This is a genomic window from Massilia sp. DWR3-1-1 (genome assembly GCF_049898325.1).
GTDB lineage: Bacteria > Pseudomonadota > Gammaproteobacteria > Burkholderiales > Burkholderiaceae_D > JAFCUW01.
Genome location: NZ_JAFCXL010000027.1, coordinates 1 through 51,575, shown reverse-complemented (window position 1 = coordinate 51,575; position 51,575 = coordinate 1). Strand labels below are relative to the sequence as shown.

At 63.3% G+C, this 51,575-nt stretch carries 42 protein-coding genes and 2 pseudogenes; 25 read left to right on the top strand and 19 right to left on the bottom strand.

Annotated elements, in window-relative coordinates; genetic code table 11:
• The 3 genes from ACP7EY_RS21585 to ACP7EY_RS21575 all read right to left on the bottom strand — a co-directional run.
• Positions 1–260: transposase (locus ACP7EY_RS21585; RefSeq protein ID WP_426197283.1), on the bottom strand; the 260-nt coding region annotated here is incomplete at its 3' end.
• A gap of 146 nt (positions 261–406) precedes the next feature.
• On the bottom strand, positions 407–1,588 hold the full coding sequence (locus ACP7EY_RS21580; protein WP_426197281.1) for a choice-of-anchor Q domain-containing protein: 1,182 nt from the start codon (positions 1,586–1,588) through the stop codon (positions 407–409).
• Positions 1,589–1,812: 224 nt separating this feature from the next.
• Positions 1,813–3,099 carry a choice-of-anchor Q domain-containing protein gene (locus ACP7EY_RS21575; RefSeq protein ID WP_426197279.1) on the bottom strand — a complete coding sequence of 429 codons (1,287 nt, stop codon included), beginning with the start codon at positions 3,097–3,099 and terminating at the stop codon, positions 1,813–1,815.
• Positions 3,100–3,735: 636 nt separating this feature from the next.
• Between ACP7EY_RS21575 and ACP7EY_RS21570 the strand changes: the two genes are divergently transcribed.
• Positions 3,736–5,361, top strand: a complete 1,626-nt coding sequence (locus ACP7EY_RS21570) for a methyl-accepting chemotaxis protein (protein ID WP_426197277.1) — start codon at positions 3,736–3,738, stop codon at positions 5,359–5,361.
• 37 nt (positions 5,362–5,398) lie between these two features.
• Here the strand turns inward: ACP7EY_RS21570 and ACP7EY_RS21565 are convergent, their stop codons facing one another.
• On the bottom strand, positions 5,399–7,225 hold the full coding sequence (locus ACP7EY_RS21565; RefSeq protein ID WP_426197276.1) for a DUF885 domain-containing protein: 1,827 nt from the start codon (positions 7,223–7,225) through the stop codon (positions 5,399–5,401).
• A gap of 133 nt (positions 7,226–7,358) precedes the next feature.
• Between ACP7EY_RS21565 and ACP7EY_RS21560 the strand changes: the two genes are divergently transcribed.
• Positions 7,359–11,504 carry an ATP-binding protein gene (locus tag ACP7EY_RS21560; RefSeq protein ID WP_426197274.1) on the top strand — a complete coding sequence of 1,382 codons (4,146 nt, stop codon included), beginning with the start codon at positions 7,359–7,361 and terminating at the stop codon, positions 11,502–11,504.
• A gap of 27 nt (positions 11,505–11,531) precedes the next feature.
• Here ACP7EY_RS21560 and ACP7EY_RS21555 read toward each other — a convergent pair whose 3' ends face one another.
• Positions 11,532–12,821: a D-amino acid dehydrogenase gene (locus ACP7EY_RS21555; protein WP_426197272.1), complete on the bottom strand. Its 1,290-nt coding sequence runs from the start codon at positions 12,819–12,821 to the stop codon at positions 11,532–11,534.
• A gap of 108 nt (positions 12,822–12,929) precedes the next feature.
• On the opposite strand from ACP7EY_RS21555, the gene ACP7EY_RS21550 reads away from it, so the two are divergent.
• Both ACP7EY_RS21550 and ACP7EY_RS21545 read left to right on the top strand, forming a co-directional pair.
• Positions 12,930–13,424, top strand: a complete 495-nt coding sequence (locus ACP7EY_RS21550) for an Lrp/AsnC ligand binding domain-containing protein (protein ID WP_426197270.1) — start codon at positions 12,930–12,932, stop codon at positions 13,422–13,424.
• A gap of 127 nt (positions 13,425–13,551) precedes the next feature.
• Entirely contained in the window at positions 13,552–14,073 is a 522-nt protein-coding gene (locus ACP7EY_RS21545; RefSeq protein WP_426197268.1) for a M23 family metallopeptidase, read from the top strand.
• Between the two features lie 67 nt (positions 14,074–14,140).
• Here ACP7EY_RS21545 and ACP7EY_RS21540 read toward each other — a convergent pair whose 3' ends face one another.
• Positions 14,141–15,187: a potassium channel family protein gene (locus ACP7EY_RS21540; RefSeq protein ID WP_426197266.1), complete on the bottom strand. Its 1,047-nt coding sequence runs from the start codon at positions 15,185–15,187 to the stop codon at positions 14,141–14,143.
• Positions 15,188–15,560: 373 nt separating this feature from the next.
• Here ACP7EY_RS21540 and ACP7EY_RS21535 point away from each other — a divergent pair, with 373 nt between their 5' ends.
• Together ACP7EY_RS21535 and ACP7EY_RS21530 are read left to right on the top strand one after the other, a co-directional pair.
• Positions 15,561–16,394 carry an RDD family protein gene (locus ACP7EY_RS21535; protein WP_426197264.1) on the top strand — a complete coding sequence of 278 codons (834 nt, stop codon included), beginning with the start codon at positions 15,561–15,563 and terminating at the stop codon, positions 16,392–16,394.
• Between the two features lie 304 nt (positions 16,395–16,698).
• On the top strand, positions 16,699–18,312 hold the full coding sequence (locus ACP7EY_RS21530) for a MutS-related protein (RefSeq protein WP_426197263.1): 1,614 nt from the start codon (positions 16,699–16,701) through the stop codon (positions 18,310–18,312).
• 3 nt (positions 18,313–18,315) lie between these two features.
• On the opposite strand, the gene ACP7EY_RS21525 is transcribed toward ACP7EY_RS21530, so the two are convergent.
• Positions 18,316–19,221, bottom strand: a complete 906-nt coding sequence (locus ACP7EY_RS21525; RefSeq protein ID WP_426197262.1) for an AraC family transcriptional regulator — start codon at positions 19,219–19,221, stop codon at positions 18,316–18,318.
• Between the two features lie 177 nt (positions 19,222–19,398).
• Between ACP7EY_RS21525 and ACP7EY_RS21520 the strand changes: the two genes are divergently transcribed.
• Complete coding sequence (locus ACP7EY_RS21520; RefSeq protein ID WP_426197261.1) at positions 19,399–19,677, top strand: SDR family NAD(P)-dependent oxidoreductase; 279 nt, start codon at positions 19,399–19,401, stop codon at positions 19,675–19,677.
• A gap of 197 nt (positions 19,678–19,874) precedes the next feature.
• Positions 19,875–20,435 (top strand): hypothetical protein, encoded by a 561-nt coding sequence (locus ACP7EY_RS21515; RefSeq protein WP_426197259.1) that lies wholly within the window; start codon positions 19,875–19,877, stop codon positions 20,433–20,435.
• A 175-nt stretch (positions 20,436–20,610) separates the two neighbouring features.
• Here ACP7EY_RS21515 and ACP7EY_RS21510 read toward each other — a convergent pair whose 3' ends face one another.
• Positions 20,611–20,979: a VOC family protein gene (locus tag ACP7EY_RS21510; RefSeq protein WP_426197257.1), complete on the bottom strand. Its 369-nt coding sequence runs from the start codon at positions 20,977–20,979 to the stop codon at positions 20,611–20,613.
• A gap of 54 nt (positions 20,980–21,033) precedes the next feature.
• On the opposite strand from ACP7EY_RS21510, the gene ACP7EY_RS21505 reads away from it, so the two are divergent.
• On the top strand, positions 21,034–21,480 hold the full coding sequence (locus ACP7EY_RS21505) for a MarR family winged helix-turn-helix transcriptional regulator (protein ID WP_426197255.1): 447 nt from the start codon (positions 21,034–21,036) through the stop codon (positions 21,478–21,480).
• Between the two features lie 460 nt (positions 21,481–21,940).
• Complete coding sequence (locus tag ACP7EY_RS21500) at positions 21,941–23,206, top strand: aminotransferase class V-fold PLP-dependent enzyme (protein WP_426197253.1); 1,266 nt, start codon at positions 21,941–21,943, stop codon at positions 23,204–23,206.
• Between the two features lie 184 nt (positions 23,207–23,390).
• Here ACP7EY_RS21500 and ACP7EY_RS21495 read toward each other — a convergent pair whose 3' ends face one another.
• Positions 23,391–23,795 carry a nuclear transport factor 2 family protein gene (locus ACP7EY_RS21495; RefSeq protein WP_426197251.1) on the bottom strand — a complete coding sequence of 135 codons (405 nt, stop codon included), beginning with the start codon at positions 23,793–23,795 and terminating at the stop codon, positions 23,391–23,393.
• 112 nt (positions 23,796–23,907) lie between these two features.
• Between ACP7EY_RS21495 and ACP7EY_RS21490 the strand changes: the two genes are divergently transcribed.
• Positions 23,908–24,822 carry a LysR substrate-binding domain-containing protein gene (locus ACP7EY_RS21490; protein WP_426197249.1) on the top strand — a complete coding sequence of 305 codons (915 nt, stop codon included), beginning with the start codon at positions 23,908–23,910 and terminating at the stop codon, positions 24,820–24,822.
• A gap of 185 nt (positions 24,823–25,007) precedes the next feature.
• Complete coding sequence (locus tag ACP7EY_RS21485) at positions 25,008–25,448, top strand: hypothetical protein (RefSeq protein ID WP_426197248.1); 441 nt, start codon at positions 25,008–25,010, stop codon at positions 25,446–25,448.
• A gap of 88 nt (positions 25,449–25,536) precedes the next feature.
• Here the strand turns inward: ACP7EY_RS21485 and ACP7EY_RS21480 are convergent, their stop codons facing one another.
• Positions 25,537–26,169 carry a pyridoxamine 5'-phosphate oxidase family protein gene (locus ACP7EY_RS21480; protein ID WP_426197246.1) on the bottom strand — a complete coding sequence of 211 codons (633 nt, stop codon included), beginning with the start codon at positions 26,167–26,169 and terminating at the stop codon, positions 25,537–25,539.
• Between the two features lie 147 nt (positions 26,170–26,316).
• Here ACP7EY_RS21480 and ACP7EY_RS21475 point away from each other — a divergent pair, with 147 nt between their 5' ends.
• On the top strand, positions 26,317–27,315 hold the full coding sequence (locus ACP7EY_RS21475; RefSeq protein WP_426197244.1) for a LysR family transcriptional regulator: 999 nt from the start codon (positions 26,317–26,319) through the stop codon (positions 27,313–27,315).
• 1 nt (position 27,316) lies between these two features.
• On the opposite strand, the gene ACP7EY_RS21470 is transcribed toward ACP7EY_RS21475, so the two are convergent.
• Together ACP7EY_RS21470 and ACP7EY_RS21465 are read right to left on the bottom strand one after the other, a co-directional pair.
• Entirely contained in the window at positions 27,317–27,895 is a 579-nt protein-coding gene (locus tag ACP7EY_RS21470; RefSeq protein WP_426197242.1) for a DUF308 domain-containing protein, read from the bottom strand.
• Positions 27,896–27,965: 70 nt separating this feature from the next.
• Positions 27,966–28,550 carry a TetR/AcrR family transcriptional regulator gene (locus tag ACP7EY_RS21465; protein WP_426197240.1) on the bottom strand — a complete coding sequence of 195 codons (585 nt, stop codon included), beginning with the start codon at positions 28,548–28,550 and terminating at the stop codon, positions 27,966–27,968.
• Between the two features lie 788 nt (positions 28,551–29,338).
• On the opposite strand from ACP7EY_RS21465, the gene ACP7EY_RS21460 reads away from it, so the two are divergent.
• Together ACP7EY_RS21460 and ACP7EY_RS21455 are read left to right on the top strand one after the other, a co-directional pair.
• Positions 29,339–30,451 (top strand): PQQ-dependent sugar dehydrogenase, encoded by a 1,113-nt coding sequence (locus ACP7EY_RS21460; RefSeq protein WP_426197238.1) that lies wholly within the window; start codon positions 29,339–29,341, stop codon positions 30,449–30,451.
• Between the two features lie 235 nt (positions 30,452–30,686).
• On the top strand, positions 30,687–31,601 hold the full coding sequence (locus tag ACP7EY_RS21455) for a LysR family transcriptional regulator (protein ID WP_426197236.1): 915 nt from the start codon (positions 30,687–30,689) through the stop codon (positions 31,599–31,601).
• Positions 31,602–31,615: 14 nt separating this feature from the next.
• Here the strand turns inward: ACP7EY_RS21455 and ACP7EY_RS21450 are convergent.
• The 6 genes and pseudogenes from ACP7EY_RS21450 to ACP7EY_RS21425 all read right to left on the bottom strand — a co-directional run bounded on the left by ACP7EY_RS21450 (position 31,616) and on the right by ACP7EY_RS21425 (position 35,906).
• Positions 31,616–32,303: pseudogene (locus ACP7EY_RS21450) on the bottom strand (SDR family oxidoreductase).
• 11 nt (positions 32,304–32,314) lie between these two features.
• Positions 32,315–32,986 (bottom strand): peroxiredoxin-like family protein, encoded by a 672-nt coding sequence (locus tag ACP7EY_RS21445; protein WP_426197285.1) that lies wholly within the window; start codon positions 32,984–32,986, stop codon positions 32,315–32,317.
• Between the two features lie 137 nt (positions 32,987–33,123).
• A complete protein-coding gene (locus tag ACP7EY_RS21440; RefSeq protein ID WP_426197234.1) occupies positions 33,124–33,756 on the bottom strand; it encodes a glutathione S-transferase family protein in 633 nt (210 codons plus the stop codon).
• Between the two features lie 48 nt (positions 33,757–33,804).
• Positions 33,805–34,644: an enoyl-CoA hydratase/isomerase family protein gene (locus ACP7EY_RS21435; RefSeq protein ID WP_426197232.1), complete on the bottom strand. Its 840-nt coding sequence runs from the start codon at positions 34,642–34,644 to the stop codon at positions 33,805–33,807.
• Between the two features lie 78 nt (positions 34,645–34,722).
• Positions 34,723–35,256 (bottom strand): carboxymuconolactone decarboxylase family protein, encoded by a 534-nt coding sequence (locus ACP7EY_RS21430; protein WP_426197230.1) that lies wholly within the window; start codon positions 35,254–35,256, stop codon positions 34,723–34,725.
• 59 nt (positions 35,257–35,315) lie between these two features.
• Complete coding sequence (locus ACP7EY_RS21425; RefSeq protein WP_426197228.1) at positions 35,316–35,906, bottom strand: hypothetical protein; 591 nt, start codon at positions 35,904–35,906, stop codon at positions 35,316–35,318.
• Positions 35,907–36,316: 410 nt separating this feature from the next.
• On the opposite strand from ACP7EY_RS21425, the gene ACP7EY_RS21420 reads away from it, so the two are divergent.
• The 3 genes and pseudogenes from ACP7EY_RS21420 to ACP7EY_RS21410 all read left to right on the top strand — a co-directional run.
• Positions 36,317–37,168 (top strand): oxidoreductase, encoded by an 852-nt coding sequence (locus ACP7EY_RS21420; protein ID WP_426197226.1) that lies wholly within the window; start codon positions 36,317–36,319, stop codon positions 37,166–37,168.
• Between the two features lie 103 nt (positions 37,169–37,271).
• Positions 37,272–37,955, top strand: a complete 684-nt coding sequence (locus tag ACP7EY_RS21415; protein WP_426197225.1) for a dihydrofolate reductase family protein — start codon at positions 37,272–37,274, stop codon at positions 37,953–37,955.
• Positions 37,956–38,688: 733 nt separating this feature from the next.
• Positions 38,689–39,051 (top strand): annotated as a pseudogene (locus ACP7EY_RS21410) (IS3 family transposase); the annotation flags it as partial.
• A gap of 330 nt (positions 39,052–39,381) precedes the next feature.
• Here ACP7EY_RS21410 and tssK read toward each other — a convergent pair.
• Positions 39,382–40,713, bottom strand: a complete 1,332-nt coding sequence (gene tssK / locus ACP7EY_RS21405; protein ID WP_426197223.1) for a type VI secretion system baseplate subunit TssK — start codon at positions 40,711–40,713, stop codon at positions 39,382–39,384.
• A gap of 197 nt (positions 40,714–40,910) precedes the next feature.
• Here tssK and tssE point away from each other — a divergent pair, with 197 nt between their 5' ends.
• The 7 genes from tssE to ACP7EY_RS21370 form a co-directional block, all read left to right on the top strand.
• The gene (gene tssE / locus ACP7EY_RS21400; RefSeq protein WP_426197221.1) at positions 40,911–41,402 is read left to right on the top strand and encodes a type VI secretion system baseplate subunit TssE; all 492 of its coding nucleotides are present in this window, start codon (positions 40,911–40,913) and stop codon (positions 41,400–41,402) included.
• 12 nt (positions 41,403–41,414) lie between these two features.
• Entirely contained in the window at positions 41,415–43,259 is a 1,845-nt protein-coding gene (gene tssF / locus ACP7EY_RS21395; protein ID WP_426197219.1) for a type VI secretion system baseplate subunit TssF, read from the top strand.
• Positions 43,256–44,338: a type VI secretion system baseplate subunit TssG gene (tssG, locus tag ACP7EY_RS21390; RefSeq protein ID WP_426197217.1), complete on the top strand. Its 1,083-nt coding sequence runs from the start codon at positions 43,256–43,258 to the stop codon at positions 44,336–44,338. The genes tssF and tssG overlap by 4 nt, the downstream gene beginning before the upstream one ends.
• Positions 44,339–44,487: 149 nt before the next feature.
• On the top strand, positions 44,488–47,103 hold the full coding sequence (locus ACP7EY_RS21385; protein WP_426197215.1) for a type VI secretion system Vgr family protein: 2,616 nt from the start codon (positions 44,488–44,490) through the stop codon (positions 47,101–47,103).
• 994 nt (positions 47,104–48,097) lie between these two features.
• Entirely contained in the window at positions 48,098–49,999 is a 1,902-nt protein-coding gene (locus ACP7EY_RS21380; RefSeq protein WP_426197214.1) for an esterase/lipase family protein, read from the top strand.
• Positions 49,996–51,147: a T6SS immunity protein Tli4 family protein gene (locus ACP7EY_RS21375; protein ID WP_426197212.1), complete on the top strand. Its 1,152-nt coding sequence runs from the start codon at positions 49,996–49,998 to the stop codon at positions 51,145–51,147. The genes ACP7EY_RS21380 and ACP7EY_RS21375 overlap by 4 nt, the downstream gene beginning before the upstream one ends.
• Positions 51,148–51,204: 57 nt before the next feature.
• A partial coding sequence (locus ACP7EY_RS21370) for a hypothetical protein (protein ID WP_426197210.1) occupies positions 51,205–51,575 on the top strand: 371 nt, incomplete at its 3' end.

Genomic DNA, 51,575 nt, shown 5'->3' with positions numbered 1-51,575 from the left:
CCATTGAAGGTTTTTCCACAGGCGCTGCAGCGGTATCGCTGCAGGCCATTGGCGAAGCCGTGGCGGCCGAATTGGCGCGATGCGCAGCGGGGACACACGCTGTGCGCACGGGCGATCTGATCGATCAGCGCGGCGATGCGCTCGCCGTTGACGAGCGCCGACATAAAGCAGCACACGGCCAGCCTCTGGTGGGTATTAAAGGCGCGCAGCCGGGAGAACAGGCGGGTGAAATTAGGACGGACCTGCTTGCCTTGTGCCATGCCCCGCTCCCGGTAGGTTGGTGGAGCAGGTTTGACCTCGGCAGTTCACATCGGTTCGGGGTCGACCCACAGCAAACGGTGAAAGCGCCATGAAAAAAAACGACGGCATTTCTGCCGTCGTTTTTTTGGGCTCACGCCCACCGACATCAATAGCTTTCGTACGCGCCGATGTCGATGGCGCCACCGAGCGGACGGGCGCGGCCGTCGATGTCGACTGCCGGCGCCTTGCTCGCCGTGCCCTTGTTGACGGCCGGGGAGGTATTCTTGAGACGGTAGTCGCCGCCGCCAGCCGGCAGGTAGTTGACGAACTGGGGCGCGGCGGCGATGGTGCCGGTGGCGCTGCCTACTTTCAGCGCAATGCCGCGGCCATTGCCGTACACCAGGTTGTTGGCGGTGACGTTGCTCGAACCGATGCAGCTCACGCCCGAATAGCAGTACTGGGTGATCGAAGCGCCCGGGTTGTCGTAGACGATGTTGTTGACCACGGTAGTGTTGTTGAGCACGATGCCGCCCGGCGAATCGCCGCTGCCCGTTTCAATCCCGCCGCCCATCGAGCTGGTGCCGTTGCGGAACACCGTGTTGTTGGCGATCACCACATTATTGGCCGCATGCCACAGGTGGATGCCCCAGGCGGACACGCGGTAGACGATGTTGTTGTAAATCTTGCCGCGCAAGTTCGAGTGATAGATGCCCTGCACACCGTTGCACTTGCCCGGCACGCCGATGTCGTGGACCACGTTGCCGATGATGTCGGCATCGGTGGCCGTGTAATTGGCGTCGACGATGCCGGCGCCGCCGGAGCCGTTGCAGCCGCCGGAAATTTTCAGGTCGTGGACATGGTTGCCCTCGATGCTGGTGAAGGAGCCATAGTTGAGCACGCCCAGGCGGCCGCTGCCGGAAATATCGAAGCCGACGATGTCGACATAGCTGCCGCTGTTGGTGAAATGGGCCTCGGTGCCGGTGCCGACGATCTTGGCACCCCACTTGGTGTCGGAGACAAAGCGCAGGCGGCCAGTGGCCGTGCCCGATTTGCTGTTGCTCACGTTGCCGTAGGTGCCGGCAGCGACGTGCACGGTGGTCGATGGCTTGGCGACGCTGGCGGCCTTGCCGATGGTACGGAACGGCGCGCTGATGCTGCCGCTGTTGGTATCCTTGCCCGTGGGCGAGACGTACAAATGATAAATGCTGGCCGCGGCGGCGGCGGCGATGGCGTTGGCGTTGGCGCCGAAGTCGGCGCCCAGGGCCTGGTTGGCGCTGGAGGCACTGGCACTGGCACTGGCAATGGCGAGGGCGGCAGCGGCGATCGTGGTGTTGATGGTAGCGTTCATTTGAAACTTCCTTACATCAAGTGGGGGTACTTCTTTGACGTAGGGAAATTGATTTAGTTCACTAGTTTTGCGGAAACTTTTTTGCGGTGTATTTGAACTGCATCTCAGTTATCGCCTTGGCATGCACGCGCAAGGTCCCCACCACAAGGAAAAAAGCCCCCGGGCGAGCCGGGGGCTTTGGCATCAAGGGGGCATCATCGACGCCCCGCTAGCGGATCGGGCGATCAGTAATTCTCGTAAGCGCCGATGTCGATGGCGCCACCGAGCGGACGGGCGCGGCCGTCGATGTCGACTGCCGGCGCCTTGCTCGCCGTGCCCTTGTTGACGGCCGGGGAGGTATTCTTGAGACGGTAGTCGCCGCCGCCAGCCGGCAGGTAGTTGACGAACTGGGGCGCGGCGGCGATGGTGCCGGTGGCGCTGCCCACTTTCAGCGCAACGCCGCGGCCATTGCCGTACACCAGGTTGTTGGCGGTGACGTTGCTCGAACCGATGCAGCTCACGCCCGAATAGCAGTACTGGGTGATCGAAGCGCCCGGGTTGTCGTAGACGATGTTGTTGACCACGGTGGTGTTGTTGAGCACGATGCCGCCCGGCGAATCGCCGCTGCCCGTTTCAATCCCGCCGCCCATCGAGCTGGTGCCGTTGCGGAACACCGTGTTGTTGGCGATCACCACATTATTGGCCGCATGCCACAGGTGGATGCCCCAGGCAGACACGCGGTAGACGATGTTGTTGTAAATCTTGCCGCGCAAGTTCGAGTGATAGATGCCCTGCACCCCGTTGCACTTGCCCGGCACGCCGATGTCGTGGACCACGTTGCCGATGATGTCGGCATCGGTGGCCGTGTAATTGGCGTCGACGATGCCGGCGCCGCCGGAGCCGTTGCAGCCGCCGGAAATTTTCAGGTCGTGGACATGGTTGCCCTCGATGCTGGTGAAGGAGCCATAGTTGAGCACGCCCAGGCGGCCGCTGCCGGAAATATCGAAGCCGACGATGTCGACATAGCTGCCGTTGTTGGTGAAATGGGCCTCGGTGCCGGTGCCGACGATCTTGGCGCCCCACTTGGTGTCGGAGACAAAGCGCAGGCGGCCAGTGGCCGTGCCCGATTTGCTGTTGCTCACGTTGCCGTAGCTGCCAGGGGCGACGTGCACGGTGGTCGATGGCTTGGCGACGCTGGCGGCCTTGCCGATGGTACGGAACGGCGCGCTGATGCTGCCACTGCTGCTGTCACTGCCAGTGGGTGAGACGTACAGGTGATAAATACTGGCTGCGGCGGCGGCGATGGTGGCGTTGGCATTGGCGCCGACGTCGGTGGTGGGGGCGGTGACGGGGGCAGCGGGGGCGGTGGGGGTGGGGGTGGGGGCGACATCGGCGATGGGGGCGGTGCCATGCCAATGGCCATGGCCATGGCCGCGGTGCGCTTGGGCCTGGGCCTGGGTGGCGCTGAAAGTACCGACACTGGCAATGGCGAGGGCGATCGCGGTGATCGAGGTGTTGACTGTTGCGTTCATTTAAAACTTCCTTACATCAAGTGGGTGTACTGCTTTGACGTAAGGCAATTGATTTAGTTCAATAGATTTGTATAAATTTTTTTACGGAGTAACTGAACTACATGAAGGTGGATTTTTTCGCATCGCCTCGTGAAGGCTGAAAAACGCGGCCACTGGCGGTCCACTGGCGCGCTGTCACGATCGCCACGGCGCTCGTGACAGCCGCCCGCGGGCGGAAATACAACACCATTACGCCGAATCATTGGCGATCAAACCGTCTTATTGAACCGCAATCGACCCTGGACAAACGTGCGACTGTAGATAGGTTACAATATTATCTTAACTAAAAATGGCTCTCATTTAACAGATAGCGGGTTTTTTCAGCAGCACTACCTTACCCAATGCCTGCCGAATTAACGTTATTATTTCTACAATATCAGCGTCTCGCTTGTAACCAAAATCCGCTCCCAGCGCACGCACAGGCGTCGCCATCTAGTTAGTTCGGGGTGTTGATACAGCCCGGGCTCACAGCTACCCTTAACTCTAGGCAACACATCGTCGGGGCAGCATCACAGCATGCGCCCCAGGCTGCGCCGCAGCCCGCCTTGCGCCGACCTCGCAGCAATCGAGGGGCGCGCCCAACCGACAGGAAAAATTATGCGGACAAATTTACCGGTAACGGCGACCGAGCGGCTCATCCACGAGGGCGAATCGATTGTCTCCAAGACGGACATGCAAGGTAATATTACTTACGTCAATCCTTACTTTGTCGAGGTGAGCGGCTTCAGCGAAATCGAGCTGATCGGCGCGCCCCAGAACATCATCCGCCATCCTGACATGCCGGTCGAGGCGTTTGCCGACATGTGGCACTCGATCAAGGCCGGGGTGCCGTGGACGGGCCTGGTGAAAAACCGCTGCAAGAACGGCGATTTTTACTGGATCCTGGCCAACGTCACGCCGGTGCGCGAGGCGGGCCGCACGGTTGGCTATATGTCGGTGCGCACGCGCGCCTCGCGCAGCGATATCGAGGGCGCCGAAAAGGGCTACAAGCTGGTGCGCGAGAAAAAAGCGCACGGCATGGCGATCCGCGAGGGCGCCCTGGTGCCGGTGGGCGTGACCAGTATGGCGCGGCGCTGGCGCGATCTGAGCCTGACGAAACGGATCGGCGGCGCCATCACCGTGCTGATGCTGGCCATCGTGGTGCTGTGCGTGGCGGCGGTCAACGCCGGGGCCGAGCGCACCGTCGTGGCCGGCTTTGGCGTGCTGGCCATCGCGGTGGCACTGTACCTGTGGATCAGCCTGCATTCGACCATCATCGTCCCCCTGCGCCTGGCGATCGACGTGGCGCGCGCGATCGCCGCCGGTGACTTGTCGAGCCGCTTCAGTACAGTGCGCAACGACGACGTGGGCCAGCTGCTGCGGGCCCTGCAACAGATGAATGTGAACCTGACGGCCATCATCGGCGACGTCCATGCCAATGTGACCTCGATCCAGCACGGCACCGGCGAAATCGCTTCCGGCAATATGGACCTGTCAAAGCGTACCGAAGCGCAAGCGGCCAGCCTCGAGCAAACCGCCGCCAGCATGGAAGAGTTTTCCGCCACCGTGAAACAGAACGCCTCCGCCGCCGGTGAGGCGGACCAGCTGGCCGCGATGGCGTCGACCGTGGCGCGCGAAGGTGGCGAGGCGGTGCAGAAGATGATGGCGACCATGCACGACATCAGCGCCTCCTCGGGGCAGATCGTCGAGATCATTTCGCTGATCGACGGCATCGCGTTTCAAACCAATATCCTGGCGCTCAACGCCGCCGTCGAAGCGGCGCGCGCCGGTGAACAGGGGCGCGGCTTTGCCGTCGTCGCCGGCGAAGTGCGCAACCTGGCGCAACGCTCGGCCGCCGCCGCCCGCGAAATCAAGACCCTGATCGACATCTCCGGCAGCAAGGTCAAGCACGGCACCGATCTGGCCACCCGCGCCAGCTCCACCATGGGCAATATCGTCGAGGCGGTCGAGCGCGTCACCACCATTCTCGGTGACATTTCCGCCGCCTCGCGCGAACAGAGCGCCGGCATCGAGCAGGTCAACCAGGCGGTGGCGCACATGGACGAAGTGACGCAGCAAAACGCGGCGCTGGTGGAAGAAGCGGCCGCCGCCGCCGCCGCGCTCGACGGTCAGGCCATGCAGCTGTCGCAGGCCGTGAGCGTGTTCAAGGTGCAGGCCAAGGCGGCGCCCGCGGCCGCGGGCAGCCGGCCGGCGCGCCAGCGCGCCTTGCTCAAGGCAGCGTAAAGGACCGGGCGCCAGCGCGTCGGTGACGCGCTGGCGCTCAGGGACGCACGATCCCGCCGCTGGCGGCAATCCAGCGCTCGACCCGCTGCTCGAGGATCGGCAGTGGCAAGGTGCCCTGCCCCAGCACCACCTGGTGAAACTCGGCCAGGCTGAAGCGCTCGCCCAGCGCCGCCCGTGCCTTGTCGCGCAAGGCCTGGATTTTCAGGGCGCCCAGTTTGTAGCTGAGCGCCTGGGCCGGCCACACCATGTAGCGCTGCACCTGGTTGGTGGCGCGCGCTTCGCTCACGCCCAGTGTGTCGCGCAGGTAGTCGATCGCCTGCTGGCGGCTCCAGCCCCTGGCATGGATGCCCGTATCGACCACCAGGCGCGCGGCACGCAACAGTTCATCGTTGAGGTGGCCGAAATACGCCAGCGGATCGTCGTACAGGCCAAATTGCTGGCCCAGCGTTTCAGCGTACAGGGCCCAGCCTTCCGTGAAGGCGGCGCTGTTCATGTCCTCGGTATTGAATTTTCTGAAGTCCGGCAGCGCAAGCTCCTTGAGCAGGCCCGCATGCAGGTGGTGGCCAGGCTGCGCTTCGTGCAGGAACAGGGTCGTCATGCCGGCGCGGCTGTAGTCCCTGGGGTCATTGACCACCACCCAGAACACGCCCGGGTGCGAGCCGTCGGCCGCCGCCGGCGTGTAATGGTCGGACGCCGTGGCCCGGCTCAAGGCCGGCTCCGGCAAAATTTCCATGGCCGACTTCGGCAACTGCGTGAAGTAGGCCGGCAACCTGGCCTGGATGGTGGCGTCGAGCTGGCGGTAGGCGTCGAGCACCTGCTGCTCGCTGCTGAAGGGCTTGAATGCCGCCTGCGCCTCGACCCACTGGGGCAAGCCCTTCGGCGCGCCCGTGTAGCCCAGCCTGGGGCCCAGCTGCGCCCACTGCGCCTCGATGCGCGCCACTTCCCGCAAGCCCGTCTGATGGATTTGATCGGGCGTGAGCGGCAAGTTGGTGCGGTGCCCGATCAGTGCCTGGTACCAGGCGGCGCCATTGGGCAGCGCCTGCCAGCCGCTGCTGGCGCGGCTGGCAGGCAGATAATCGCGTTCGACAAAGTCCACCAGGCGCGCCAGCGCGGGGGCGATGCCCTGCCCGATCACCTGGCGGTACGCCGCGCTCAGCTCGGCGCGCTCGGCCGCCGAAAAATCGGCCGGCATCTGCCTGACGGGCGTATAAAACACGCTCTCTTCGATCGTCTTGCTGCGCAGTTGCCGGAACTGGGGCAGCATCGCCGCGCTGATCGATGCCGGCTGGACGACGCCACGGCGTATCCCTTCGCGCATATTGCGCACCGCCTGGTCTAGCCAGGCAGGCAACTGCCGCAGCCGGCCCAGGTAGGCGCGGTAATGGGCGACGGTGACGAGCGGCTGCGAGCCGGCGCCGCTGGCGTAGTTGGCCAGGGTGCCGGGCACATTGTCGAACTGGTCGAGCGGCAGCAGGTGGGCCGGAAACGGCGCCAGTGCCAGTTCGGCATCGAGTTCGTAAGCGAGCAGGTCTCGCGTGAGCTGGCGCGCTTCATCGAGGGCGCCGCGCGGGATGGCCGCCAGTTGCCGGCGCAACTGGCGGTAGCGGGCAAAGTGCGCCGCACGCACGGCGGGCGCGATATTGATGCCCAACTGGTCGTCGTAGCGGGAGTCGCCATTGGCGGTGATCATCAAGGGATCGAAGCGGGCGCGCGCCTGGTAGAAGGCGCCGGCCAACTGGTCGATGCTGGCGTTGGCCCGCTGCGCCAGCGCTGGCGCGGCGGCGGTGGCGGCGCGGGCGAACCCGGGGGTGGCAAGGCAGGCGGTGATCAGGCAAAGCAGCAGCGGGCGGCGCAGGGTGGGCATGGGCGATGTCGGCAAGGTTGAGGTGAACGGATTGGCGTGAGGCAGACGTTGGACGCGAGCTGTGGGCGCACTGCCTTACAATATCGACTCTCGCAGCATTTGTCGATTTTGTTCGCCTACCCACTCCGGATCCATGTTGCCTCCCTGCTCCCCCTCCCCCACCAACGACGACCTCAGCTGGCTCTCCGGCGGTGGCGAGATGGGCACCCTGATCCGCGCGATCGACTGGTCGGCCACCGCGCTGGGCCCGCCGCAGGGCTGGCCGCAAAGCCTGCGCACTTCCGTCAGCCTGTGCCTGTCGTCGACCTTCCCGATCCTGGTGGCGTGGGGGCCGGACGACATCCAGATCTACAACGACGCCTACCGGCCCATCTGCGGCGGCCTGCATCCGCGCTCGATGGGCGCGCCGTTCAAGGAGATCTGGGCCAGCGCGCTGCCGGTGGTGGGTGACGCGTTCGACAGCGCCCACCAGGGCCAAGGCGCCTACATCAGGGACCAGCGCATGTTCCTCGACCGTCACGGCTACCTCGAGGAAGCCTTCATGACGTTTTCGTTTTCGCCGATTCGCGACGAGTCGGGCGCGGTGGGCGGCATTTTTCACCCGATTACCGAGACCACGTCATCGGTGCTCAACGCGCGCCGCAGCCAGTGCCTGCGCGACCTCAATGGCGCCATTGCCGACGCCCGCGTGATCGACGATGTCGGCCGCAACCTCGAAGCGCACTACCCGGCGATGGCGCTCGACCTGCCCTTCATGCTGCTCTACCGGTTTGATGCCGACAGCGGCACGCTGCTGCTCAAGGGCAGCGCCGGCCTGGCCGGCCATCCGGCCATGGCGCCTTCCAGCATCGCCTTCGATGACGCCGTCTGGCCGTTCGCCAGCAGCGCGCTGGCGCGCGCGGCGACCGTGGTGACGGGCCTGGCCGGGCGCCTGGCGGGCGCTGCCTGCGGGCCTTACGAACACGTGCCGGACGCGGCGCTGGTGCTGCCGATCAGCGTGGCCGGCCAGCACGACCTGTACGGCTTCGTCGTCGCCGGCGTCAGCGCCGCGCGCGCGCTCGACGCCGACTATCGCAATTTCTACGACCTGCTGGGCGCCGCTCTCAACACCGCCGTCGGCAACGTCATCGCCTACGAAAAAGAGCAGAGAAGAGCCGACGAACTGGCGCAGATCGACCGCGCCAAGACGGCGTTTTTTTCCAACGTCTCGCACGAATTTCGCACCCCGCTGACGCTGATCCTGGGCCCGCTCGAGGATGCCCTGCGCGACCAGGACGAAGCGCTCGGCCCGCTCCAGCGGCGCCGCCTCGATCTGACCCAGCGCAACGCCCTGCGCCTGCTCAAACTGGTCAACTCGCTGCTCGATTTTTCGCGCATCGAGGCCGGCCGCGTGCAGGCCAGCCATGCGCCGCTGGACCTGGCGCGCCTGACGCTCGACCTGGCCAGCGTGTTCGAGTCGGCGATGGCAAAGGGCGGCCTCGCTTACCACGTCGAGGTGGCGGAGCTGGGTCAGCCAGTCTGGGTCGATCGCGACATGTGGGAAAAGATCGTCTTCAACCTGCTCTCGAACGCCTTCAAATTCACCCTCGCCGGCAGCGTCACGCTGACCCTGGCGCGCCACGAGGGCATGGCGCGCCTGTCGGTACGCGACACCGGCAGCGGCATCGCCGCGTCCGAACTGGGGCGCGTGTTCGAGCGTTTTCACCGCATCGAGGGCAGCCTCGGGCGCACCTACGAGGGCACCGGCATCGGCCTGGCGCTGATCCAGGAACTGGTGCGCCTGCACGGCGGCGCGATCGCCGTCCACAGTACGCCTGGCCAGGGCAGCCGCTTCGATGTCGACATCCCGTTCGGCCACGCGCACCTGCCGCCGGAACGCCTGCTCGAAGCGGCCGGCGACAGCGCCGACGCCGGCCGGATGGGCGCCGCCTTCGTCGAGGAGGCGCTGCGCTGGCTGCCCGATGCGCCCGCCCCGGCCCCAGTGTCAGCCGCAGTCCCGGTGCCGGCGGGCGCGCTGGCCGCCGACCTGCCGCGCATCCTGATCGCCGACGACAACAGCGACATGCGCGCCTACCTGGCCACGCTGCTCGAGCCGCACGCCGAGGTCGTCGTCTGCGCCGATGGCGAAGCGGCCTACGCGCGCCTGCAAGAAAACGACATCGACCTGCTGCTCAGCGACGTCATGATGCCGCGGCTGGACGGCTTCGCGCTGCTCGCGCGCATCCGCGCCGACGCCGTGCTGCAGCGCCTGCCCGTGATGCTGCTGTCGGCGCGCGCCGGCGAAGAGGCCAAGATCGAGGGCCTGCAGGCGGGCGCCGACGACTACATGGTCAAGCCGTTCGCCGCCAACGAACTGCTGGCGCGGGTGCGCCGCCAGATTGAACTGGGCCGCGAACGCCGCCTGCAGCAGCAGGCCCTGCGCAAGCACGAGGCGTATTTCCGTTCGCTCATCGATCAGGCGCCGGTGATGCTGTGGACCACCGACGCCAGCGGCGCCTGCACCTACCTGAGCAAGCAATGGTACGACTACACGGGCCGCAGCGCCGCCCAGGACCTGGGCTTCGGCTGGTTCGAGAACATCCATCCCGATGACGTCGCGCGCGCGAGAGATATCTGCCAGGCAGCCATGGCCGCGCACGCGCCGTTCTCGTTCGACTACCGCCTGCGCCGGGCCGACGGCAGCTACCGCTGGTTCGCCGATTCGGGCACGCCGCGCTTCGATGACGACGGCCAGCCGGGCGGCTTTGTCGGCACGGTGGTCGACATCGACGCCCGCACCACCTTGCAGCAGCGCCTCGAGCAGGTCGCGCGCGCCGGCGACATCGGCGTCTGGTATGCCGACGCGCCGTTCGAGCGCTACCAGCTCAACGAGCAGATGGCCGGCCACCTGGGCCTGGGCGCCATGCGCGACGTGCCGCTGGCCGACCTGCTGGCGGCGCTGGGGCCGGCCGACCGCGCGCGCCTGGCCGGCGCAATCGCCACCGCGCAACGCGACGGCGTCACGCTCGACCTGGAGTTTTACCACGAAGCGGCGAACCGCTGGCTACGGGCGATCGGCTGGTGCGACCGCAACGAGAAGGGCCAGACCATGCGCTTTGACGGCGTCACCTTCGACATCAGCCCGCACAAGCATGCCGCCCACGAGCTGCAGCGGCTGGCCGACGCGCTGGCCGAAAAAAACCGCATGCAGAGCGAGTTCCTGTTCACCCTCGCGCACGAGCTGCGCAACCCGCTCGCGCCGATCCGCACGGGCCTGGACCTGATGCGCCTGCGCCCTGCGGCGCACGGCAACACCGAGGTGCAGGCGATGATGCGGCGTCAGGTCGACCACATGGTGCACCTGGTCGACGACCTGCTCGACATGGCGCGCCTGTCGGAGGGCAAGGTCGAGCTGCGCCGCGCGCCGGTGCTGCTCACGCAGGTGGTCAGCGACGCCATCGAGATCAGCATGCCGCTGATCGACGCCGGCCGCCACACCCTCGCACAGCACCTGCCGGCGCTGCCGATTTGCCTGCACGTCGATCGCCACCGCATCGCCCAGGTGCTGTCGAATTTGCTCAACAACGCCGCCAGGTACACCCCGGCGGGCGGCCACATCGCGATCGAGGCGCGCCAGCAAGGCGACGCCATCGCCATCGCGGTGACCGACAACGGCATCGGCATCGAGGCCGCCATGCTGGCGCTGGTGTTCGACATGTACGCCCAGGCCCAGCGCGAGCACGGCATGGCGCAGGGCGGCTTGGGCGTGGGACTGAACCTGGTGCGCCGGCTGGTCGAGCTGCATGGCGGCAGCGTGGCCGTGCACAGCGCCGGCGCCGGCCAGGGCAGCTGTTTTACCGTGCTGCTGCCGCTGGCCGCGCAGGCGCCGCCGGTGCCTGCGCCGGCCGGCCTTCAGGCCGATCCGGACGCCGCCACGCTGCGGGTGCTGGTGGTCGATGACAATGTCGATGCCGCGCAGATGCTGGGCCAGCTGCTGGCCCTGCGCGGCCACGCGGTGCGCATCGTCCATGACGGCGCCAGCGCCGTGGCCGCCGCCGCCGCATTCCTGCCGCAGGTGGTGTTTCTCGATATTGGCTTGCCGGACCAGAGCGGCTTCGACGTGGCGCCCGCCTTGCGGCGCATCGACGGCATGGCGCAGGCGACGCTGGTGGCGCTGACCGGCTGGGGCGCCGAGCAGGACCGCCACCGCTCGACCAGCGCCGGCTTTGACGGGCACCTGACCAAGCCGGCCGACCTGGCCACCGTGGAAACGCTGTTAAGGCAACTGGCCGCGCGCTGAACGGCGGCGCGGCCAGCGCAGCGTCAGTTAGCCGTGGGCGGGCAGCAACTGCCCGCCCTGCCCAACTGCCTGGTAGCGGCCGATGGCCAGGTCGTCGGCGCGAATGGCCGGGCGGCGCCCCGACATCAGGTCGGCCAGCAATTGCGCCGAGCCGCACGACATGGTCCAGCCCAGCGTGCCATGCCCCGTATTGAGGAACAGGTTGCGCACGGCGGTGGCGCCGACGATGGGGGTGCCGTCCGGCGTCATCGGCCGCAGTCCCGTCCAGAACGAGGCGCGCGCGCTGTCGCCGGCGCGCGGGAACAGGTCGTTGACCACCATTTCCAGCGTGGCCCGGCGGCGCGGATTGAGGCGGGTGTCGAAGCCGGCCAGTTCGGCCATGCCACCGACCCGGATGCGGTCGTCGAAGCGCGTCACGGCGATCTTGTAGGTTTCATCGAGGATGGTCGAGGTGGGCGCGGCCTGCTCGTCGATAATGGGCACCGTGATCGAATACCCCTTCATCGGGTAGACGGGAATGTCGACGATCGCCTTGAGCAGGGGCGTCGAGAAGGCGCCCAGCGCGACGACATAGGCGTCGGCCGTGATCGTCTCGGCGCCGCAATGCACGCCCGTGATGCGGTCACCCACGACGGCGAGCCGGTCGATGGCCGTATTCTGGCGAAACTTGACGCCCAGCGCTTCGGCCATCGCCGCCAGCCGTACCGTGAACAGATTGCAGTCGCCCGTTTCGTCGTTCGGCAGGCGCAGGCTGCCCGTCAGCTTGTGCTTGACCAGTTCGAGCGCCGGTTCGGCGCGCGCGAGTTGATCGGGCGTGAGCAATTCGTAGGGCACGCCCGCCGCGCGCAGCACCTCGATGTCCTTGGCGGCGCTGGCCAGTTGCTGCTCGGTGCGGAACAATTGCATGGTGCCCTGCTGGCGGCCTTCGTAGCGGATGCCGGTGTCGGCCCGCAGTTGCTTGAGGCAGTCGCGGCTGTACTCGGCCAGGCGCACCATCCGCTCCTTGTTGACCGCGTAGCGCGCGGTGGTGCAGTTGCGCAGCATATGCCACATCCATTGCAGCTGGAACACGCTGCCGTCAGGCACGATCGACAGGGGCGAATGGCGTTGCAGCATCCACTTGACGGCCTTCAGGGGAATCCCCGGGGCCGCCCATGGCGAAGCGTAGCCGGGCGAGATCTGGCCGGCATTGGCAAAGCTCGTTTCCTGTCCCGGTCCGCCCTGGCGGTCGATGACGGTCACGTCGTGGCCGGCCAGCGCCAGATAATATGCGCTCGTCACGCCAACCACGCCACTGCCCAAGACTACGATACGCATGCCTGCTCCATCAAATTAATTGTTTGGCTATTTAAGTGGTTGCAGCTATATTAAATTGGTTAAACCAGTTTTTGTTCACGTAAATTCATAGAAATAAAGTGGAAAATCATGCGAATTCAAAGGGACGCCGCGCGCACGCTCGACAAGCTGGACCGGCGCATCCTGGCCATCCTGCAGGACGAAGGGCGCCTGTCGATGAAGGATCTGGGCGAGCGCGTGGGCCTGTCCGTGACCCCGTGCATCGAGCGGGTGCGGCGCATGGAACGTGACGGCTTCATCACGGGTTACCATGCGAAGGTCGATCCGCGCATGCTGGGCGCAAAGCTGCTGGTGTTCGTGGAAATCACGCTGAACCAGAAATCGGCCTCCGCCTTCGAGCAGTTCCGCCGCGAAGTGCTGCGCATTCCGGAGGTGCAGGAATGCCACCTGGTCTCGGGCGACTTCGATTACCTGATCAAGGCGCGCATCCACGAGATGACGGAATACCGCAAGCTGCTGGGCGATATGCTGCTCAGCCTGCCCGGCGCCGCCCAGTCGAAAAGCTACGTGGTCATGGAGGAGATCAAGGAAACCCTGATTGTGCCCACTGAACTGGCGGGATAGCCCGTCATGCGCCGTGCGGCTTGGCTTGCCCGCAGCGTGGCCGGCCCGTGCAGTCGCACGCCGCAGTCTGGCAATGCGCCGGTCCGCCCCCATCTGCTGACAATCTCATCGCTGCAAGGGAACCGCCATGCGAATCGCTCTACGTGTCCTGCTGCTCGCAGCCCTTCTCGTGCCGGGCTACTTCCTGCTCGCGCCAACCATCGCGTGGGCGTTGTACATGGTGCGCCTGGTGGCCATGGCGACGCCGCAGCGGCTGCCGGTGCCCGTCGAGGGCGTGCCGGCGCGCGCACTGCGCGACACCTGGGGCGGGGCGCGCAGTGAAGGGCGCAAGCACGAAGGCATCGACATCTTCGCCAGGCGCGGCACGCCGGTGCTGTCGAGTACCGAGGGGCTCGTCGTGCGGGTCGGCGACAACCGCCTCGGTGGCCTGGTAGTGTGGGTGCTGGGGCCGGGCGGCCAGCGGCATTATTATGCGCACCTCGAGCGCCATGCCGATGTGGAAGCGGGCATGCGCATCGGCGCCGGGCGGGTACTCGGGTATGTGGGCGATACGGGCAATGCGAAGGGGACACCGCCGCATTTGCACTACGGGGTGTATGCACCTGGCGGGGCGGTCAATCCGTATCCCATGCTGCGGGCAAGCCGGTGAGGGATCGGCCGGCCCGGCTGCCTGTTCGCAGACAGGGGCGCCATCACGCGTCTGGCGCAGGCGCCGTTCAGCGGTGCTTGCGGATCTGCTCTTCCGCGAACGCGCGCCCGTCCGGATCGGCCATCAGCACCAGCGTCACGCCGCCGCCCACCGCTAGATCATCGGGCGGATTGAAGGTCCACTGATCGTTCTCGTAAGCGGCCATCAGGATGTAGGAGCGCGACCTGGGCAACAGCTGCCCCAGCGCCACCGCGGGCATACCGGCCGGCAGCACCAGTTCCTCGACGCGCATGCCGCCTTCGCTGCGCAGCATCTGGTCCATGAAATTGACCACGTGGGGCCGTACCATCGCCGACGCGATGCGCATCCCGCCCGTGAAATCGGGCGACACGATTTCGTCCGCGCCGGCGTGACGTGCCTTCTTGGCGTTGCGCACATCGTGCAGGCGCACCACCACGCGCACCTTGGGATTGAGCATTTTGACGGACATGGCGATCATCAAATTGTGGCTGTCGTCGCCGGTGACGGCGAACACGCCGCTGGCCCCCATCAAGCCGGCGCGCTGCAAGGCGGCGTCGTCGGCGGCGTCGTCATGCACGTACAGGGTGTTCGGGTGGTGCTCGAGCCACGCATCGAGCGAAGGCCGCCCGCTTTCGACGACCACGAAGCGGCGCCGGGTGGTGAGCAGCTCCTTGGCCACGTTGCTGCCGACGCGGCCAATCCCGCACACGATGTAATGGCCGGACAGCTTGGCGATTTCCTTTTCCATCCGCCTTCTCCTTCTGTGCGCATTCAAATCCGCATCGACCAGCAGGGCGACGACGGTGGAAAACACATAACTCATCGCACCAATGCCCAACACGGCAATGAACACGGTGAACAGGCGCCCCATCGGATGGTGGCTCAAGTCGACCGTCTCGCCATAACCGATCGTGGCCACGGTAATGAAGGTCATGTAAAAGCTGTCGATCCACGACGCGGTTGGCCGCCCCAGGTAGTGGTATCCCAGCGTGCCAGCGACATGCACGAGCACCAATAGCCCGGCGCCGAAGACCAGGCCCTTGACGTGCCTGTGCTGCAGCAGTTTGGCCAGGCGGTCTTGCCTTGATTGCATCCGCGCTCCTCGATCGGCAATTTGCCAGGCTTCACCCTGCAAAGTTCCTCCATGATAACAGTGGCGCTCACGGCGGTGGCTGGCAGAGAAGCGGCCGATCGACTTCGGCTTGCACATGTTGTTAGCGCGAGACGGTGCTTGGCCATGGGAAGCGTGGCTGGAGCGGCAGTACCTCGACGCTGCTGAGGGGCTCTGGCGCTGCCCTGCCCGCCGGCGCGGAGGCGGATGAAAGATGTCTGCACTGGCTACTTTTTCAGCGCATAGCTCAACAGGGGGATACGATTATCAGTCCAGGAGTGAGTCTTCCGCCTCTATTGCCTCATTGGCAATATCACGACCATGCGTTTAGAATAGGGAATTACCAGGAGAGACAATGATTGGACAATGGTATTTCGCGAGCCTCGGGAAGCAAACCGGCCCGCTCGATCTGGCGGAAATGCGCCGCTTGTATGCGAACGGTAGCATGGACGACGCGTCCCTGGCCTGGCGCCCTGGCATGGCTGAATGGCAAAGAGTAGCGGACATCGATGAGCTCGCTGGCCTGGTTGACCCGGCGCAGTCGACGCAAGGCAGCGCCCAGCCCTTGTCCATGCCCGTGCCAGCGGTGCCCCCTCCCCTTCCCCCGACCCACGCAGGGATGGCAGCCGCAAGGCCCGGCTGGGCGCATGTTGCGCAGGCAACAAACACCGTTGAGGCAAGCAATCCATGGCGGCGTTTTTTCGCACGCATGGTCGATACCTGGATATTGACTTTCGCCGCCGGCGCGATCATTGGAATTCCCTGCATCATCTTCGTGCCAGGCTTCGCGGAGTGGCTCGAGCAACCGGGCGCGGACACCCTGCTCAGTTGGATCTCCACGCCATTTGCGCTGCTGGCCGAGGCCATTGTCTTCGGTATTTTCGGTTCGACGATCGGTAAAGCCCTACTCGGGGTGCGCGTGCGCACGCTTGGCGGCGAGGTTCCCGGCTTCGGCGCGTACTTGCGCAGAATGCCCGGGGTGTGGTGGTACGGACTCGGCACCGGCCTTCCGCTCATCACCCTGTTCACCTGCATGTCCGGCTACAGGTGCCTCGGGCGAGGCGAGCCCATGGCGTACGACGAAGGCGAGTTCACCGTCACCGCCAGCGACATGGGAAGCGCTCGTACCGTCGTCACCGTCGTCGTCGTCGCACTGGTGTTCGCAAGCATGGGATGGGCCGCCCTGTAGCGCAAGCGATGCGGCCCGGCGGCGGCGTCAGACGCCCATGAACAGGCGCTGGGGGAAGTTGTTGCGCTGCTCCCACTTCGCTTGCGTCGCCGGTGGCGGCCCGATCGCATCATCGGGCGGCACCGGTGCCGGAGTGCCGCCACCCGGGCATGGTGGCAAGCGCGCCGGTCACTGTCAGCAGCAGCAAAGACGGTGTGACAATCCATTTCTTTTTCATTTCTTTCTCTGACTTGATTTATTGAAACATTGCACCATATCGCCTACATCGCTCTCTTCCGCAGCGATGGTTCACCATAAAGGATGTATGACGGTCTCCACCGTAAAACCAGGCACGTACTGGGGTCGCTTGCGCAATTTTCTGCGCTCCCTGTTTTTTATCCCGGACCCGGATCTGGCGTTTTCATTTCAGCAGCGCGAGCTGGCCCAACTGCATGCCAATACAGCTGTGGCAACAACGGCGTCGATCGATGATCAGACATGGGGCGACCTATTGATCGATCGGTACACCGCCATGCTCGCCGAAGGCGTCAGTATCTTTGGCCAGCAGGTGCTGTACCAGCGTCTGCGCGCTGGATCGGATGAGGCCGCGTGCACCGCCCATTGCGCAACGGTGAAAGCATTGATGGCCGATCCGGAACAGCTGGACCGGCTCCATCACGCTTGTCGGCCTTTGCGGCGCACGGGGATCGAGATTGCGGGCCTGCTATTTGGCCAGCGGCTAGCGCAAAGTCGGCCGGCATGGACGCGCTGGCTTGGCCTGGCCGGGCCCGGCTTCCTCGCCGCAGTTGGCGCCACCTTCGTCTGGCCCCTGGCCTGGGTGGCTGTTGGCCTGGTGTTTGGATTGCTGTTGGCGATCCGGTTTCGCTACATCGCAGCGATCGAGGGCTGGAACCTGTCGATGGAGTCGCTGCAGCGCCTGCTCGGCGTTTGCAGCACGCTCGGGGAGGGGAACGCCCCCTTGCCAGACCAGTTTGCCGGGCTGCGCGGACGCGCCGGCCAGATCAATCGCGGCCTGTCGCGTTCGCCGATCGTGATGTCTATCTCCGGCGCGAAAGACTATCTCGACTGGTTCGCGCTGACCAACGTCCTGCATTACTTCCGATGCCAGGCCCAGGTCGATGACAATATCGCGTTTCTGCGTCAGTGCCATCTCCTGATTGCAAACCTGGAAGCCGATATCGCACTGGCGCGCCATCTGCAAGCGACGCCCTTGTTTTGCTGGGCCCAGCGGCATGCCGGCCCGGACATTGCGTTCCATGCGGTGCGCAATCCTCTGCTTGCGCACGCCATGCCGCTGTCGATCGACCTGGCCGGCAAGGGCGCCTTCATTTCCGGTCAAAACGGCGTAGGCAAGAGCACGCTGCTGCGCACGATCGGCTTGAACCTGGTGGTGGCGCGCGCATTCGGGTTTTGCTATGCAACCGGCGCGGCCGTGTCCACGCGCCCCGTCTACGCGAGCATGCAAAACGAGGACGCCATGCTCGGTGGGGAGAGCCTGTATATCGCCGAATTGCGCCGTGCAAAGGAGTTACTGGCGTCCTTCCATGGCCCCCATGCAGGCATCTATATCATCGATGAAATCTTCCGCGGGACCAACTACCTGGAATCGGTCTCCGCCGCCGTCGCCGTGCTCGAAGAACTCGCCAGCAAGAGCATGGTGATCGTCTCCTCGCACAACCTGGTGCTCGCTCCCCTGCTTGCCCCCTGTCTGACGCCGCTCTGCGTGAGCATGTCCCACGGCGATTCCGCGCAGTTGAGCCTGTTACCGGGCGTGCTGGTCCACACCAATGGCATCTCACTACTGTCGGAACGCGGGTTTGACGCGCGGCTGCAGACCAGGGCCAGCGCAGTGTTTGACTGCTTGAACCGCTACCTGGCCCATCCCACCGCGCCTGGCGACGCCGCAGTACCGGGATAGCCTCTACAGCAACTGCGGCGTCTCCACCTGCGGTGGCGCCAGGTAGCGCCGCAACACATCGGCTTCCTGGCTGGGGCTGCGTCCAAAAAAGCGCTTGAACTCACGGCTAAATTGCGACGCGCTCTCGTAGCCGACCTGGGCGCAGGCAGCCTGCGCGCTCATGTCGTTGCGCGCCATCAGCAACCTGGCCTGGTGCAGCCGCGCCGACTTCACGTACTGGATGGGCGAGCAATGCGTCACCGATTTGAAATGCACGTGGAACGCCGGCACGCTCATGTTCGCTTCGGCAGCGAGCATGCCCACATCGATGCTGGCCGCGTAGTCGGCATGGATGCGGCGCAGCGCCTTGGCGATGCGGCCGAACTGGCCCTGGCCGGTCAGCGCCGCGCGCATGGCGGCGCCCTGCTCGCCCATCAGCACGCGGAAACAGATCTCGCGCACGATGGCCGGGCCCAGCACGCGCGCCTCCAGTGGCGAGGCCAGCGTTTCGAGCAGGCGCAGCACGGTGTCGCGCAGGCGCGCATCCATGCGCGTGCTCATCATGCCCTTGGGCGCGGCCGGCACGTCGTTGTCGGACTGGTCGATGGCGAACATCAGGTCGGCCAGCGTGCTGCGGTCCACCTGGATCGACAGGCCCAGGAACGGTTCTTCCGGCGTCGCTTCGGTGGCGCTGGCAAACGGCATCGGTATCGCCACCACCAGGTACTGGTCGGCGTCGAACTGCAACACGTCGGTGCCGAAGAAGGCGCGCTTGCGTCCCTGCAGGGCGATGGCGATGCAGGGCTCCGACATCACCGGGGTCTTGGCCACGCATGCGGTGGCGCGCGTCAGGCGCACCGCGGCCACGGCGGTGTCGGTATAGCCGTCGTCGCGGGCCAGCTGGCGGTGCAGTTCGATCAGGCGGTCCATGTCACATCCTTCGCTGCGTTCATGAAGAGGAATGATCCATTAAAAGGGCGAGAATTGCCACGGCCATGCGGACGAAGCATAGGATTAGGCAAGAAAGACATAGGCATGTGCATGTGCAGCAAATCGGCACAGCCGTAAGATGCATGCTCGTGTGATTGCCATGGAAAGGACCGCATCATGAACCCAGCAACACATCCTAAAGTCATCCTGATTGCCGGCGCCAGCCGCGGCAACGGGCCGGCGACGGCGCGCCATCTGGCCGCGCAGGGGCATCACCTGGTGCTGGGCGGACGGGGCGCACAGCGGCTGCAGGGACTGGTCCGCGAAATCCGCCAGGCGGGCGGTTCGGCCGAATGGTATGCGCTCGACGTGAACGAGCCGGCGCAAATGCGCGAGTTCCTCGCCTTTGCCGAGGATGTGCACAAGCGCATCGATGTCGTCATCAATCATGCCTGAAGCGCAGGCGGCCCAGGACGGTGCTCGCTTCCTTGCGGCCATCCCGTCTGCCGGCGCGATAGAACGGTCCGGCGCCCTGATCCTGCCGTTCATCGCAAACCACGCGCCGGCGAAGCCCTGCTTGCCCTATCGTCACTGCTGACCGAAGCCGGATGATCAAGCGTCATCCGCCCCTTACATCGACGAATGGAGACACCATGCGCCTCATCCCCCTAATCGTGTGCACCTGCGCGCTGCTGGCGAGTACGCCCCTTGCCTATGCCCGTCCAGCCGGCCAGGACCGCCCAGGCCCGACCGTGTCGGGCAAGGCCAGCAACGGCGATGGCCCCGAGCGTATCGGGCCCCGCCAGCAAGCCGTAGCAAGGACGCCTTCCCTGCTGTCGACCAATCGATGGTCTGAAATGCTGCTCAAGGACGATGCGGTGTACTTGCAACTGACGGACTACGGCATGAAGCAGGTGGGGGAACCGCAAGACACCCGCAACAGTGACGAAGGCGTGCTGGGCAATATCATCAAGGCGATGGCACTTGGCGGCGTGAAGGCGCTGCTTGACCACAGTCTTGCGCTGTCCTTGACCGACATGCGCACGGCACGCGTTCGGGACGGCGAAGTCATTCTCGTCACTTGCCAGGGCAAGGAAGTGTTCAACAAAGTCAAGATCAACGACCAGGTACAAAAATTTCAGCCCGATCAAGCGGAAGATTTCGTCAAGAGCATCAACCGCCTGCGCCAAAAACTGCCCGCTTGTGGGAGCTGACGCCGCGCGGTGTGGCCTTGGCCAGCCCGGTTCGATGGCGTAGACGACCATCGTGCCGGGCTCGCCGAGGATCAGGGATGGGTGCGTGGGAACGGCGCTCCCGAGCGGGCGTGATCAGCATCGGGGCTGCTGCGCCCCTTGCGACTTGAACAGGGCGAGGCGCTGGTCGAAGCGATCAGTTGCGCGCCGTGTGAAAGGTGATCGCGTAGCCGTCAGGGTCGGTGGCGACGAAGAAGCGGCCGAAGGGGCCATCGGCGAGCGGACCGGAAATCGCCCCACCGCGCGCCACGATGAGCGCGTGCAAGGCGTCGGCGTCGGCGCATGCGATCCACAGCGCCATGCCCACGCCAAGCGGTCCGCTGGCGGGCAGCGGCCGCAGCGGTTCGCGCAGCGCCAGGGGGATGGGCGCAGTCTTGAAAATGACCGCGCCGGGCGGACAGTGCGCCGCGGCTTCGAAGCCGAAGATCTCGAGGTAAAACTTGCGCGATGCGGCAAGATCGCGCACCTGCAATGCGATGAAGTCGGGGCCCAGTGGGGATGTCATGCCAGCTCCTGTAAAATAGTATCAGTGCACTGATAATAATATAAGGACCCTGATATGTCAACGACGACGCCAGCACCCCGCAGCGGAACCGACTGGGTTGGCTACAACCTCAAGATCACGCAGCATCGATTGCGGCAACGCCTGGAAGCCGAGCTGGCGCAGGTCGGCATCACGGCGCCGCAGAACGCGGTCCTGCTTGCCGTCTCCGGCAATCCGCGCATCTCGAATGCCGACCTGGCGCGCGCGGCGTTCGTGACCCCGCAGACCATGCAGGCGATCCTCGTCAACCTCGAGCGCGGCGGCCTGATCACGCGCAGCCCGCATCCGGAGCATGGCCGGGTGATCATGACCGAATTGACGGCCGCCGGTAAAAAGGCCGTCGCCGGTGGCGCGAAAGCCGCCGACGCGGTGGAGCGACAGCTGCTCTCGACGCTGTCGACACAAGAGGCGAAGGTGCTGTGCGACTTGCTCAAACGCTGTGCCGCCGCACTGGACGACTAGCCGCCTGACAGCGTGGGATTGACCAGGGCGACGGTCGAAGCACCGCGAGACAATATCAACGTCTGCGGCGCCTGGCGTTTCCCGGGCGCGACGGCCCGCAGGCAATCGTGCTGCCCGATACACGGCAAGCGCGAGGACCTCCCGCGCAGCGCCGCGGCCCCGCCCCGCGATCCGTCACCGGCACCACGCACGCCACCGGCTGCAACGCACCGGGGGCTGAGCCCGATGCGCTGCTGGCCGCCGCCGCAGCGCTGCGCCCGGTGGTGGCAGGTCAGGTCAGGCATCGCTTCCAGACCCCGGCCAGCGGCAAACAAGAAGCACCGGCAACGACAAGGCAGAGCTTGCGCCCGCTTGCCACACCTGCCCCTCACGCTCAATCGCGGGGCGAAGGTCGCGGCTGTCGCATCGCCTGCCGCTGTTGCTATACTCGAGCGCATTCTCAGTGACGAGGAGCGATACCATGACCTTCGACAGACGGCACCTGCTGCGCACCGTGGCGGCGCTGGCCGGCGGCCTTTCCCCCTTTTCGGCGCAGGCGCGCACTGCGCCGGCCCAGGGCAAGCAGCTCGGCTGGGAAGGACTGGCCAGCCAATATGATCTCGATCCATCCATCGTCAACCTCGAAAATGGCTACTATGGCGTGATGGCCAGGCCCGTGCTGGACGAGTACAAGCGCAATATCGACTACCTGAACCGCCACAATTCCTGGTATCTGCGGCGCACGTTCAGTCGCCGGGACGATGACGCGATCCGGGCGGCCGTGGCGCAGCACGCGGGCGTTCAGGCCAGCGAAATTGCGATGACGCGCGGCGCCACGGAATCGCTGCAAAACCTGATTGCCAATTATCGGCTGCTCAAATCCGGCGACACCGTCATGTACGGCAATCTCGATTACGGCTCGATGCAGTATGCGATGGAGGACCTGGCGCAACGGCACGGCGCCACCGTGTCCGTCGTGACCATTCCCGAGCCGGCCAGCCGCCAGCGCGTCATCGACGCCTACGAACAGGCACTGCAGCGTCAGCCGCGCACCAGGCTGCTCCTGCTCACGCATATCAGTCACCGCACCGGACTGGTGACGCCGGTGGCCGAGATCGTCCGCATGGCGAAGCGGCGCAACGTCGATGTCATTGTCGATATCGCCCAGTCCTGGGGACAGCTCGACTTCAAGATTGCCGATCTGGGGGCGGACTTCGCCGGCGCCAACCTGCACAAGTGGATCGGCGCGCCCTTGGGCACGGGCTTTCTGTATATCGCACAGGCGCGCTTGCAGGACATCGGCATCCATTTGGGCAACCGCGAACATCCCGCCTCGGACATCCGCGCGCGGGTCCTGTCCGGCACCGCCGATGCGGCCGCCTTCATGACCATTCCCGCAGCGCTGCGCTTCCATGGCCAGGTCGGCCTGGCCGCCCGCAGTGCGGGCTTGCGCGCCTTGCGCGATTACTGGGTGCAGCGGGTGCGCGAGCTCGACGGGGTCGAGATCCTGACGCCGGATGAAGCCGGCAGCACGGGTGCGGTGACGTCCTTGCGCCTGCGGGGGCGCACGTCCTTCGACGCCAACGCGGCCCTCTCCATGCAGCTGGCGGACGACTACCAGATACTCACCGTCCCGCGCGATGGCCCCGCCGGTGGCAGCTGCATCCGGGTCACGCCGTCCTACTACACCACGACGGCGCAGCTCGACAAGTTCGTTGCCGCCATCCAGACGATTGCGAAGCGTTAAGGGCGTTGACTGAACGGCCAGCGCGCCCCGATGAAGCTTGCCTTCACCTGGCTGGCGTGAAAGGCCTTGTTACGTGCGCGCCAGGACCTGGCGGCGCAGGCCTGGTGGCGGCCGGTGCATCGCACGCGCCGGCGCCTGGCTTGAAACGGATGGGGCCCCTACCGACCGTACACCGCACCGTTTCTCAACGGGATGCGATGGACACGGCGTAGCTGTCTTCGAACAGCAGGAAACTGGCGATCTTGTCGGCATCGAACGTCATCGCGATGGCAAACGGGGTATCGATCAGCTTGCCGGTCGCATTCACGCGCGACTGCAGGTGGCCGAGGATGATGGCGCGGGCGTCGTTGGCCAGGATGTCTTTGATTTCCAGGCCCTCGCGGCTGATCGCCGCGCCCGTGTCGCGCACGAAACTGGCAAGCGCTGCGCTGCCCCGCCTGGCGCCGATCCAGGGCTGGGCAGCGGCGTCGCCCGGAATGTTCCAGTCGAGGTCGGGCACGCACAGGGCGGCCATGGCCTCGGCACTGGCGCCACCGCCCAGCTGGGCGAGAAATTGTTGGGCAAGCAGGAGATGGGTTGCTGCGGTCATGATGGGCCTCTGGATGAATGAAGAAAGACAGAATAGGCCACGCGCACGGCCCCGCCTAGACCACTTCCGTGCGAACATTATCCATAGCGATGGATAATATTAGGAGCTTTTTATGGATCACTTGCAAGCCATCCGTGTCTTCGCACGGGTGATCGAAACAGGCAGCTTCAACCAGGCCGCCCGGTCGCTGGAGATGCCCGGCTCCACCGTCAGCAAGTGGGTGGCCGACCTGGAGGCCGGGCTGGGCGTGAAGCTGCTCGAACGCAGCACCCGCAAGATCGGCGTCACCGCTGCCGGTGCGCTCTACTACGACAGCACGCGCCGCCTGATGGCTGAGCTGGACGACCTCGAATCGACCCTGGGCCAGGGCCAGGCCAGCCCCCGTGGCATGCTGCGCGTCGATTGTGGCGGCGCCACCGCCAGCGCCCTGCTGATACCCGCCCTGCCCGCGTTCTGCGCGCGCTATCCCGACATCGACCTGCGCCTGACGGTGAATGACCGCAACGCCGATCTGCTGTCGGACAACATCGACTGCGCCATCCGCAGCGGCGCCGACGACCCCACGCTGGTCAGCCGCCTGCTGGGGCAGTCACGCTGGACCACTTGCGCCAGTCCCGCCTGGCTGTCCCGCTACGGCACGCCGACGACGCCGCAGCAGATCAGCGCGGCGAAGATGCCGGTGGTGTCCTATTTTTCGTCCACCAGCGGCCTGGCCCATCGGCTGGAGTTCGAAAAAGACGCCGAGCGCATCAGCCTGCAACACCTGGGCACGCGCGTGGCCGTCAACGAAAGTAACGCCCACCTGGCGGCCGCACTGGCCGGCCTGGGCTTGATCCAGACCGCCGACTTCATCGTCCGTCCCCACCTCGCCAGCGGTGCGCTGGTGGCCGTCCTGGCCGACTGGGAACGCCCGCCCCTGCAGATCTACCTGGCCTACCTGCCCAGCCGCCGGGACAATGCCCGGGTCAAGGCGTTCAGTGCGTGGGCCACTGGCTTGCTTCGGGCTGAACAGCCAGGACAGACGTGACGCGTGCATGCAAGGTGTGCCACACCGGCAGGCGCGCCACGCAGATCGAACGACCGAGCAAGCCGCGTTCACGCGCGAAGCGCGGGCGGCTGCATGGTGTGGTGCTTGCGTGGGTGCGGCGGCGTTACAAACGCCAGCGCCGATTGGCATTATCATGTGGCAGATATTTTTTCCAGGAGAGTTCAATGAAAACGACCTATACGCTTCACCTTTCGCGCCTGGCTGGCGCCGCGCTGCTGCTGGCAGCATCGGCCTCGGCCATGGCGCAAAGCCAGGAGTTCCGGCGCGGTTACGACCAGGGCTACCGCGATGGCATGGCGGCGGCGCAAGGGGGCGGGCGCGATTGGCGTGGCGGCGGCCACGGTGGCAATGATCAAGGTCGCTCGCGCATCGAGATCGAACGGGCCGACTACGGCGTGCGCGAAGGGTTTTGCGATGCGCGGCCAGCGGTGATGCAGGCGCTGGCGCGTGGCGGCAATTTCTCTATTACGGCGGGCAATCAGTTATGCGGCGATCCGGCGCCCCGCAAGCGCAAACGTCTGACCGTGACTTACCGCTGCGGCGATGGCGAGGTCCAGCGCGGCCAGGCCGATGAAGGCGATGCGCTGACCTTGAATTGTCGTTGAGTCGGCGGCGCAGCGTCAGCGTCAGGCTTCTGCCACCCCTGCCTGCAATGTCCTGCGCACTACGTTTGCCACGGGAATGAGCCTTGTTCTACCGAGCTCCGCCACCGCTGGCAAGTCGCTCAAGCAAGGCGGCATTTTCCGCTTCCAGCTGGCCGATTCGATCGTGTAGCGGACCGACTGCCGCCTTGACTTCCCGCTCGGTAAAGCGCGGCGTAATATGCTGCGGGCAGTTCCAGTCGAAGTTCTCGAGACGCAGCCGGACGATGCGTTCGATCTTCGCTTTGTAGCCGGCGACGGTAACGAGCCCGGTCAGGGCCGGATCGTCATCGCGCTCCAGGATATCGACATGGACGTAGATCTTCAGCCGCGCGCGGTGGGCATAATCCATCAGGAACAGGCAAGCCCGGTCATCGGCCGCCAGGTTGCCCGTGCTGATGTACTGACGGTTGCCGCCATAATCGGCAAAGGCCAGCGTGCGCTCGTCGATCACCTTCAGAAAACCGACCGGGCCACCCCGATGCTGCATGTAAGGCCAGCCGGTTTCGGACACGGTGGCGATGTAGAAGCTGTCGCGCGCCGCGATCAAGGCTTGCTCGTTCTCCGTAAACCGGTCGAACTGCCGATGCCCTTTGAAATCTTGCCAGAGATGGTCGGCGCCCATCCTGGCTTGCGCGGCGCGCACGCTGGGCGTCATCGCGATATCAAGAAATCCATACGACATGGTCGACCTCCGTGAAACGTCCATAAACGGCGCAGGCGGCGAGGCCTGAAAGGGTACTAGTGCCACTGGACATAGCATGGACCTTTCAGCCTCCATTGATAATCCCGTAAAATCAATAAACTTCCTACCACTATTCGGAAGAATCGAATGGATCGTTTCGAAGCCATGTCGCTGCTGGTGGCCGTGACGGAGCACGGCAGCCTGTCCGCGGCGGGACGTGCCACGCGGGTTCCGCTGGCCACGCTGAGCCGCAAGATTTCTGACCTGGAAGCCTTACTCGGTACCAGGCTGCTGGTGCGCACGACGCGCAAGATCACGCTGACGGACGCCGGGATCGCCTATGTCGCGGCGGCGCGCCGGATCCTGGAGGAGGTCGAGAACGCGGAGCGCGAAGCGGCCGGTGAGTTCACCGCCCCCAAGGGCGAGCTGGTCATTACCGCGCCCACCATGTTCGGGCGCCTGCATGTGCTGCCCGTCGTCGCCGATTTTCTGACGGCCTTCCCGGAGATCAATGTTCGACTCATCCTGGCTGACCGGAACGTCGATCTCGTTGGCGACCACGTCGATATGGCGGTCAGGATCGGCAAGCTGCCCGACAGTTCGATGGTGGCGACGCAAGTGGGAGTGATGCGTACCGTGACATGCGCCAGCCCTGCCCTGCTGGCCGGCATGGGTGCGCACGGTGCGCTCCACAGTCCCGATGATTTATCGGGGCTGCCTTGCGTGACCGTGGACACGCCCATGCCGTCACCGCCCTGGCGCTTCCGGGACCCACGATCAGGCGCGCTGATGGACGTTGCCATCGTGCCACGCCTTGCCGTGACGACGCCGGAAGCGGCGGCGCAGGCAGCAGTTCTCAAGGTGGGGGTGGTGCGGCTGCTGCATTACCAGGTGATCGATGCGGTCGAACGTGGCGCGCTGCAGATTGTTTTCGAAGCTTACGAACCGGCGCCCGTGCCAGTGCATCTTGTGCACGCCTTGCGCGGGCAGATGCCGCTCAAGATGCGCCGCTTTCTCGATTTTGCCGCGCCGCGCCTGAGGCAGGCACTCGGCGATATGGCGTCGAAGGGGGACGGTGGCGCCGACGTGCCGATGACGGTGCGCAACGCGACGGCGGCGTTGCAGACGCGGCGCCAGCCAGGGTGACTCAGGTCGCTTTCCTGGCGCGCCGCGTGGCGGCCACGCTCAGCCACAGCGCCGACACCAGGAAGTAGAACGCGCCGAAGCCGGCATAGCCCACCAGTCCGGTGACGGCCGGCATTGCCGGCTGCCCCGCCTGAACGATGAAAAAGCCGCCGGCCAGCGCCGACTGCGCGCCGCTGAGCACCATCGCCCACTGCGCGCCCGCGCTCTTCCAGCGGCGCAGCCCGGCGCCCAGTTGCAGCACACCAGCCAGGATGGCCCAGGCGCCGAACACCCCCAGCACCAGGTGCATGTCGGGCAGCGCAATCGCCACCGCCAGCGCCGTCACCACGCTGACGAGGGCGTTCACGGCTTGCGGCTGATTGCGCGCCATGCCGCCGCTGCGGCTGGCGTCGACCAGGTTGGCGATCGCGTCCCAGGCGGGATAGGCGACCATCAGCACGGCGGCGACGGCGGGTGCGCTGCGTGCAAAAGCGAGCACGGCGCCAATCCAGGCCAGCGCGAATGCGGCGCGGGAAAAGTAATATGTCTTGAGCCAGGACTGCGGGGAATTGTGGCCGGGCTGGGGGGCGTGCTGCTGCATGGTGTTTCCTTCACTGTGGGGAAGCGGTAAACTACCTACTAGTTGGTAGATTAATTGATGAAAAAACGCGTCACGTGCGCGTGCTCAGCCGCGACAACTGCGCATCGACGATGGTGCCGAACACGGCGGTGTCGCCATAAGCCCGCGCCGACAGCATGGCGCCGTGCACGGTCGCCATCAGCAGTTGCGCCTCGATATGGGCGCCCTGCCCCGGCACGATGCTGTGTTCGACGATGCCGCGCTCGAGCACATCTTGCAGCCAGCCCGCCAGAAAACGGAAATGCGCGCGGACTTCCAGCGCCACGTCCGCAGGCAGGCCGGGCAATTCGCCGGCCAGCATGGCGCACACGCAGAACGGCGCGCTGGCGTCGCCAATGCAGCTTTTCCAGTAACCTACGTAGCTGCGCAACTGGTCGAGCGGCGCCGGCACCGCGCGCGCCAGCGCGAGCAAACCGTCTTCAGCGCTGCGCCGATAGCCCGCCACCAGCGTGCGCACCAGGTCGGCCTTGGCCGGAAAATGGTGATGAATGCTGGCCTTTCGGATGCCGACCACATCGGCGATGTCGGCGTAACTGAAGCCGTTGTAGCCGCCGGCGACGATCAAGGTGCGGGCGCAGGCGAGAATGTTGTCGGCGGTGTTTGGTGATTTGCTCATGGGCGAATCCTACCTTCTGGTAGGTTGGCTGTCAAGGGCGACTGCTTGGATGGACATACATGGGCCGTTTGCGGCGGTGGCTCTCAGGTGCTGACATGCTGGCCGAAATGGAGAGTGAAGGCAACTGCTCCGTGGTCGACCGCTACTCGGCGGTGCTGGACCGGCAGCACGCTCGGTTGTGCGTGTCGATGACGTATTGCCGAGGTGAGGTTGGGTCTCACAAACATAGATCAGCTAGGAAACGGACATGCAAGCTTATGTATGTTCGTGAGACCTGCCCCTCGGCGTCTAGAGACCTTGACACGACCTAAAGGCAAGAATATTCCTTGCGAGCGGCTTCGCCGGAGTCGAGCAGCATTTCGATCCGCGCGATTACATCAACTTCAAATGCCCGGTCCCTGTCTGCAGGCTGGGCTAACAATCATGCGGCCCCTGCAGCGTCCCCACCCACCATTGGATGGTTGGCCAAGCAGGTTGCGCGATAATATCCTTTGAAATACGCAGAATTTTCTGCACCCACCGGCCGCGACGAGCGGAGCGTCTGCAATGGGAGTTTTGCTCTACACTTTCCAACGCCCCATGGACCAACCGCGCCGGCGGCTACTTCGCCGCGGGTGGGCGACGGGCTGCACCACGGTCGTCAAGTACATGCCCGGCGCGCGCCCAATCCGAACGTTCGGGGCGTCGAAGTGACCGTGCTGGCGGCATCGGCTTGCTGAACCGGCGCGAATCGGCACACTTTCGTCCCAACAATTTGGCATCAATCCGCACATGGAGATCTGGAAAACATGAATTTGAACATGCTAGGCGTCGCCACCACGTTTTCGCTCACCCTGCTCTCGTTCGTCGCAGCCCCCGCAAGCGCGACCGGCGGCCTGCCTTTCGAAGTCAAGCCGGTCGGCACATTCAACAGCCCATGGGCCATGGCATTCCTGCCTAACGGCCACATGCTGGTGACGCAAAAGGAGGGGACGATGATCCTGTTCGATCCCGCAACCGGTACCATGCGCACAGTGTCGGGCACACCGGCCGTCAGCAGCAAGGGCCAGGGCGCGCTCATGGACATCGTGCCCGCGCCCGATTTTGCGGCCAGCAAGCGGCTTTACTTCAGCTACTCCGAGGCGGGTTCCGGCGCCGGCAGCCGGGTCGTGCTCGCCACCGCGACACTGGATCAGGCAGGCGGCACGCTCAAGGATACCAAGGCCATTTTCCGCGGCCAGGAAGCATCGACTGGCGGGCACTATTCGGGCCGTATCGGCTTCTCGCCGGATGGCAAGTATCTGTTCTTCACCAGTGGCGACCGGCAGCTTTTCGATCCGGCGCAGGACCCCAAGTCGACGCTCGGCAAGGTGCTGCGCCTGAACCTCGACGGCACGCCGGCCGCCGGCAACCCGCTCGCGGCCAAGGGCTTCGATGCAGCCGTCTGGTCGTATGGCCACCGCAACCTGCTGGGCATCGCCTTCGACAGGCAGGGGCGCCTGTGGGAAATGGAGATGGGGCCGCGCCATGGCGACGAGATCAACCTGATCAAGCCAGGCCTCAACTATGGCTGGCCGAAGGTATCAAACGGCAACCACTACGACGGCCGGGACATCCCCGACCACGCGCCCGGCGACGGCTACGAGGCCCCGAAAGTGTCCTGGAATCCGGCCATTTCACCAGGCGGCCTCGCCTACTACGATGCGGACCTGTTCCCGAAGTGGAAAAATTCCCTCTTCATCACCGGCCTCTCGGGCCAGTCGCTGGACCGCATTGCCCTCAACGGCGAGAACGCGACCAAGGAGGACCATTGGGACATGGGCGAACGCATCCGCGCCGTGCGCACCGGGCCGGATGGCGCGCTATGGCTGCTGGAAGACGGTGCGCGCGGCCGACTGCTGATGCTCACACCGAAGAAGTAGGCCAGTCGAGGGCCGGCGGTCTGGTTTGCGGGCGGGCAGGCAGGCGTCAGGCAACCGGCACGGTCCCGCCGTCGATCAAGTATTCGGCGCCGGAGATAGCGGCGGCTTTGTCCGACTTCAGTTGAAACAGGTAAATCATCGCGGGCAAAGCCCTGTCGAGGCAGAGAGCTGGCGCCTATAATTCATTCCTGTGCGGAATGCCCGGTGCTGGCAGACCGTCTTGCAAAGGAATGCGATGGATCGACTGACGCTGATGGAAACTTTTGTGTGTACCGTGGAGACCGGCTCCTTTTCGGCGGCGGCTCGCCGGCTCGACGTGGGGCAGCCGGCCGTTTCGAAGGCCATCGCGCAGCTGGAAGCGCGCCTGCAGACCCGCCTGCTGCTGCGCTCAACGCGCGGCTTGACCCCGACCGCAGCGGGACAAGCCTATTTCGAATCGGCCAAGCGCGCGATCGCCATGGTCGACGACGCCGACGGCGCGGCGCGTGGCGTCAATGCCGACCTGGTCGGCAAGCTGCGCGTATGCGCCGCGGTGACCTTTGCGCGCCTCCACATCATTCCGCACATCAAAAATTTTTTACAGCGCCATCCAGCGCTGGAAGTTGAAGTGATGCTCGACGATCGCCAGATCGACCTGCTCGAACATGGCATCGACGTCGCGCTGCGCATGGGTAATCTGGGCGACTCGTCGATGACGGCGCGCCGTATCGCCAGCGGACGGCGCATGGTCGTGGCAGCGCCCGCGTATCTTGCCGGACGCGACCTGCCGCAGATCCCGGCCGACCTGGCGCAGCACGAAGCCGTGGTCTATCTGAGCGATTCGGGCGGTGCCACGACCTGGACGTTCGAACGGGACAGCACCGAGCTATCGGTGACGGTGAACGGACGCCTGCGCGTGAATGCGGCAGAAGGCGTGCGCGCCGCCGTCTGCGCCGGTGTGGGCGTGGCGATCGTGTCGGAGTGGATGTTTGCGCCGGAACTGGCGAACGGCGCGGTCGAGCGCCTGCTCCCCGATTGGTCGCTGCCGACGATCGACCTGTGGGCGGTCTACCCGTCCGGGCGCCTGGCCAGCGCAAAGGCACGCGCGTTCACGGCGTTCGTGCAGGAGATCATGGCCGGCGAAGCGTCCACGGCGCCTGCGCCAGGGTAAGCCAGCAGGCAAGCTCAGATCATCGCCCTCCCCACCGACGCGCCACCGTCGACGAACAGCGTCTGGCCGGTAATGAAAGCGGCGTCTTCGCTCAGCAGAAACGCCACTGCCGCGGCGATGTCGTCCGGTTGTCCGAAGCGGCCCATCGGCACCGCCTCCAGATAGCGTCGTTCGCCTTCGCTCCCGCGTGGATTGTTCTTGCGGAACAGCTCGGTCTCGGTGGGACCGGGGGACACGGCGTTGACGGTGATGCCCGTGGCGGCCAGTTCCAGCGCCCAGGTGCGGGCGAAGCTCACCAGTGCCGCCTTGGCGCCGGCATAGGCGGTGCGGTCGCGCGTGCCGAGCACCGTCAGGCTGGCAACGTTGACGATGCGCCCCCAGCCTTGCGTGCGCATGTGCGGCAGGATCGCCTGCGCCGCCTGCACCGCCGGACGCAAATTCAAGTCGAACACGGCGTCCATGTCGTCCAGTTCGATGCTGCCGAGCCCCTGGGGACGCACCAGGCCGACATTGTTGACCAGGCCATCGAAGCGATACTGCGCTGTGAGCTGCGCCAGCGTCGCGGCGGTGGCCACGCGGTCTGCCAGGTCGACGGCGACGGGCGAGGCCGACCACGTGGTGCCCCGCGCGGGCCAGCCGTTCGCAGACCGCCAGGCCGATGCCCTGGCTGGCGCCGGTGATGAGAAACGTTCTTTTCTGCATGACAGGCCCCCTCAGGCGTGGACTAACAGGTCTTGCAGGACCGCAAGCATGCTGTCCGGCTCAGGGCGACGCGTGTAGTCGGGGTTGACCTCGGCGTAGGCGATGATGCCATCCTGGCCGATGACGTAGCGGGCCGGCATCGGCAGCGTCCATGCCGGGTCGTCGTTGAAGGCCGGGAGGTCGTTCTTGAGCTGCTTGTACAGGTCCACCAGATAGTCTGGCAGCGTAAAGCGCAGGCCGAACGCTGCGGCAACGTCGTTGTGGACATCGCTCAGAATCGGAAAATCAAGCTTGTTCTGGCGCTGCGACTTACGGCTGTTGGCGGCGGTCTGCGGCGAGATTGCCACCAGGCTGGCGCCGCGTGCCTGAAACTGCGGCAGCGTTTCCTGCAGGGCCTGGAGCTCGAAGTTGCAGTAAGGGCACCATACGCCCCGGTAAAAGCTGAGGACCAGCGGGCCCTTGGCCAGCAGCGCCGCCGACGATACGGGCTTGCCGTCCGGGTCGTTCAAAACAAAGGCCGGTGCCCGCTCACCTGCCTTGAGCGCGCGGCCTGCCTGGCCAGAGGCGACCAGTTCGGCAGTGGCGCGCGCCATGATCGGGTGGATTTCCGGCGGTGCAAAGTAAGGGGCCTTGCCGGCTTTGAAGTCGGCCTTGAATGCGTCGAGTTTGGCTTGCAGTGTTATGCTGGGTGCTCCAGTCAATGTGTGTGAAGGTGTCGGATAAAAAGCGGGTGCCGGGCTGGCGTCGTCGACGGTGGCCAGCTGGCCGGCATCGCCGGTATTGACGCAACGGGCCCCGGCGGCCCGGCTCGTGGTCAGGGTCAGGCCGGCGGCGCCAACGCTTCAACGCGTGCGATGGCGCGCAGCACGGCCGGACGCCGGGACATGGCATCGAACCAGCGGGCGACGTGCGGGCTGCTGTCGAGATCGACGCCGGCAAAGGCGCGCCGCCAGATCCAGCCGAAGTGGGCAATATCCGCAATCGAATAGGCCTCGCCGGCGACGAATGCGTGCTTCGATAGCACGCCGTCGAGCAACCCCAGGGTGCGCAGGGCCTCGCCGTGGAAGCGCTCTACCGCGTGCGGCAACACCTCCGGCGCCAGCTTCTGGAAGTAGCCCGCTTGTCCGAACGCCGGACTGATGGCCGACGCGTGGAAGAACAGCTGCTCGAACACCCGGGCACGGGCTGCTGCATCGGTCGGCAGCAATGCACCGTGGCGTTCGGCAAGATAGACCAGGATGGCCGCCGATTCGGTCAGCGCGATCGTGTTGCCGCCATCATTGACCGTCAGCACGGGCACCTTGCCGTTTGGGTTGAGTGCGACGAACTGCGACGATCTTTGTTCGCCCTTGCGCACGTTCACCCCGTGCAGTTCGTAGGCCAGGCCCAGCTCTTCCAGGGCGATGACGGGCTTGATGCTGTTGGGTGTCGCGAACGCGTGAAGCTGGTACATGGCAGGTCCTTGGAGAAAAGTAGAGGCCGGCGCGTGCCGGCCGTTGGCTTACTGTTTGGCCGCTTTCATCGACTTGACCAGGGCGGCGGCGCTGGCGCCTTCGAGGCTCAGGCCATAGCCGGTCTGCTGAACCAGCGCAAGCTTGAGCGGCGCAATGAAGTAGGTGCGCGTATTGCGACGCGTGACTTCAGGTTTGGTCAGGTAGCGGGCAGCCAGTTCGCGCGCCCTGGCAACGGCCTGGCCATCGCCGACCACCTCGGACACCAGGCCGTACTGCTTCGCTTGCGCCGCCGTGAATGGCTGCGGATCGAGCAGCAGCGCTTCGGCGCGTGTCGGCCCCATGCGGTAAGACCAGGTCGTAAAGATGCCGTCTCCCGGCACGATGCCACCGGCGAAATGCGGCGCATCGTGGAAGGTGGCGCCGGCGCCGGCAACGACGACGTTGGCCACGGCGCAGTATTCCGTGTGCACCCAGGCTTTGCCCTCGACCGCGCAGATCATCGGCACCCGGATGTTGGCGACGTTCTCGACGATCTGGGTGCCTTCGTCATGCACCTTCGACCAGACGTCGGGGTCGCTGACGTCGCCGAAAGACGCGAAATCGATACCACCCATCCACTGCCCGCCTTTGCCGGTCAGGATCACGATCTTGTTATCGCGGTCGCGGCTGATGTGATAGAAGGCGTCGACGAAGGCGTCGTGCGCCTTGGCCGTGAAAGTGAACGGTCCGCCGTTGGTGTTCATCTCGACGAGCAGGACGCCTTGGGCGTCACGCGTCATGCGCAGCTTGTCGGTCTGGGTGAAGTAGGCCGGATCGGCGGCGTAGGCCAGGTTGCTCATGCTGGCGGCGACGGCAATGGCGGCGCTCAAAGTACGCAAAGTGTTCATGGGTATGCTTTTTCTGTCAGGGTGGGGATGGGTTGTCATGCTCGCGCCGTCGTGCGCGAACGGCTCAGGGGCGCTGCTTTACAAGGCCGGTGCGGCAGGGAAGTCGACGGCGACCTGGGTCAGCGCGTGCAGGTAGTTGGTGATGATCTTGTCGCCGATGACCATCACCGTGTCGACCAGATGGCCTTCCGTGTAGCCGGCGGCGAAGAATGCATCGACCAGTGCCGGTGCCGCGTGGCCGCGGCGCTCAGTGGCGCTCTCGACCAGGCGCGCCAAGGCGTCGAACTTGGCATCGAAGGGGGCACCGCCCTTGCGGATCGCGATGATCTGGTCTGGCGTAAAGCCCACCATGCCGCCCAGTGCGGTGTGCGCGGCCAGGCAGTAGACGCACTCGTTGACCTGGCTCACCACCAGGTTGATGACCTCGCGCTCTTTTGCGCTCAGCGAGCTCTTGCCGTTTTGCCGGGTCAGGTAGTTGCCGAGCGCGTGCTCGGAGTGGGCCAGTGTGGCGTACAGCTTGGGCACCATGCCCAAGCCCTTCTGCAGTTTTTCGAAGATGGCCTGGTTGGCGGGGGAGACAGTGGCAGCGGTCGGGATAATAAAAGTGTTCATGATGCGTCCTTGGTGGTGAATGAGTTGCAACAGGACGAACTATGAAGTTTTTGCGCCTCTCAGAGTAGCAAGGTCGCAGGCATATGCTGTATTCCTGGCGGCGTAGAAGGCGCGGCGAAGCGGAGTGAGCCGTTTGCTTGCGATACCGTGTTTTGCCTTGTTCCTGCTGGCGTAGCGACGCTAGATCTGATGTCGTTTACGGTGTCGCCGGGTACCTGATGCGAATAAGCGAATCTGCCGAGGTCTTGCATGAGCACACCGGGACGCAACAGGAATGCGCTGGAATACGCCTTGGGAGCGGGAGCCACGTCGGCCGCACCCACAATGTCATCGCAATTATTGATCGCGCCCGCTCGGCTGTTCGGGCCACCCAACGTGCCGAGGTCGGTCATCACGCCATTCATGTAGATAAACGCCCTGGTGTGGCCGGCGCCGTCGTCGGCATAGCCGACGATTTTCCCCGCGGTATTGATGCCGGCCGCGTGGCTATTCGCCCCGCCGAGCGTGCCAAGGTCGGTGATGACGCCGCCGGCGTTGACGAAGCCGTGCTTGTTGCCGCCAATAGGAAAGTCGCCGATGACCCTCCCGCTGCTATTGATGCTGCTTGCGCTACAATAAATATCTCGAAATCGCTGCGAGGCAAGGAGCAAAGCACAGACAGGCCGAGGCCTGGCGAGCGCATTTGAGACGCAGTATCGCTGCGATTCCCGACTTACTTATTCAACGAATTTCTGACTCACCCCACTAGCGTATTCGAACCGGTGCTTGTCATCCAATTCGCCACCGCTCGTCCGTATTGCCGCCTCGTTTCCTCCGCGCTTCCCACAGCACTTGAAGCATCACATGTCCAATTAATTGCCTTGGCGGAACTCGTGGTCCGCCACACGAGGCGTCGACAAAGCCAAAATTAGCATCGTGATATGCTCGATTCACCAATCGAGCATATGTCGGGCAAACGTTGCCCACACCTCCCCACGACTTCATTTCATCTTTGCGGGTATCCGCGTCACGCCTGCTGGCAGGAACGCCAGCAGGCGTGAGACCATTTGGGAGAGAACACATGCAACAAGAAAATAATCCGGTCTGGTTTATTACCGGCTGTTCAACTGGCCTGGGCCGGGCCTTGGCTGAACTGATCATTCAGCGAGGATGGCGCGTGGTCGTCACCGCGCGCGATATCAGTCACATCACAGAAATGGAAAGCGCCACACCGGATCGGGTACTCGCACTGTCCCTCGATGTGACGAACTCTGCACAGATTGACGCGGCGGTTGTCGCTGCGCGAAAGAAATTTGGACAGATTGACGTCTTGGTCAACAACGCCGGCTATGGCTACCAAAGCACCATCGAAGAAGGCGAGGAAACGGAAATTCGTGCGCAATTCGACACCAACGTGTTTGGCCTGTTTGCGATGACGCGGGCGGTACTGCCCCTGATGCGCGAGCGGCGCGCGGGCAACATCATCAACATCACTTCCGTCGCCGGTCTCATCGGTTATCCGGGTTCCGGTTACTACGCGGCGTCCAAGCATGCGGTCGAGGGATGGTCCGATGCGCTGCGTGCCGAAGTGCTGCCGCTGGGGATCGGCGTGACCTGTATCGAGCCTGGCCCCTTTCGCACGGATTGGGCGGGCCGGTCGCTGCGCCAGACGACCAACCGGATCGCCGATTATGCCGAAACGGCGGGCAAGCGGCTGGCCGGGACCAAAGAAACCAGTGGCGCGCAGGCCGGTGATCCCGTCAGGGCGGCCGCGGCCATGGTGACCGTCGCGCGAGGCGCAGACGCGCCCAGGCATCTTGTGCTCGGCGCCTGGGGCTTCAACGCAGTGCTTGAACGCATGGAACAGCGTGTGCGCGACATCTCGATGCAACGCGATCTGAGCCTGTCCGCCGACTTTGATGACGCGGCATAAGCGCCCGGCTTCGTCAGGCGACACATGCGGCATGCTCAATCCGCAGTAACTGTCCCTTTCTGATTGACGAGCAATTTGCTCAAGTGTCGTTTTGGAGAATTATATGAAGCCTTACATTATCTGTCACATGATGTCGTCCATCGACGGCCATGCACTTACCGACGGCTGGGATAGGCCGTTCATGAAAGCAGCGGGAGCGATGTATGAAAAGCTCGCCGCGACGTTTGCCTTCGATGGCTGGATTTGCGGGCGCACCACCATGGAGGAAATCGCCCATGGCGACGGTTATCCGAAAGGCCTGGCGAAGGAGCCGATCCCCCGTATTGCCTATTTCGCCAGGCGTGACGCGGCGACTTACGCCATTGCCATCGATGGTCACGGCAAAGTTGCGTGGAAGAGCAACGAAGCGCTCGGCTCCCACGTGGTCGCGGTCCTTACCGAAGCCGTGTCGGACGACTATCTCGCCTATTTGCAGTCGATCGAAGTGTCCTATTTTTTCGGCGGCAAAACCGATATCGATCTGGCGCACGTGGTGCAGACCTTGGCCGATGAACTGGGCACCAGGCGACTGATCGTGGAAGGCGGGCCGCACGTGAGCGGCTCCTTCGTCAATGCCGGCCTGGTCGATGAAGTGAGCGTTTTGATCCTGCCGCTGATCGACGGACGGGGACATCATCCTGCGTCGTTTGAAATGGCCGAAGAGACCTGGACCCAGCCGAGTTACCTGAAACTCGCGTCGGCAGAAGTGCAGGACGGAGGCGGCGTGTGGCTGCGTTATACGCGCTGATGACGTGCCAGGTGCGCGCTGATCATGGACGACGTCGCCTGTGCCTGGTGGCGATTTGTCACGGGCACGCGTCAAGATGCATTCGGATCGCGTCGCGCTTCGCTTGGATCAGTGCGTAAGGAGGGGGACAAGACTGGGAATGCAGGCACGGGCTGAACAATGAGGTGGGGGACGCCGCGTTGGGTTGCGTTGTTCGGCGGCGGGTTTGCGGTGCGGGCCTGACTGCGCGCGGGGGCCGGGGGGCTTTGACGCTTGGGCGGGGCAGGCTTTACGGCGGGCTAGGCGCGGGGGACCTCGACGCTTGGGGCGCTGCGCGCCTGCGCCTTCGGCGCGCAGGCGCCCTGCGTGGGGGATTTACATTGCTTGAACAACACCCTGCCTCAGCTAAAATCCGCGCAGTTCAGATTGTGGAATGCCCCCATTCATGCCCCATTCCACAAATAATACCAACGGGTAACTAAAAGTTAGAACTTTGGCTCGAACGCGTCCACGAGACTGGTGGCGATTCACAACGACGTCACATGAGAATATCATTCGTTACGGCGTAACGAACCCCTAGCGGCTTCGACGATTGGCTTAAGCGACCAGCTAGCGAACGAGACCGCAAGAACTTGCAGGTTCTGCAGGCCATCAAACTCAGCAGTGAAGCGAGCGAAGGGACGTATGTTTCGCCAGGCGTCGTGCGCGACCTTGCCGATGCTGGATTTACGTGCGGCGAGAACTGGGTAGCCCGATTGATGAGGGGTGCTACGTAGCCTCGGTGCGCATCATATACCGGCTTCTGCAGGGCTGTTTGGCGGTGCGCGAACGGCGCAACCAGCGACGCCATCCTGAATATCCAAAGCCGGAGCTTCTGGCCGTCACGTCCAACCAAGTTTGGAGCTGCTAGATTACAAAACTGAAGGGCCCGGTCAGAGGCACGTGCTTCCATCTTTAGGTCATTCTCGACATCTTCAACCACTACGTGGTTGGCTGGATGGTCGCCGAAAAGGAGAGCGCCGAACTGGCCGACAGCGCCATGAAAGAGCACATCACACCCGGTCAACTGACGCTACATGCCGACCGTGCCAGAGGCATGCGCTCCAAGCCGGTGGCGATTTATCCATATTGATCAGTACCAGTTCGAAGCGATCTTGTCAGCTTGACAAATATCAATAGAAGAACCATACAATAATCGACCACATCGTCGCGCAATGTGGCGGTCGCGGCCGCATTTTCGCGTGAGCGCGCGGATGCGTCACTCGGTCGACAACAGGTCAGCTTGATCGACAGCGAAAACATGATGACCGTCCAGTTGATCTGACAAAGCGGTCCCTGCCAAAGGTAACTTCATCTGACCGGATTGAAGACAGAGATGTTCAACTTCGCCGCCAAAATTTCCCAGACCTCATAATTAAGTGCAGGTCTACGCGCAACACCGCGTTGTTCAAGAAATTCCGATCAACTCCATCTTCAACCCCGGCATGCCATCCAAGATATACAAGCCCATCGCGCCCGCCGCCAAGGCACGCTCATACAGCGTGTTTCTCGACGACAGCGCAAAATAGTACGTATTGGGTCGCACCGGCACGGCCGCCGGCACCTGCGGCATGTGCGTGATCGGCACGCCCGGCAGCGCCGAAACAAGAATTTTCTCCAGGTCTTCGGGACTGGCCAGTTTCAGGAGCCGTGGCACGGCGGCGACCAACTCGAGCGCGGCCATGTCGGCGCTGACGGCCAGGCACAGTTGCGTGTCCTTGGTGACCTTGGCGGGATCGAGCACGGCGCGGTGCAGAAAGGGACGATGCGCGTCCGCCACCAGTGCAATCATGCAAAATCTGCTGGAGATGACGGTGTCGACCAGGTCGCGCACCACCGCATCGAGCCTGGCAAACACGTCGCCGAGCGCATCGTGGCGGTAGGCTGGCAGGTCGGCCGCCTTGTAGCGGTCCGAGAACGTCATCAGGCCGCCGGCCAGCGCCAGCACCTTTTCGTACAGCGCCTGCGGATGGTGGTGGAGCGAGCGGGCGACATGGGTCAACAGCACGCTGGCCGTGCTGACGATATTGAACATCCACCACGATGAAATGTCTCCCTTTGACATTTCATAGATGTCGGCCGTGGCCTTGCGGTGGGTGCGCTGCAAAGACTCGACTTTCGCGGTCAGGGCGCTGTTCAGGCTGTCAAGCATACGCCGTAACCCTGGTGACGCGGCAATGGCCACGCTGGGGGCAAAGAAACCGTGATCGATCTCGAAAACGCCCTCGTCAGTGCGGTGCAGCTTGACCACGGCGACGCTGGTGAGCGGATCGCGCGGGGCCGTGTCGAGCAGCAGGCGGGCGCGCTTTTTCAGCAGAGGCACCTCGGTCGGCAAGCCCTCGCTGTACAGGTCGAGCACCTCGGCGTTGTGCCGTACGTAGCGCCCTTCCCTCAAGACATTGCCGCCGTGCGGCTTCACGGCGGCGAGGGTGACGTGAAACGTCACACTGTGCGTCTCGGGCGGCAGGCGCGCCAGGTCGAAGGCGTCGGGCAGCAGATCGGCACCGGGGGCATCGTAGGTGGTGCCATCGGGAAAAATCAGCGAGATGGCCTCCAGGCTCAAGCGGTCGTGGCCGAGCCCATCGAGACTCCACTGAACCGCGCGCACGCCCCAGTAGTGGCTGTTCATCGCCGACGCCACCGTGTGCAGGCGCGCCTCGTGGTAGCTGTCCTGCAGCTGAAAATGCTGCTGACTGAGCGTCAATCCCTCCGCCCAGAATATCTTTGATCCTGCATGCATGGCTGCCCCCCAGTAGTTTCCGATTGCACAGATTCCTGAGAGCATGATGCGGTGTTGCCGACCGCCACTTGATCTGGCGCAGACCGCCACGCGCCAGCCGCGAATCCCCGCCCTTTTGCGCACGCGCAAAGTTGCTAACGATCAAGTGCTGATAATGGCCTCTCCGGCTTCCGCGAGCCTTGCACCAGGAGCGTCGCATGCGCAGTTTTTCTCCCGGCCTGTTCGACCGCCTCGGTGACGACAACGGGTCGGCACCGGCACCGGCACCGGCGCCGACGAACCGCCAGCGCGCCCGTTCGCAGGCGCTCGAAGCCGGCAAGCAAAGCATCACGCGCGACCTCGTCGCGCTGCTCAATACCCGCTGCGCCATGCAGGCCGATGCCTTGCAATCGTATCCGGCGGTCGCCGGCTCGGTGGTCAACTACGGCCTGATCGACTTTGCCGGCATGTGCATGACGAGCGACACCGACCAGCAAAAAATCTGCCGCGCCGTGCAGCAGGCGATCGAACGGCACGAGCCGCGGCTGCACAAGGTGAGCGTCGACCTGCGGCCCAAGAAAGGATCGATCAACCGCGTCGAATTCGTCATCACGGCCGAACTGAAAGGTAGCCTGCAGGGCGAAGCGCTGTCGTTCGACGCCGTGTTTCGCCCGTCGCTCCAACAATATTCGATCAACGACGCCACCTAGGGAGCGCGCAACGTGGACGACCTGTTTCCCAAGTATCAACAAGAGCTCGTCATCCTGCGCGCGCTGTGCCGCGAATATGCCCGGCGCTATCCGAAGGTCGCCGCCAGGCTGCAGCTGGGCGGCGAGGCCTGCGACGATCCGCACGTCGAGCGCCTGATCCAGGCCGTCGCCCTGCTGTGCGCGCGCGTGACCAAGCGGCTCGATGACGGCTACCCGCAGTTCACCGAGGCGTTGCTCAATTTGCTGTTTCCCCATTACCTGCGGCCGTTTCCCTCGTGCGCCATCGTCCGCGTGGCGGCGGCCGACGTCGCCATGCCGCGCGGCACCCGCCTTCAAACGCGCGAGATCAAAGGCGTGCCCTACACGTTCACCACCGCCTACGACGTCGCGCCAGCGACTATCGTGCTGGCCAGCGCCCGGTTCGACGCCCTCATCGACGCGCCGCCGGCGACCCGGCTGCCGGCCGGCGTGACGGCCTCGATCTCGCTGGTGTTCCAGTCGTCGACAGCGAGCGCGCCGCTGTCGATGAGCCACGAGAAAATGCGCCTGTACATCGACGGCGACCCGTCCTTTTGCGCCGCCTTGCGCGACGCGCTGTTGATGCGCACTGCCTGCGCCTATGTGGAGTGTGACGCGCATTCTAAACAAGGCGGCCCATGGACAAAGCTGGACAACGTGCCTCTCTCCGCGGTCGGCTTTGCCGACGACGAAGCGTTGATTCCCTTCGGCGCCCAGTCCCATGTCGCCTACCGGGTGCTGGCCGAATACTTCGCCTTCCCCGAAAAATTCAATTTTCTTGACGTCGACATGGCCAGCCTGCTGGCGCACGCCGCTGACGGCGCCACCGAGCTGACACTGCACCTGGCCCTGGCCGACCTGCGGCCCGACCTTGATCACGCCCGCTTGCTCGCCAGCCTGTCGTGCGCCAATCTGCTGCAAGGGTGTACACCGGTGGTCAACCTGTTCCGCCAGCCGGGCGTGCCGATCTCGTTCGACCAACGCTCCGCGGACTACACCGTGCTGGCCCACGGCAGCCACCCGCAGGCCTTCGAGGTGTATTCGGTCGACCAGGTCCACATGGTGCAGCAAGCGGGCAATGGTGCGCTTGTCAGCGCGTTCCTTCCCTTTTATTCGCTCAAGCACGACGAGCGGGACGAAGCGGCCAATCAACACGGGCGCTACTGGCTGATGCGCCACGACGAAACGCTGGCCCTCTGCAGTCCCGGCCACGAGAAAACCCTGTCGCTGGTCGATGCCAGGCTGTCCGAGATCGAAGTCGACCGCTCTACCCTGTCGATTGAACTCACTTGCACGAATCGCGATCTGCCCGCCTCCCTCAAGCTCGACGCCTTGCACGGCGAGGGCGACCTGTTTATCGGTGGCGCCAAGGGGAGTGCCCCGATCCGTTTTCTGCGCCGGCCGACCCGGCCCGCGCGGCTGATCAACGGCCCCGACACCCAGTGGCGCCTGATTTCGCACCTGGCCCTGAACCACCATTCTCTGGTGCACGACGGCGGCGCGGCGCTGCGCGAAATGCTCGGGCTGTATGACGTGGCGCAGTCGCCCGTCTCGCGCCGGCAGATCAGCGGCATCGTCGCCGTCGACACGGCCGACACCACCGCCTGGATCCGCCACCAGCGGGGCACCTCGCTGGTCTATGGCAGCGAAGTGCGCCTGACGATCGACGAGGACGCGTTTGTCGGCGCCGGCCTGCACCTGTTTTCGCAAGTGGTCGACCAGTTTTTCGGCTTGGTCGTCCACATCAACAGTTTTATTGAACTGGTAATCCTGTCACGGCAAAGCGGAGAGGAACTGATCCGATGCAACCCACGCAGCGGCACCCTGAAACTGGTGTGATCGCGCGGCTGCTGGCGCAGCCGCAGCGCTTCAGGTTTGCCCAGGCCATTAACCTTGTGCTGGACGCCCTGCGACGGCGCGGGGTGTCCTACGACGCCGCGTTTCGCGACGTGATTCGCTTTAGTAACAACGTGTCGCTGTCGTTTCCGGCCAGCGAAGTGCAAGCGCTGACGGTCGAGCGCAAACCTGGCGCCCCAGCGCCGCATGGAGAACCATGCGACGCCCCCGACTTCGACGCCAGCCACCACATTCGCATCATCCCCGCGTTCATTGGCCTGCTGGGCACCGCAGGCACCCTGCCCCTTCACGACAGCGAGCGGCTCGCCTTCCAACAGCACGCCGACCGCGACGCCAGCCAGCACGAACTGATCGATGTGTTCTCCAACCGCATCATCGGGCTGTTCTATGAAAGCTGGGCCAAGTACCGGGTCGAGCATGGCCTGCAGGTTCGCGGACGGGACAGCCTGCTGCCGATGCTGATGGCGCTCGCCGGTCGTGGCAGTGGCGCCACGCATCGGCAGGCGGCGTCAAATCCGTCCCGTACCGACATTGCCGCGGCCTACTATGCGGGCGTGGTGCGTACCCGGCCCGTGTCGGCCGCCGTCATCGAACGAGTCCTCAGCGACCATTTTGCCATCCCCGTTCGCGTCGAGCAGTTCGTCGGCTGCTGGGACGAGATTCCCGTGAACCGGCGCAGCACCTTTGGCCTGAATGGCCCGGTGCTCGGTCGCGGCGCCGTCCTCGGCACGCGCCTGTGGCGCCACGACCTGCGCGCGCGCCTGCACATCGGGCCGCTCAATGAATCCCGGCTCGCCAGCTTTCTGCCGGGCGGCAGCGCGCGAGCGGACTTGGTCGCTCTGATGGCGCTGTTCGCCGTGCCGGTAATTGCCTGGGAAGTCAAACTGCTGCTGGCGCCGCCCTGCGTGAAGCGCCTGACGCTGACGAGCGGGCCGGCATCGCGGCAGCTGGGCTGGACCAGTTTCTTGACAGCGACGGCCGGGGTAACCAACAGCCCGGCAGTAATGTCTCTGCTGCGGCTGCCGATGTCGACAGACGAAGCAGCGGGCGACGTGGCTTGAACGAATTCAAGCCAGAGACGCATACGAGAAAAATGCCACTGCCGCCGTGCAATTGATTTTCGTCAAACCTTGCCCAAGCGGAGCACGGTAACGTGGCGCCTGCACAATTTTGTCTCGCTTCAACGCGATGACCTCAATGGGGAATGCGCATGAGTCTGGGTCAACGAACCGCCGCCGCCTGGTCCGCCTTCACCGAGGGTGAGCAGCACAATCGCCTGATGCGCCTGGATTTTCCCAAGAAGGACGGGCCGCACGCCATCCTGCTGGCCAACACCCTAAAGGCACACGAAGAAGTCTCGCGCGGCTTTCGCTTCGAGGTCGAGGTGCTGTCGAACGATGCCCGCATCCCCTTGAAAGTCATGATGGCGCGGATGGTCACCATCTCCCTGGTGCGCGCCGGCGGCTCGCTGCGCTACTTCAACGGCTACATCACCGAGTTCACTTTTCTGCGCACCGACGGCGGCTTCGCTTATTACAAGATGGTGCTCGAACCCTTCCTGGCGTTTGCCCGCCTGCGCCAGGACAACGTGTCGTTTCACAACAAAACCATGCGCCAGATTACCGAGGACACGCTGGCCCACTATCGCCAGGCCGACTGGCACATGTTCACCCACGACCACGACCCGGTGCTGACGGTCGCCAACCAGCACAACGAGACCGACTACAACCACCTGCACCGCCGCTGGGAAGCGCGGGGGATGATCTACTGGTACGAACACCGCGCCGACGGCCACACCCTGATGCTGTCCGATAACAGCCACCTTGCCGGCCCCATCGACGCCGACCGCCATTTTGAACCCGACGTGATCCCCTTCCATGCGCAGGGCGGCTCGAAGGAGGACGACGGCATTCACGAATGGTCGGCCAGCCGCACACTCGGCTCGGGCCTGACCACCCTCGTCAGCTTCAATTACAAAAGTCCCTATTCGCAATTGGTCGAGGGACCATCGGCCAACCGCCAGGGCGATTTTTTTGCCCACGACGTCTACGAGAACACGGGCGCTTACAGCTTCCTGACCCACGAGGATGGCGAAAAGCTGGCCCAGCAGCGCATGGTCGAGCGCGACAAGACCACCCAGACTTTCGAGGCAAAGGGCAATGACCGCACCGTGCAGCCTGGCCGCGTATTCAAACTGGGCGGCCACTTCAGCGGGGAGTCCCGCTCGCTGGCCTACGATCCGGAGCCACGCCGCACGATCGAAAAGCGCGACTACCTCATTCTCAGCGTCGACCACGAGGCGAGCAACAACTACCCGGCTGGCGCGACGGCGCCGTCGTACTACGAGAACACGTTTACCTGCATTCACAAGGCTATCCGCTGGCGCCCGGGCCGCGATTACCACAGCGAACCGTGCGCCAATCCGGGCGTGCAGACGGCGATCGTGGTCGGCCCCGCCGGCCAGGACATCCACACGGACGGCCTGGGGCGCGTCAAAGTGCAGTTTCACTGGGATCGCCTGGGTAAAAACGACGAGAACAGCTCGGCGTGGATACGCGTGATGGCACCTGCCTCGGGCGGGCAGTTCGGGCAGATCCGATTGCCGCGAATCGGCGAAGAAGTGGTCGTCGTCTACCCTGACGGCAATATCGACCATCCCTTGATACTCGGCGGTGTTTACAACGCGACACACATGCCGCCGTGGCAGCTACCGGGACAGGCTGCGCTATCGGGCCTACGCTCGCGGGAACTTGGCAAAGGCGATCGCAGCAATCATTTGGTGCTGGACGACACCAAAGAAATGATTCAGGCACAGCTGAGAAGCGATCATCAATGCAGTCAATTATCGCTAGGATATATAACCCGCATCGAAGACACGACCGGACGCCAGGACCGGCGCGGCGAGGGCTGGGAAATCGCCACCAATGCTTGGGGCGTGGCGCGCGCGGCCAAAGGCATGCTCATCACGACCGAAGCACGCCCCAATGCCTCGTCCAATGCCAAGGATCTGACGGAGACTATTGCTCGACTGGCCTCTGCGGCCGATATCCAGGAGCAATTGGCAAAAATGGCGCATAGCCATGGAGCGCAAGAAAGCGGCCAGCAAAGCAACGCCTTTGAGGACGTCGCAGCGCAAAATTCTGCCATTCGTGGCACCGTAAAACAGACATTTCCAGAACTCGCCGAACCCCATCTCGTTGTAGCGAGCCCTGCCGGTATCGAGCTGACAAGCGCCCAGTCAATGCATCTTGCCAGTACCCGCCACACTGCCATCACCAGCGGAAAAAGCCTGTCGATTGCCAGTATCGATGGCATTTTCGCCAGCGTCGGCAAGACCTTCAGGTTGTTTGTGCACAAGGCCGGCATGAAGCTCATTGCCGCTGCTGGCAAGGTATCGGTACAGGCGCAAAGCGACGACGTGGAAATCATTGCCAACAAGGTGCTCGAATTGCTCAGCGAAACCGACTGGGTGACCATTCGCGGAAAAAAAGGCGTGCGGCTGCAAGGTGGCAACAATATGCTTGAAGTGGGTGAAAAGGTGCAATTTTTTACGGCATCTCCCGTGCTTTTCCACGGCAACCTGGAGACGCTGGCGGCGAAAAGCGTTTCGCAGTCGTTTAATGAACGTAAGGTTGACTACCGATTCGACCAGGAGGTCAATTTGGTCGATGCGATGTTGAAGCCGGAAAAAAACGTCGCTTACGAACTGGTGCGTGAAGATGGCGCAGTATTTGATGGCAAGACAGCGGCCAGCGGCAGTACTGAGGTGCAGAAATCGGGCAATTTCGACGCTTACACCATCCGCTACAAGGGAGAACTACCGTGAGTGAAAATGCTGAACCGAACGAACGAGACGAGCGCCAGTATAGTTTTCGTCCTGCTGCGCGGATCGCGCGCCACAATCTGACGTCAGCACGGGGAACCAGTACCGAGCGCTGCTTCCCCGCTAGCAAAATCGTATGATTTTTACAATTTCGGGTGTGCTCAGCACGACTCCGGCATAGCGTGAGGTTTTCTGTGGAGCTCACGATAGACCATGCTGCACGCGTCAAACACCCCGGCGGGAAGGCCCACAAGCGTTCCATGACCACCGAGCGCACCGACGGCTTCGTAAGCGTGGCGACAAGCAAGGACAAGCACATGGTTGTCAGATGACAGGCGATCGGCCGGGGGGGAACTGTCGACGGCTTTTTCGCAGTCGACCGATCTCGGCGCCCAGTTAAAGGACGTGGGCGTCACCACCACGCCCAGCCGACCCTCGGTGAAGCGGTGCAGGAAATGGCTGCGGGCGCTCGGGCACGCTCAGCATATATGAAGCGTCGGGAACTGGCGCAGCGTCAAAGCGTGGCACCCGCTAAAAATCTTCAGGCACCTGCGCCTCCTATTGGGGCCATAGGCCTATAAAAGCCGGACTCCCCCCGCCACAAAAAATAGTAGATTGCTCAGGTAACGGGGACATGGTCGCCTGCGATATTTTATCAACATGAATACTTCCTTGACGATGCCATCCTGAACCTCGTCATGCAGCACAGCAACTGCATCTTGACCGGCGCGCAGATGCGCGCCGTGCCCATCGTTGTCGACAGACCGTAACGCGCGCATGCGTTGACCGCCTTACGCAATCGGCGCGCTGTCAATCGTCGTGCCGCGTTTTGCAACGAATTCGATATAACTGTTGAGGGTGATCAATGGTCGCGCGAGTCGTGACCTTTGCTGCGGACACTTCGATAGGATCGCTACGTGATGACCCAGCGCAATTGCTACACAGACTAAATGGATGACTGGGTCAAGTATTTCGCTGACTTGATAGGTGACTTCCTATGCCCGAGAAAACTGATCTAAACGAAAACGGCAATCACGAGGGCGAATTTACCCTCGGCGTCGGTGGCTGGGCCGAATACACGGTGTACATGACAGAAACTGCGGACACCGTCCGGCACGATGTAAAAGTGCCACCTGCGAAAGTGATACCGATCATTTTCTTGCCAGGGGTCATGGGAAGCAATCTGCGCATGACTGTCGAGCGCAGCAAAAAATTGAAACGCGAGGACGACCAAAAACTTATCGATCGCAGGGCGTGGCGACCTGACGACATAAAGCCACTCGACGTCGTCGCGGGTAACGAGATGGGCAATTGGTTCAAGAACGCAAGCCCGGCGCAGCGCCAGTTGAACTTTGATCAAAATCACACCGAGGTGGAGTATTACCACTATACGGAAAGCAATCAGCGATTTGACCCGGAGGGCGCGGAAACGGTCGCCGCTGATGTGCGGCATAAAAACGTTCCCGATGGCCTGCCGCCGATCCCTCCCCTTCTTGGTAGAGGCCTTCACGTCCGCGCGGAGCCTGCCAACGCGGCGCGGCGCAATCCGCCCAAGATGGCAACGCCAGCGCAAGTTGCCCGCTGGCGCGGTTGGAGCGAAGTCCTGTTTAAAGGGCCATACGGGACGATGCTGAAGACGGTCGAAGAGTATATGAACAACATCAGCAAGAATGGCAAGATAGGCCGCTTGTGGACGCCACGCGCTTACGACGCGCTGCCTGGAAATAACGTAACCCCTGCCCTGACCGACCTGCTCTTACAAGACCCCAAGAAATTCGGCGCAACCGATGGGGCCGCGATCAGTGAGCAGGACTTGAAGCAAATCGCCCAATGCTGGTATCCGGTGCATGCGATGGGCTACAACTTCATCAAAAGTAACGCGACATCGGCAAAAGAGATTGCGAATCGCATACGCGGTCTGGTCAAGGGCTATCAGAAACGGGGTTTGCGTTGCAGCGAGGTCATCATCGTGACTCACAGCATGGGCGGCTTGCTGGCACGTGCTGTGATCCATCCCGCGTATGGAAATTTGCTTAATGACGGGGTAGTGAACGTGCTCGGTATCTATCACAATGTCATGCCGACGATGGGTGCCGCCAGCGCCTATAAACGCATGCGTTTCGGTTTTTACGAACCTACTTTGAATCTAGCGACGCATTACCCGGAACAGGTGCTTTGCGCCGATGGCCCCAATGCAACGGCGGTCTTGGCGAACGCACCGGCACCTCTTGAAATGATGCCTGGCGCTGTATATGGAAAAAACTGGTTGAAAGTAACCGACAAATTTGACAGAGTGCTTCGCAGTTGGCCCAAGGAAAATGAAACTGCGCTCGATAACATTTATTTGAAGCCGAATGAAAATTGGTGGCGACTGATAAATCCGAATTGGATTAATCCTGCAAATATTAGAGAAACTGACGGAGGCGGCCTGGCCAATGTCATGGATCGTTTGCGTGAGGCGAGTAAATTCCTGAAGTCAATTGAATCTACGTTTCACCCCGTCACTTTTGCAAGCTATTGCGCATCACCTAAGCAAGCGAGCTATGGCGAAATTATACTTAAAGCGACTGATTTGGATGCCAGATCGTTTGGGCGTAAGGATCAAGATCCGCCTTGGCTCGACCCATCGACATGGCGGCTGATTTCTGAAAAAGGAGATGGCAAATTAATTGTGCAGGCTGGGCCACGTCAGATCATGCTAGAACTGCAGAAGGCATGCGATTCGGGAGACCAAACCGTACCATCTAAACGCTCAGCGGCACATATTAAAGGAACCTTGTTTGAACATACTGGTGATGGCTACGAGCATCAGGGCAGCTATGCGAATATTCAAGTTCTTGCATCGTTGTTGTATTCCATTACGCAAATCGCAAAAAAAGCCGACTGGAAGCAATCATGAAAATATCAATTTCAAAAAAGGCGCTTTTTCTGATTATTTTTGCATCTGGCTTGACAACATATGCCTTTAATTACAACGCCTTTGGGTTCCGCTATTCTTACAAGGAGACTGCCATGCCCGCACCCGTAAAAATGAGCAGCCGACTGGAGCGCCTGTTCGCCACCACTAAATTGGTCTGCTTCGGCCGCTATGCACTCGAAGTTCCCGTTGAAGCGAAGTTGGACTATGGAGGTGTAGGTGATGTCGATGTGTTTGAAGACCATCCAGGTGGCATGAAAGAAATCGCAGCGGCGGCACTGACTAAAGCTAGAAGCGAAAACAAAGAAATGGAAGTCCACTTCAACGGAGAAGGGCCAATTCCCAACTCTTGGCAAATCAGATATTTTCCTTCAGAATCAAAAAAAGAGCGCGGCGCTTTAATGTACGAGACATATATTCACAAAGGAACGCATATTTTTTCTCAACGCGACATTGTTCTAGATGGGGAATCTGGGAATAGTAAAGTGGCTGAGCGCCAGCGCTCTTTCGCAAATCGCCTGCGCCTTCGCAATGAGGATGAAGTGCCACGCGAACCCGGATATTGCATTCCCCATGCATTTCTTGCCGAATCAACATACGATAACCAAGAGATGGACAGCGCTGGCTTGTTCATCCCTAGCTTACCTGACGTTTCATTTTCTATAAGTTCCAATAAGAACGCTTACGCAGACTACAACAAAGACGAGTATGAAAAGGTATGGCGCGCCAAACTATCCCTAATCGGGCGCATCAACGAAGCGAAAAAAGATCAGCCGTTCAGCTATCCCAGCCATACCTTGTTACGCCAAGGAAAGCGCGATGTGCATCACTGGCAGGGTGAAGAGTCGCTCATCAAGCGAAAAGATGGCAGCCATGATTTTGAGTGGGCGCTGGTGGGCACGCCACGCGATGTCGCCAATCCATCCGAATTCGGCGTCGCAATGTACACAAAAGTTGAGCACAACAAAGTCGGTGCCGCGCGCGCTGCCTCACTGAGCGATGACGAGGCAGTCGCGCTGTTCGACAAATTACTCACCGGCTTGAAGTTTCGCGTTCAGGTGCCCGGCGCGCCTGAAGGTTCTTATTATTTTCCGACCAGCGGAACGCCTGATACTACGCGAGGGAAATAGAAGTTAAGAGCCAATTTCTGCACTCAACTAAACGGCGAATGAGTACGGGTGTCGTAAATGATTGCGCCCAAATTTAGGATAACAGATACGGATACGAAAAGCGAAAAGCGAAAAACGACAATTCCATGCATAAATATTGAATCAGATGATATTTCCGCCTCCCCTTTTTGGAGGTGGGGGATTTTTAGCCCAATAGCACTGGAGATCATTGATATTTACGTCGATGGAGAAAGCAATGCATCACGAAGGGCGCGCCGTAGTTCGATTGAACGACAAAACCGATCACGGGGGAACAGTCATTTCCGTTTCCCGGTAGTTGTCAACAAAGATGTCGCGTCAGTTCATGCGGCCAGCTTCAATAATTCAGGCGCAGCCCTTTCTGGATTGAGCCACACCTCGTCCTTCAGTTTCCAATTGCGCGTGGCGCC

Bases quoted from the DNA above. Each gene is read 5' to 3' on its own strand.
- tssK (WP_426197223.1), bottom strand. From the start codon at position 40,713: ATGCATGCAGGATCAAAGATATTCTGGGCGGAGGGATTGACGCTCAGT.
- ACP7EY_RS21430 (WP_426197230.1), bottom strand. From the start codon at position 35,256: ATGAACACTTTTATTATCCCGACCGCTGCCACTGTCTCCCCCGCCAAC.
- ACP7EY_RS21380 (WP_426197214.1), top strand. From the start codon at position 48,098: ATGCCCGAGAAAACTGATCTAAACGAAAACGGCAATCACGAGGGCGAA.
- ACP7EY_RS21560 (WP_426197274.1), top strand. From the start codon at position 7,359: ATGTTGCCTCCCTGCTCCCCCTCCCCCACCAACGACGACCTCAGCTGG.
- ACP7EY_RS21520 (WP_426197261.1), top strand. From the start codon at position 19,399: ATGAACCCAGCAACACATCCTAAAGTCATCCTGATTGCCGGCGCCAGC.
- ACP7EY_RS21545 (WP_426197268.1), top strand. From the start codon at position 13,552: ATGCGAATCGCTCTACGTGTCCTGCTGCTCGCAGCCCTTCTCGTGCCG.
- tssE (WP_426197221.1), top strand. From the start codon at position 40,911: ATGCGCAGTTTTTCTCCCGGCCTGTTCGACCGCCTCGGTGACGACAAC.
- ACP7EY_RS21540 (WP_426197266.1), bottom strand. From the start codon at position 15,187: ATGCAATCAAGGCAAGACCGCCTGGCCAAACTGCTGCAGCACAGGCAC.
- ACP7EY_RS21570 (WP_426197277.1), top strand. From the start codon at position 3,736: ATGCGGACAAATTTACCGGTAACGGCGACCGAGCGGCTCATCCACGAG.
- ACP7EY_RS21490 (WP_426197249.1), top strand. From the start codon at position 23,908: ATGGATCACTTGCAAGCCATCCGTGTCTTCGCACGGGTGATCGAAACA.
- ACP7EY_RS21485 (WP_426197248.1), top strand. From the start codon at position 25,008: ATGAAAACGACCTATACGCTTCACCTTTCGCGCCTGGCTGGCGCCGCG.
- ACP7EY_RS21495 (WP_426197251.1), bottom strand. From the start codon at position 23,795: ATGACCGCAGCAACCCATCTCCTGCTTGCCCAACAATTTCTCGCCCAG.
- ACP7EY_RS21500 (WP_426197253.1), top strand. From the start codon at position 21,941: ATGACCTTCGACAGACGGCACCTGCTGCGCACCGTGGCGGCGCTGGCC.
- ACP7EY_RS21440 (WP_426197234.1), bottom strand. From the start codon at position 33,756: ATGTACCAGCTTCACGCGTTCGCGACACCCAACAGCATCAAGCCCGTC.
- ACP7EY_RS21555 (WP_426197272.1), bottom strand. From the start codon at position 12,821: ATGCGTATCGTAGTCTTGGGCAGTGGCGTGGTTGGCGTGACGAGCGCA.
- ACP7EY_RS21575 (WP_426197279.1), bottom strand. From the start codon at position 3,099: ATGAACGCAACAGTCAACACCTCGATCACCGCGATCGCCCTCGCCATT.
- ACP7EY_RS21480 (WP_426197246.1), bottom strand. From the start codon at position 26,169: ATGTCGTATGGATTTCTTGATATCGCGATGACGCCCAGCGTGCGCGCC.
- ACP7EY_RS21580 (WP_426197281.1), bottom strand. From the start codon at position 1,588: ATGAACGCTACCATCAACACCACGATCGCCGCTGCCGCCCTCGCCATT.
- ACP7EY_RS21460 (WP_426197238.1), top strand. From the start codon at position 29,339: ATGAATTTGAACATGCTAGGCGTCGCCACCACGTTTTCGCTCACCCTG.
- ACP7EY_RS21565 (WP_426197276.1), bottom strand. From the start codon at position 7,225: ATGCCCACCCTGCGCCGCCCGCTGCTGCTTTGCCTGATCACCGCCTGC.
- ACP7EY_RS21525 (WP_426197262.1), bottom strand. From the start codon at position 19,221: ATGGACCGCCTGATCGAACTGCACCGCCAGCTGGCCCGCGACGACGGC.
- ACP7EY_RS21470 (WP_426197242.1), bottom strand. From the start codon at position 27,895: ATGCAGCAGCACGCCCCCCAGCCCGGCCACAATTCCCCGCAGTCCTGG.
- ACP7EY_RS21455 (WP_426197236.1), top strand. From the start codon at position 30,687: ATGGATCGACTGACGCTGATGGAAACTTTTGTGTGTACCGTGGAGACC.
- ACP7EY_RS21420 (WP_426197226.1), top strand. From the start codon at position 36,317: ATGCAACAAGAAAATAATCCGGTCTGGTTTATTACCGGCTGTTCAACT.
- ACP7EY_RS21475 (WP_426197244.1), top strand. From the start codon at position 26,317: ATGGATCGTTTCGAAGCCATGTCGCTGCTGGTGGCCGTGACGGAGCAC.
- ACP7EY_RS21385 (WP_426197215.1), top strand. From the start codon at position 44,488: ATGAGTCTGGGTCAACGAACCGCCGCCGCCTGGTCCGCCTTCACCGAG.
- ACP7EY_RS21535 (WP_426197264.1), top strand. From the start codon at position 15,561: ATGATTGGACAATGGTATTTCGCGAGCCTCGGGAAGCAAACCGGCCCG.
- ACP7EY_RS21465 (WP_426197240.1), bottom strand. From the start codon at position 28,550: ATGAGCAAATCACCAAACACCGCCGACAACATTCTCGCCTGCGCCCGC.
- ACP7EY_RS21515 (WP_426197259.1), top strand. From the start codon at position 19,875: ATGCGCCTCATCCCCCTAATCGTGTGCACCTGCGCGCTGCTGGCGAGT.
- ACP7EY_RS21530 (WP_426197263.1), top strand. From the start codon at position 16,699: ATGACGGTCTCCACCGTAAAACCAGGCACGTACTGGGGTCGCTTGCGC.
- ACP7EY_RS21435 (WP_426197232.1), bottom strand. From the start codon at position 34,644: ATGAACACTTTGCGTACTTTGAGCGCCGCCATTGCCGTCGCCGCCAGC.
- ACP7EY_RS21505 (WP_426197255.1), top strand. From the start codon at position 21,034: ATGTCAACGACGACGCCAGCACCCCGCAGCGGAACCGACTGGGTTGGC.
- ACP7EY_RS21415 (WP_426197225.1), top strand. From the start codon at position 37,272: ATGAAGCCTTACATTATCTGTCACATGATGTCGTCCATCGACGGCCAT.
- ACP7EY_RS21510 (WP_426197257.1), bottom strand. From the start codon at position 20,979: ATGACATCCCCACTGGGCCCCGACTTCATCGCATTGCAGGTGCGCGAT.
- ACP7EY_RS21375 (WP_426197212.1), top strand. From the start codon at position 49,996: ATGAAAATATCAATTTCAAAAAAGGCGCTTTTTCTGATTATTTTTGCA.
- ACP7EY_RS21550 (WP_426197270.1), top strand. From the start codon at position 12,930: ATGCGAATTCAAAGGGACGCCGCGCGCACGCTCGACAAGCTGGACCGG.